We start from the raw sequence: 55,798 nt of genomic DNA on the forward strand, positions 1-55,798 counted from the left end.
TTCGTAGGTCGGTACTCGCAGAGTCCGACGTTGGCTTGTCCTGCACATGTGGCCGATGTGGGCTTTGTCGTTCGATCACACAGTTGCGGCCGTTTTCAAGCTAGTTGTCGCATTTATTTTGGTGGTTCAGGCTGGTTTTCGTAAGTTTTTGTTCTCCGTGGGTTTAGGGGTATGGGGATTGAGGTGGACTTCGTTGACCGGGTGCCAATTGCGTGCAGTTGCGGACCATCGGTTCGGATTGGCCTGTCGGGCAGCAGCGTAAACATCCTCGCGCTTTGCAAGCATTGGCCCGTCAAGCCCTGCGTGGCGCTGAGTTGGGGTTACAAAGCGAATGGCGCTGTGCCTGTGCTCGGTGTTGTACCAATGGACCAAATCTGTCACCCAGCGGCGCGCATGCAAGATGTCGGTAAAGGGCCCCAGAGGTAGCTGCGGGCGGAACTTGAGAGTTCGGAACAGCGATTCCGAGTAGGGGTTGTCATTGCTGACTGAGGGCCGACTGCGCGAAGGCGTGATACCCAAGCGCCACATTGTCGCCAGCATGGTCTCACCCTTCATCGGCGAGCCATTGTCTGAATGCACCGTGAGCTGCCCTTCGGGAATGCATTGGCGCTCGCAGATATCACGAAGCAAATCGGCGGCCAGCTGTGCGCTCTCACAATCAAATACCTGCCAGCCGACAATTTTGCGGCTGAAGATATCCACAAAAAGGTAGAGGTAGAAATGCACTCCTCGCACCTGGGTGGGCAAATAGGTAATGTCCCAACAATAGACTTGATCGGGCTGGGTAGCGACCAATGCGCGCGGCTTGCTCACCTTGCGCGGCACACGCTCCAGGCGGCGATGGCCCATCTGCTGGGCGCAATGGAGCAGTCGGTACATCGTCGATTCACTGCACACATACTTGCCCTGGTCGGCCAAGCGAGGCACGATTTGGCTGGGTGGCAAATCTTTGAACTCCTCGCTGTTAAGCACGCTCATCGCGGCCTCTCGCTCAGCTTGACTGAGCTGGTTTGGCGGCACGCTGTGCGCACGTAGCTTGCTGACACGCCGGTCTCCTTCGTGCCCACTAGGGTGTACCCAGCGCTGCAAGGTGCGAACGCTCATGCCAATTTGGGCGCAGGCCTGTTGAGCGCGGGCACCATCAGCAATAGCCTGCTCGATCAATGGCAAAAGGATTTGGCGCTGTAGGGTGGAGTTCATCATGCCTCGTCCGCCCACAGCGCCTGGAATTTTTTTTGCAATATCAGCAGTGCTGCAGCCTCCGCTAAAGCTTTGTCCTTGCGACGCAATTGCCGCTCCAGCTGATCGTGTTTGCCCTGCAGCTCTCGCATGGCACCCAGATTTTGCTTGGCGCTGGGCTCGCTCATTGCACAAAAGGCATCACGCCAAGTCTGCAGCTGGTGTGCGTACAGCCCCTTGTGGCGGCACCAAGCATGCAGATCATCACCCACGAGCAGATGGCTTTCGTTAAGCGCTTGAAGGCGTTCGCGGGGGGCCCAAGCTTGGGCAGAAAGTTCGCCGTGCAAAAGGGGGGCTACATGGGGCAACCCCCTTGCAGCTTTGGCGGCATCTCGGCGCCAACCCTTCAAGGTTGTCAGAGGAACATTCAGTTCAACTGCAACGCTGACCAGAGTTTGATCGCCGCGCTCGCGAGCCTTACGCAATGATTGTTCAATAAATTCAGTGGGATACGGAGCATGTTTCATTATTTATCGCCTCAGCGGAGAGTCCGCTTGGAAAAAGAAGAGAGGCGACAACTAGTCTGACACAGGGGGGTTGTCGGGGTCTTCGACCGCCGACCTACAGGGAGCGGCTCACTGTAAGTTTTCGTAGGTCGGTACTCGCAGAGTCCGACGTTGGCAGCCAGACGCATGCGGTCGATGCAGGCTTTGCCGGTCCATCACACAGTTGTCGGGGTCTTCGACCGCCGACCTACGGGGGCGATCAATGTAGGTCTTCGTAGGTCGGTGCTCGCAGAGTCCGACGTTGGCTTGTCCTGCACATGCGGTCGATGCAGGCTTTGTCGGTCCATCACACAGTTGTCGGGGTCTTCGACCGCCGACCTACGGGGGCGATCAATGTAGGTCTTCGTAGGTCGGTACTCGCAGAGTCCGACGTTGGCAGCCAGATGCATGCGGTCGTAGCAGGCTTTGCCGGTCCATCACACAGTTGTCGGGTTCTCGACCGCCGACCTACGGGGGCGATCAATGTAGGTCTTCGTAGGTCGGTACTCGCAGAGTCCGACGTTGGCAGCCAGACGCATGCGGTCTATGCAGGCTTTGTCGGTCCATCACACAGTTGTCGAGGTCTTCGATCGCCGACCTATGGAGGAGCGGATCACCGTGGGGGTGTCAATGCACGACGACGGGCTGCTGGGCCAGGCCCGTGTAGCCTTCGAGGGTGTCCTCGACTTCTTCTTGTGTGGGGGTGTGCTGTTGCCAAGCTTGGATTTGTTGCTGGAACATTTCTGCCCAGGAACCGTCCAAGTAGACCTCTTTGCCAGAGCGTTTGTCCACGATCTCAAAACCATGGCGCTCCAGCAACGGTTTGCTGCTGGCTGGCGATGCTTCGGCCGGCGCATTGGCCAGCATATGCATCACCGCAAATGTTTCGGATTCGTAAAGCAAGTTCATGTGTTCATTCTCCCTCAACTCGTGTTGAATAAATGAGGACATGGTCATGAACTTCAAGTGGGTGTGGTTTTTTAGCCCGCAGGGTTGCCCGCCGGAAGTGGCGGCAAAAGCTTGTAATCACTCAGCAGCAGATCGATGTAGTTGCCGCTGACTTGGGTGATGCGGATGCGCACGGGCAGCCAGCCATGTTGGGCCGAGACCCAAAACTCCACTTTGGCATCGAAGCGGTTGCGTGGCTGGGCCGACCATTTGGTGGTGTCTAGCGGACCGCTGTCCAGCGTCAGGCTGTCGTTTTGCTCTTGCGTCAGGATCCAGGGCAGGGCTTCGCGCAAGGTGACGGTTTGGATGTTCAATCGTGTGCCCGGGGCAAAACGCTGGGGCGCGCCCGCCATGGCAGCGGCCAGCTGCACATACAGACTGATCTGGTCCTGGGCACCAGGCAGCAGTTCTGCTGTGGGCGCATTGCTGCTGAACACGATCTTCTTGTTCTCACGGTCAAAGTGAGAAGCCCTCTCGCCGCGCCAGCTGTCGGTGAATTTGCGAGGTGCCAGGCCCGCTGCCGTGATCTGCCCTTGGCTGCGCCAGTGCCGTGAGCCCAGCAAAAAGGCTTTCACCGACAGGGCCAGGGCATATGCTTGGTCGTTGTGTTGCCAGTTCAATTCGCCACTGGCGTGGTAGGTCAGGCCTTTTTCCATGCCGGTGAGTCGGTAGCTGAGCAAGGCCGAGGGGGGCAAGGCCCCCAGGGGTATGTTGGGCAGGGTTTCGGCGGGCGCGGGCTCGGTAGCGGCGGTGACCTCCGGGGCGGGTTGTGCGGCGGGGGCGCTGGCTATTGCCGCCTCGGGTACAGGCGCTTCATTGCTTGCGGTCTGTGCGGGCTGGGCGCTTTCGGCGGTGTTCGTAGCGCTATCTTCTTGTGCCAGTGTTTCTGGCCGTTTGGCGTCAGGCGGTGGCGTCGCTTCTTGCGCAATGCGGGTGCGCGGTGCAGCAGGCTTGGGTACCTTGACCACAGCAGCCACGGGCGTTGCAGGGGCCAGCATGCGCGTTTGCAAAGTGGTGACCCGAGTGGCTTCGGGTGTGGCCAGTTGCACCTCCAGCAGGCCCGACATGCTCAAAACCAGCAGCGCATGCATGACCAGCACGAGCCCGACCAGCCAGGCCAGCGAGCGCCGTGGCGGCCAAGCAGAGGTGGCTGCTGGGTGCGTGTGGCGAAGAGTCTGGTGCGGCATGCTTTAAGCCTCGCGCCAGCCCAAGTCGTCCGACAGCTGCCTTGCAAATTGGCGCAGGGCCTGAGCCACGGGCCCTTGCCACTCGGTGTGCAAGGTGGCCGATGAGCCCAAAGCCACCACGCCCAGCACCAAGTGCCCATCGGCATCAAACACCGGCGCGCAAAAGCCTGCAATGCCGGGCAGCAAGACATTGACCACGCGGCCCAAGCCTTGCTGGCGGGTTTCTTCAATCATGGTCTGCACTTGGGCCTGCGTGCTGGGCAAATCGCTGCGCCCGAGTTTGCGGGCCAGCGCCAGTTCCTTGTCGATCATGGCTTGCCCTTTTTCGGCGGCACCGCCGTGGCTGTTGAAGGCGGCAAAACAGCGCCCCGTGGCCGAAGACAGCAAAGGCATCACATCGCCCAGGCGCAAACTGACCGGCACGGCCAGCGGAGTTTCTTGCCAATGCACCAGGGTCGGCCCCCGGTTGCCCCAAACGGCGAGGGCCACCGTGTGTTCGGTGGCTTCCATCAAGGCGTGCAAACGCTCTCGGGCCATCTTGACCGCGTCCAGGCGCGACAAGGTGGCCAGACCCAAACGCAGTGTGGTGGGGCCGAGTTCGTAGCGGTTGGTGCTGCTGTCTTGCACCACCAGGCCCAGGCGCTGAAAGCTCACCAGATAGCGGTGCGCTTTGGCCGCACTCATTCCCGCAGCACTGGCCAGATCGCGCAGCATCAGGGGAGCGCTGGCTTGCGCCAACACATCGAGCAGTGCAAAACCGACCTCCACCGACTGGATGCCAGCGCGTTCTTTGCCTTCATCGGGGCGGGGGGTGGCAAGGGCCATATCGTCTAGAATCCAGTTTCGTTTAGTTAAACGAGTTTAACAATGCGTAATTTCGCAGTGCATCACACTGTAGCGCATGAGGACCAGAACGGGACACCTGCATCATGAAATTGGCGACCTACAAAGACGGCTCACGCGACGGACAACTGGTGGTGGTGTCGCGCGACCTGAGCACCGCACATTATGCGACCGGCATCGCCAGCACATTGCAGCAAGTGCTGGACGACTGGAATTTTTTGGCCCCCCAGCTGGAAGACCTCTACCTCACCTTGAACCAGGGCAAGGCCCGCCACGCCTTCCCGTTTGACCCCGAGCGCTGCATGGCGCCGCTGCCTCGCGCCTACCAGTGGGCCGACGGCTCAGCCTACCTCAACCATGTGGAGCTGGTCCGTGCGGCCCGCAACTCGGAAGTGCCCAGCAGCTTTTACACCGACCCCCTCATGTACCAGGGCGGCAGTGATGATTTCATCGGCCCTTGCGACCCGGTGGTCTGCGCCAACGAAGCGTTTGGCATCGACTTTGAGGCCGAGATCGCCGTCATCACCGGCGACGTGCCCATGCAAACCTCCGCCGACGAAGCCATCGAGGGCGTGCGCCTCGTCATGCTGGCCAACGACGTGAGCCTGCGCAACCTGATCCCGAACGAGCTGGCCAAAGGCTTTGGCTTCTTCCAGAGCAAGCCCGCCACCGCATTCAGCCCCGTGGCCATCACACCCGATGAACTGGGCGACGCCTGGCAAGGTGGCCGTGTGCACCTGACGCTGCAATCCACCTGGAACGGCCGCAAAGTGGGCATGTGCGAAGCCGGCCCCGAGATGACCTTCCACTTCGGCCAGCTGATCGCGCACATCTGCAAAACCCGCAATGTGCGCGCAGGCTCCATCGTGGGCAGCGGCACCGTGAGCAACAAGAGCGTGGAAGTCAAGGGCAAACCGCAGTGGCCCAAAGGCTACAGCTGCATCGCCGAAAAACGCGCCATCGAAACCATCCTGGACGGCAAGCCAAGCACCGAATTCATGAAGTTCGGCGACACCATCCGCATCGAGATGAAGGGCAAAGACGGCGAAAGCCTGTTCGGCGCCATCGAGCAGGAAATCGTCCCGCTCAATGCTTGACGTCCATGTCGGGGTCTTCGACCACCGACCTACAAAACCCCATCTCCCCGTAGGTCGGCACTCGAAGAGTCCGACATGTGTGAATGCCCCCACGCAGCACAAGCGGGCCGCGCCGCTGGATCAAACAAACGTCGGGGTCTTCGACCACCGACCTACAAAAACCCACAGCCCCGTAGGTCGGCACTCGAAGAGTCCGACATGTGTGAATGCCCCCACGCAGCACAAGCGGGCCGCGCCGCTGGATCAAACAAACGTCGGGGTCTTCGACCACCGACCTACAAAACCCCACAGCCCCGTAGGTCGACACTCGAAGAGTCCGACATGGCAGACTCAGCACACACCAATGTGCTTCACTTCCCAGAAGGCCCATCAACCTTACAGCTAACGCACAAAATGGGTGGCCACTGATTCGGTCTTTTCCATCATCCTATTAAACCGGCACGTTGATGTTTGCATGAACACTTTTTTGTTGGAGCGGCATGATCGCCGCGATGGAGCCTTGCAGACCGCCACACATCGCCCCAAGGGCGGCGCTCCCAGTGCGCTGATTGCTATTTGCAAAACATGACTTTCACTTCAACCTTCACAGGGCCGGATCAAAAGAAAATGCAGCTGGACAAGCTCTAGGATGTGTCCAGCTGCGGTTGTTTGGTTGAGGATTCCATGGGTGATTGAGTCACCTGCCGAGTGGGCACTTGCACTGAACCCGAGTAGCTTGCTGCTGTATCGACTCCATGAAAGCGCAAGAAACACCTGTGCAAAAATCAAAGCGCTGCTTCAAATCTCATGAGTCTTTTTTCCAGTTTTCAAATGACGATTCCCGCCATTGTTCAAGCCCTCATCGCTGAAACCGACCTTGATCTGTCGACCCCAAAAACTGCATCTGCGCCATCGAGTTTTCATGCCCAGGGCGCGTTTCCTGTGCAGGCGCTGTTTGTTGGCGTGAAAGGTCTGGGGGCCTTGCCGCCATTTTTGCAAGCCCCCGATCTGGGCCGTTTGTGCGAATTGGCCAGTGCAGCCTCGTTCGGTTTGCGTGACCAAACCCTGCTGGACACGACGGTGCGCGATACCAGCGAGATCAAAGCCTCTTCTATAACGCTCTCGGGTTGGGATGCCGTGTGGCCAGACATCGAAGCGTCTGTGCAGCAAGCCATGGGGCTGCAAGGCGTGTCCTTGCAAGCCCACCTGCACAACGCGCTGATTTATGGGCCGGGGCAGTTTTTCAAGATGCACCAGGACACCGAAAAGATGCCAGGCATGGTGTTGACCTTGGTGTTGGTCTGGCCTTGTGCGCATCTGGGAGGTCATTTGGTGCTGCATCAGGGGGACGATGTGCACCGCTTTCAGTCCGAGCATTTGCACACGGAACAAATTCAGTGGTGTGCCTTCTATGCCGATTGCCACCATGAGGTTCGCCCCGTCCAGCAAGGCCATCGTATGGTGCTGACCTTCAACGTGGTGCTGCGCCCTGATTCAACGCAGGCCAAGACAGCGCACAGTCCGGCATTGCTTGCGGCATTGCAACAGCACTTTGATGAACAAGATGGCGCCTCTTCCAAACAGCGCCTGGTGGTCTATTTGGACCATGAGTATTCACAAAAGGGATTGAGTTGGGGCTTGCTCAAGGGCCATGACAGAACGCACGCGCAAGCCCTGCGCAGCGCAGCCGATGCCCTGGGCTTGCGCGTTTACCTGGCCTTGGCCGAAATTCACGAAATGTGGACGGCCGATCTGAGCGATGTGGACTACCGCAGACCTCACAAAAGACAGGCAGAGCCCGAGCGGGACGAACTCATTGAGCACAGCACCACGCTTGACCATTGGGTGGACACCAACAATGTGGTGCAAAAAATGGGACACCTTCAAGTGCGTGACCCCGACATTGTCAGTCTCCGGGAGACCGATGAGGACGATCTGGTGAACTCCGAATACGAGGGGTACATGGGCAATTACGGCGAAACGCTGGACTACTGGTACCGGCGTGCTGCCGTGGTGCTGTGGCCACAGGCGAGTGAATTGCTGCAACAGTTTGACCTGGATGCCGACAAGGCCTTGCAAGCTTTGGTGGCGTTGGCGGGCCAGCCTGCGCAAGCGGCCAAAGTTCTGAGCACGGTGCAGGCCGTTAAAGCGCGATTGCTCCGTTTTCAAAGCGAAGACCCTCAGCGCTTTACAGACCAGTGCCAGATTGCGGCCAGTTTGTCAGACCCGCAACTGGCGCTTGATTTGCTGGAGACGGCTTCACCGTGGGTGTTTGGCGTGGGGCACGCCGGGGGCTTGGCCGTCTTGGTTAAGGCGCATGGCCAGAAGTTTTGCGATAAGTTGCTCAGTCGTTGGCTGCAAAAGCATGATCTGGAGCGACAGGTCAAAAGTGTGCTGAGTGAATGGACACACAGCTACGGCGATACAACATTGCGAGAGCATTTGCTGGGGCTGCCAAAGTTGATAGAGGCCTTACAGCAAACGGGGCTTGACCCGGCCTGGACAGAGCGCTTCGCACAAGCCAGAGGCCAGCTTTGGCAACAACTTGAAGCGCAATGGATAACTTTGATGCCCCATGCGCGTGACACGGCATGGCCCTGGCGCAGTCAATTCGCGGCCGAACTCATCCAGACGGGACTGCTGTTGCCCAGCACCCCACTGGCCGCTGATGTGGTTCGTCAACTGAATGAAGGTTTGGGCACCCACTCACTCGTTGTGCTCAGCCCCCTGTTGATCGAATGGGACAAAGCGGCGCACGCTGTTGCGGGTTGGTCCACCTTGCGGGAACGTGTGAAACAGGCCTTGGATCTGTCACTGGCCAAAGCCTTGCCCGAGGTGGGCGACTGGTCCATGGTGGTGCCGGTCATGCGCTGTCAATGCGCCGATTGCCGACAAGTGATGACCTTCCTGAAAAATCACGACAGCGCAAACGTGTTGCTGGCCATGGCAGAGGCTCGGCGAAAACACATCCTTGAAGAGTTTGGTCAATCCGGTCTGCGGCTGGCCATGGAGGTGTTGCGCCAAGGTTCACCCCACAAACTGCGCATCACCAAGCCGGCCAACTTGCGCGAAAAAGCCGCACAGCAACGTGTGCAGCATGAACAGTGGCGTGCTGCACTGGGCTGAAATCTATGCTCTCAGTCCAAAGAGGCTTGCGTTGCCCCCATGGATACGAGGGTGGTGCACCTGAATATTCACGCAAAACTTCCAACTCAAAACCACCAGTTCAGTGCGCTGCGTGTTCTAGCCAAGGATTCAATAGGGCCACACCGGTAGCTTCAAAATCCGACACATTGCGTGTCACGACGGTGAACCTGTGCTCAAGGGCTGTGGCCGCGATCATCGCGTCCCGGTCTGAGCGCGGGTTGGGGATGTGCAGTGATGCGCACACGGGTGCTGTGTTCTCTGCAAAGGGCAAGATGCGCCCCGAAAAAGCAGCGCGAACGCCACCCAGCCACTGGCGCAAAGCGCTGCCCTGCGGCGGTGTTTTGCGCTCCAACGCCTGAATGCCCAATTCCAACTCAAGCAGCGTGATGGCCGACAAAAAGAGTTGATTGCTGGGTTGGCCTGCGGTCCATTGGCGTACCGCCATGGACGGGTTGGGCTTGCCCTGGCGCAGCTCGGAAATGACGGTGGTGTCCAGAACTAACATGGATCGCTTTCAATCCAAGTTCGCGGCTTGAATTTGAATGCCCAGTTTGGGCGGATCAAACTCGATGCCTTCACCGCCCGGCATGCCGTCCATCACCTCCAGCAAAGACGGGGTGGCCTTTCCGGCCATGCGGTAGTAGTCGTCGATTTTGAGCAGTGCAAACGCGGGGCGACCCCGGTCGGTGATGAACACAGGTCCATCCATGGCAGCGCGTTTGGCGGCTGACACGTCTCGTGTGAAGTCGCGGCTTGTAAAAGTGTGAATGCTCATGGATGACCTCCCTTAAGGGTTGATGTTTGTATGTTGTGACAATTGCTTGACTTGTCAATGCTCAGGGCTTGCTGTGCTGGATGCCGTTCACTAGCGTGAAGCGCAAAAAAGCCATTTGCGCTTCACGTTTGAAGCGCAAATCTCTCAAATCCGCGTTGAAGCCCAAGGCTTTGCCAACGACATCAGCACCGAAAAAACGTGAATCTCTGCCGCGTTTCACGGGCTAAGGCCTGCTGGGAGCTGACTGCGTTGTGAGAGACGGGAGCGGGGCTGGGTACGCGGTATGGCTTGTTGAAAAAATAGAATCAATAGTCTGATCTTATTTTGAAGTAATATAAGGCCAAGATCAATCGATTAATCTTATCGCCATGCTCAACATCGCCAAAGAAGACATCCTTGCCCGTCTGGTGTTCGATAACCCCTGGTGGGACGCGTTATCTGCCCGAAAAATTGCTTTTGAAGACAAGCCCAGGCGCAGTTACTTTGCTGCTTTCCAGCAAATCCTGAAAGATACAAGCCTGAGGCGTGCGGTGGTTTTGATGGGGCCTCGCCGTGTCGGCAAAACGGTGATGGTCTATCAAAGCATCAAAGACTTGCTGGATGCAGGCGTGCCAGCCAAAAACGTTTTCTACGTCTCTTTGGAAACGCCAATCTATACCGGCCTGCCCTTGGAAAAACTGCTCAATTATTTTCAGGAGTTGCAGGGCCATGGTCGAGACGCGCAGCTGTACGTCTATTTTGACGAGGTGCAGTACCTGCCCAACTGGGAAGTTCATCTCAAATCCCTGGTGGACTCCTACCCCAGCTACCGATTCATTGCCACAGGTTCTGCCGCTGCTGCCCTGCGGCTCAAGAGCCAGGAATCGGGCGCTGGACGGTTTACAGACTATGTACTGCCCCCACTCACCTTTGCAGAATACCTGCGCTTCATTGGTCGCGACAATGAATTGATCCAGAAGCTGCACGAGCCTGATGGCGAGCATTCACGCTATATCGCCAAAGACATCAACGCCCTCAACCAGGAGTTCGTGAATTACCTCAACTACGGGGGATACCCCGAAGCGGTTTTTTCATCCACTGTTCGTACCGACCCCAGCCAGTACATCAAGAGTGACATCATCGATAAGGTCTTGTTGAGAGACCTGCCCAGCCTGTACGGCATCAGCGACATTCAGGAACTCAACAGACTGTTCACCACCTTGGCCTACAACACTGGCAACGAAGTCAGCCTTGATGAACTGTCCAAAACCTCAGGTGTGGCCAAGAACACCATTCGCCGCTACATCGAGTACCTTGAAGCGGCATTTCTGATCCGTCGCGTCGAACGCATTGATCAAAATGCCAAGCGGTTCAAACGTGCCGCAGCGTTCAAGGTGTATCTGAACAACCCCTCCATGCGTGCCGCCCTCTTTGGTTCGATCCAGGCCGATGCGTCAGCCATGGGCGCACTGACCGAAACGGCAATTTACAGCCAATGGCAACACACCCAGCAGGCCGAGTTGTTTTATGCCCGCTGGAACGGCGGCGAGGTTGACATCGTGCACATGAGCGGTAGCGACCTCAAACCCAATTGGGCTGTAGAAGTCAAATGGAGTGACCGCCCCCATCAGTCGCGTGGCGAACTCGACAACTGCGTGGCATTCCTGCAAAAACACCCGGCTGTTGCTGCGCGCCCCATGCTCATCACCAGCAGGACCATCACCGACAAGCAAGTGCACTACAAAGGCATGGATTTCGAATTTCGCCCTGCCAGCCTGTATGCCTACACCGTGGGTGCCAATTTGCTCGAGGAGTTGTCGCCGCCAGTTTGACCACGCTGACGGCGAAATCTTTCTGGCCAGATCAGTCCCGAGAAAGAAGCCAACCTGTGCCGCGTTTCACGCGCCGCGGCTTACCGCAAACTGAAGACGCTGTGCGAGATGGGGGCAGGTGCACAAGGGTAGGCGGGGGACGCGGTATCAATTGGCGAGCCACCGATCCAGCAGCGGCCCCACATAGGCTTTACCCAAATCATGCCCGCCATTCGGGACGACCGTGACGGGAATGCCCGTCAACTGACCAAAGGCCTGCACATTGGTCGGGATGCTTTGCCAGTCTTCTTCACCGACATGAATTTCGCAATTTTTGGGAGCGTTGAATTGCCCTGCCTCCGCCAGCGTTTTCAGCCGTTCTGACCGTGGCGGCGAAAAACTGGTTCTGGCTTGTTCATTCGTGAACTCGCCAACGATGGGCGACAGCAACAGAACTCGGCCCAAAAAAGACGGCATCTGGGTTTGCGCGTGCAGAAACAGGTAAGCACCGAAGGAGTTACAGATCACTCGAGCCTGCTCATGCCAGAAATGGCTTTGTAGATCATCCATGATGAGCTGTATTTGCTCATTAAAGGGAAGGGACCTGAAATCTCCGCGTATTTCACGACCGGCAATATCGAAGCCCCGGTCCATCAGGCCTTGACCAAGACCTGTGGCTAATTGGCCTCCGTGCCCGGGGAGGTAGTAGATGATGTTGTTTTCGGGTCTGGGCATGTACTGATTGTTGCTTGACTTGACGAGGGACCAGGCCGGACTTTACTCAGATATTCAGGGCACACATGAGCAGGCCCACAAGGATGTGACGCCTTGGGTGCAGTGGTTCGTGGACTGTGTGCACAAAGCAGCCGATGCCACTTGGGACCACATGCAAGCGGCCATGCGCAAAACCCGCTTCTGGTCCGAACTGCGCGAGCAACACCCGAAGCTCACGCCCACACAAACCAAGGCGATCAATAAACTTTATGACGTGGGGCCTGAAGGATTTGCCAATGGCATCAGCACAGAAAAATACGTAAACCTGTGCCGCGTGTCACGCGCTACGGCCTACCGTGAACTCACGGCGCTGTGCGAGATGGGGGTGTTGGTGCAGACGGGGACGGGGCGGGGGACGCGGTACAAACTGGAGAATTTGTTGTCCGGCATCACCGACGAGAATGCACATGGCGAAGTGCACTTCGGTGGACCGGTTGGTCGGGAAATGCTTTGATCTTTCGGCACGCCGAACTATAGAGCTGCTTCACAGATCAAATACTGCAATTTCTGGCGCGGCACCCCAGCGCAGCGGCAGCACCGACGTGCCCAAACCCTTCGACACATACAGGCGACAACCCGGTACATCGTAGAACCCCGCCACGAAGCGCCCGCTGCCGACAGGCCTGAAAGGCGCCCAACCGCCAAAGCTCACCTGGCCGCCATGGGTGTGGCCAGATAAACACACGGATAAGCGTTGCTGGCTCATCAGGCGGTTGATTTCGGGCACCTCAAAGAAACCAGGTGAGTGCTGAACAAGAACAGTCACGTTGTCTGATGGGGCAGGTGACAGCAGTCGCGCATCAGGTTGCCCGGCAGTAAAGTCATCCAGTCCGATCAAATGGATCTTTCGTTCCCCAGATGTAAATGAAACACGCTCATTGAGCAGGAACCGGCCATTCGGTTGCGCTGCAAAAAGGGCAATCAATGCCGGAAAATCTACCCCGCTCCAGTGCTCCCAGTTGCCCGGTACGGCGACGGCGGGAATGGTCCCTAGGGCAGCCAAAAAATCCTTCAGCACAGGCAGTGCATCGGCACGGTCGATGGCATCACCTGTGAGCAGTACTAAATCAGGCTGCAGCGCCTGCACCTGAGCCACGACGGCTATTTCAGACTTGCCGAAGCTCTGCAAGTGAAGGTCGGACAGTTGCACCACCCGAAATCTGGCTGCTTGTGATGGCGCACGCATGTCGTGATGCGTGACTTCAAGATCGGAACCGCTGCACCAGTACAGGCAGAGTGCGGTCAATAAGCCGATTGCCAAAACCAGAGAAACAAGCCAGATGGGCCGAGAAAACATGTGGGGGTTAAACCAAAACTTTCAGGCCGCTTGGTCAGACAGCCACCGATCCAGCAGCGGTCCCACATAGGCTTTGCCCAGGCCATGTCCGCTTTTGGGGACAATCGTGACGGGAATGCCTGTCAACAGTCCAAAGGTCTCGACATTGGCCGGGATGCTTTGCCAGTCTTCTTCCCCGACATGAATTTCACAGCGGCTAGGTGCATTGAATTGCCCGGCTTCGGCCAGCGTTTTCAGCCGTTCTGGCCGTGGCGGCGAAAAGCTGGTTCTGGCTTCTTCGTTCGTGAACTCGCCAACGATGGGTGACAGCAACAGCACCCGACCCACGAAAGATGGCATTTGGGTTTGCGCATGCAAGAACAGATATGAGCCGAAGGAATTGCAGATCACCTGTGCCTGTTCATGCCAGAAATGGTTTTGCAGGTCATCCACGATGGCCTGCACTTGTTTATCAAAAGGCAGTGATCGGAAATCGTCACGCGTTTCGCGCCCGGCGACATCAAAGCCCCGATCCATGAGGCCCTGACCCAGGCCGTTGGTCAGCTGGCCTCCGTGGCCGGGGAGGTAGTAGATGGTGCGATAGAGTGGTGCAGTCATGCGCTGATTGTGGCTTACGACTTCTCATTTCAATGCCGGGATTCGTCTTTTAGAAGAACGATCCAACAGTTAGTTGCGCGTCCATAGACCAGAAGAGGGCAGGTATCGTCTGGGTGAGGAGCTTGTCAATTGTTGGCTGTAGAAGCGTTTTAAAATTAAAAAACGTGACAGTCAGCGGTCTACTCACTAAACCGTACAAAATTTATCCTTATGACCAGTATTGCCGGATACAACCTTAACGCAACACCTTGTTGCGGGGAACTCTATTCCAGTCCGCGTTACCGCTCCATGAATTTCATGGCGAGTGAATATTGGACCGATGGTTATCGGGGTGGTTCTTTGATGCCCAATGGACATGGACTTCGCCAATGCAAATGCGGCAACTACTATCTGATGAATGAAATGCATCATGTCAGCCAGTCCGAGGAACTCGAGGCACCTCACACAATGCCTGTTACGCCCGAAGACTTACCAGATGTCATAGCAAAAGCCAGAACGATTGACATTGAGCGTGCGGCACGGTTGACTTATTTGCAGCATTTAAACCATCCCTACCGCGAACGTTACCGCGCTCACCGCGATGCATCGTCAGCTGGGTCAGTTTGAACAAGCGGAAAAAGCCTTGCAAGATATGCCCACCCATGAAAAAAATGTAACTCAGCGCCTAATAAAGCGCTTAATCAAGGAGAAAGTAACCGCTCCTATGCGCTATCGGATGTAAGGATTGCTATGATCAAAAAATAAGAATCTATCCTAAGAGCCAAGAGCCAATCGCGAGATATTGGCCGACCGGCCAAAAGGGGGGTAAGGGCGTCATGCTTCTTTTCATTATTATTAAATGCATATAACTATGAATTGGGCTGAATTTTGAAAATTATGGATAATAAAGAAAGTGAAATTAAAAATATTTTCAATGGAAATATAAATAAAAATTTGATTTTCATTGAATATGAGAAATTCAAGATAGATGCCTTCATGCACAGAAAAAATTTGGAGATTTTGCGATGAATATTAGAGGTTGGGTATATGTAATCTCAAATCCGGCAATAGTTGGATTGGTGAAAATTGGGTTCTCAACAAAAGACCCATCTCTCAGGGCAAGAGAACTTGACTCAGCAGGATTTCCGCATGCTTTTAAAGTGGAGGTGGATTTTCTGGTTGATAACCCGCGTGATGTTGAGCAGCTGACGCACAAGCACTTAGCTAGCTATCGTGAGGGCAAAGAGTGGTTTCGATGTGATATCGCGACTGCGATTCGGGCTATAAAAAATTGTGCCACGATTATTCATGCCTCAAGCGGAGAAAATCTTCAAACTAGTGATAAATCTGGTTGCATCAATAGTCCTCCGGCTGTCAAAAAACTGATCTTTACGCCTTTAAGATATTGCAAACTCTGTAATGGTTTGCTAAGTGTAAAACCATGGCGTAAACTTTATTGCTGGAAATGCATGGGCCTTAAATCGACATTAGACTTGATATCACGGAACAAAGAATGGTGTGATTCTCAATCAATTAAACAATCTTATAATCCAGAAGCCCAAGACCATTCCGATCCACCCTATAACATTAATAGAAGACGTGGTGAAATGGGGCATTGCGAAAAATGTGGAAATCCGCTTATAGTTATCTCGGATGGAGTTGTCGAGTCGTGTAGTTATTGTGCCAGTGGAAAATTCAGCGATTATCAAACTTGGGCAAAGACACCTGTTAAATGATATGACCAAACAAGCAATCGGCAAGCAAATTTCTTAAGCTTTAGTGCTTTTTTGCCATTGCCATTGCCATTGCTTAAATAATATTTACACTGAGTCCATTTGATTGGGAAAATCAGTACTGCCGCAAGGTAAATAAAATCAAGTCAGTTTCTTTTTTAGAAGCTCGTTCACTTGACCAGGATTTGCTTTCCCTTTGCTGGCTTTCATGATTAGACCAACTAGGCTATTAAGCGCCTTGGTGTTACCTGCCTTAAATTCTTCGATGTTCTTTGAGCTTATGGACAGCACTTCGTCTACGATTTTCTCCAACTCACCGGCATCATTCATCTGCATCAGACCTTTATTCTTGATAATCTCATCGACAACTGACAACTGGCCTTCATTGGAAATGGCATCGCCAGAGGCATTCCAAAGCAAATCGAATACCGTCTTTGCTGCACTATGACTGATATGGCCTTGAATAATTCTTGTCACAACTGCCGCAAGTCCTTCAGCGCTTACAGGACATTCATGAACGGCAATTCCGAATGTATTCAAGCGAGCAGCAAGCTCTACCATCGCCCAGCCCGCGCCTTTAGCGCAAGCCTCCATCAAATGTGATTGATCAGCTAAATTTTGCAATAGTGTCTTGTAAAAATTCTCGAAATAAACTGCTTTTGGCTGCTCAGAAGTAATCGCATTCGCAAGCTGCTCGGGCAGTGCGTAGTCTTTGACGAAGCGCTCGGCCATCACGCGGGGCAGTTCGGCCATCTCGCCTTTGACGCGCTCCACCCAGTCGCGGCCGATCACCAGCGGTGGCAGGTCTGGGTCAGGAAAGTAGCGGTAGTCGGCCGCGTCTTCCTTGGTCCGCATGGCGCGGGTCTCGCCCGTGTCGGGGTCGAACAGCACGGTGGCTTGCTGGATGGCGTGGCCGTCTTCGATTTGGTCGATTTGCCAGCGCACTTCGTAGTCGATGGCTTGCTGCATGAACTTGAAGCTGTTCAGGTTCTTGATCTCGCGGCGTGTGCCCAGAGGTGCCCCAGGTTTGCGCACCGACACGTTGGCATCACACCGGAAACTGCCTTCTTGCATGTTGCCGTCGCAGATGCCGATCCAAGTCACGATTTTGTGCAACTCTTTGGCGTAGGCCACGGCTTCTTCGCTGCTGCGCATGTCGGGCTGGGTAACGATTTCAAGCAGGGGCGTGCCTGCGCGGTTCAGGTCAATGCCGCTTTGACCAATGAAGTCTTCGTGCAGCGACTTGCCCGCGTCTTCTTCGAGGTGGGCACGCTCCAGGCGCACGGTTTTGCGCACGGTCTCTTTGCCCACTTCCAAGAAGAACGACACCTCGCCGCCTTGCACTACGGGGATCTCAAACTGGCTGATCTGGTAGCCCTTGGGCAGGTCAGGGTAGAAGTAGTTTTTGCGCGCAAAGATGCTGCGCTCGGCAATGTGCGCGTTGATGGCCAAGCCAAATTCAATCGCACGTTCAACAGCACCGATGTTCATCACGGGCAGCGTGCCGGGCAGGGCCATGTCCACCGCGCAGGCTTGTGTGTTGGCTTCGGCGCCGAAGGCGGTGGGCGCACGGCTGAAAATCTTGCTGTGGGTCGAGAGTTGGGCGTGTGTTTCAAAGCCGATGACGACTTCGTAGCCTTGGACGAGTTTGCTCATGGTGTGTTTATCCGGTGAATCACAAGTGGCCTGTGGCCGTCACTGCGAGGAGCGCATGCGACGCGGCAGTCCATGGATCGCCACGCTTCGCTCGCGATGACGCAGCACTCAGCGAGGGGCGGGCGAACGCTTGGAGGAGGCAGGGCACGGCTCAAATGCCTTGTGGCTTGCGAAGGTGGAAATCGGTGGCTTGTTGCAGGTGGTGCGCGGCGTTCAGCAACTGGGCTTCTTTGAAGTAGTTGCCGATCAGCTGCAGGCCCACAGGCATGTTGCCTGCGCCAAAGCCTGCAGGCACGCTCATACCGGGCAGACCGGCCAGCGAGGCAGGCAGGGTGAAGATGTCGGCCAGGTAGTCTGCCACCGGGTCGTTCGCGTTCTCGCCAAACTTCCAGGCCACAGATGGAGCCACGGGACCAGCGATCACATCGCATTCCTTGAAGGCATTTTGGAAGTCGTCGGCAATCATGCGGCGGATTTTTTGGGCCTGCAGGTAGTAGGCGTCGTAGTAACCGTGACTCAGCACATAGGCACCCGTCATGATGCGGCGCTTGACCTCGTTGCCAAAGCCTTCAGCGCGGGTTTTTTTGTACATGTCCACCAGGTCGGTGTAGTCCTTGGCGCGGTGGCCAAACTTCACGCCGTCAAAGCGGCTCAAGTTGGAGCTGGCTTCTGCCGGGGCAATGATGTAGTAGACGGGAATCGACAACTCGGTGCGCGGCAGGCTGATGGGCACCAGCTTGGCACCGAGTTTTTCGTATTCGCGCAAGGCGCCGTCCACAGCGGCACGCACATCGGTGGCCAAGCCCTCGCCAAAAAACTCTTTGGGAATGCCAATGCGCAGACCTTCAATCGAGCTGTTCAGCGTTGCCGAAAAGTCTTCGGTGGGCATGTCCAGTGATGTGGAGTCGCGGTCAATGTCCGCGCCGCACATGGCCCTGAGCAGCAAGGCGCAGTCTTCGGCGCTGCGGGCCATGGGGCCGGCCTGGTCCAGGCTGGAGGCGTAGGCGATCATGCCGTAACGGCTGGCGCGGCCATAGGTGGGCTTGATGCCGGTGATGCCGCAAAAGCTGGCGGGCTGGCGGATCGAGCCGCCGGTGTCGGTGCCGGTGGCGGCAGGTGCCAGGCCTGCGGCCACAGCCGCGGCGCTGCCGCCAGAAGACCCGCCGGGCACGCGGGCTGTGTCCCAGGGGTTTTGCACCGGGCCATAGGCCGAGTTTTCGTTGGCCGAGCCCATGGCGAATTCGTCGCAGTTGAGCTTGCCCAAAGTGACCATGCCCGCCGTGCGCAGGCGTTGCACCACGGTGGCGTCAAAGGGCGAGCGGTAGCCGCTCAGGATTTTGGAGCCTGCGGTGGTGGCGAAATCGCGGGTGACGAACACGTCTTTGTGCGCCACGGGCACGCCTTCCAGTGGGCCTGCGGTGCCGTCGGCCAGTTTGGCGTCCGAGGCGCGGGCCTGGGCCAGCGTGACTTCGCTGTCGATGTCCAAAAAGGCGTTGTGCGGGTTGCCGCCCATTCGGGCCAGAAAGCGCGTGGCGACTTCGACGGCGCTGACTTCTTTGGTGTGTAAAAGGGTGGCCAGCGCTTTCACGCTGAGGTTGTGCAGATCACTCATGGCTTACTCGATGACTTTGGGGACCAGGAAGAGGCCGCGCTCGACGGCGGGGGCGCTTTGCTGGTTCAGATCGCGTTGGTTGGGCTCGCTGGCCACATCGGGGCGCAGGCGCAGTGTGATGTCCTGAATGGCCGCCACGGGGTGGGCCATGGGCTCAATGCCGGTGGTGTCCACGGCCTGCATGGCTTGCACGATGCCAAAAAAGCCATTGATTTGCGTGAGCATGCGCTCGCTTTCTTCGGGCTGGAGTTCCAGTCGAGCCAAGTTGGCAATACGGGCAATATCCTGCGGGGTCAGGGACATGGTTTGAATGAAGTTGTAAGGGACTGTTTTTCCAAGCCAGGGGATGCTCAAACGCACGCCTTAGGCCGGGGGATCGGGTATTATCCTGTGTTTGCTGCAGTGTCAAGCGCTGTATTTGCACAAGACCGCATCACCCCCAAGATTTGATTGTTGCGCCCGGCCATTCCAGACTTTTTTCGTGGATCGGTCGCAGCCCCTAAGGATTTTCGAATGTTCTCTTCATTCCGTCGTTATTTTTCAAGTGACCTGGCCATTGACCTGGGCACTGCCAACACCCTGATTTTTGTGCGTGACAAGGGCATCGTGCTGGACGAGCCCTCGGTGGTTGCCATTCGCCACGAAGGCGGTCCCCAAGGCAAAAAGACCTTGCAGGCGGTGGGCCACGAAGCCAAGGCCATGCTGGGCAAAGTGCCCGGCAACATCGAAGCCATTCGCCCCATGAAGGACGGCGTGATCGCCGACTTCACGGTGACCGAGCAGATGCTCAAGCAGTTCATCCGCATGGTGCACCCCCGCAGCACCTTCCGCCCCAGCCCCCGCATCATCATTTGCGTGCCTTGCGGCTCCACCCAGGTCGAGCGCCGGGCGATTCGTGAATCGGCTTTGGGCGCAGGCGCTTCCGAGGTGTACCTGATTGAAGAACCCATGGCCGCAGCCATCGGTGCGGGCTTGCCCGTGTCGGAGGCATCGGGCTCCATGGTGGTCGACATTGGCGGCGGCACCACCGAAGTGGGCGTGATCTCGCTGGGCGGCATGGTTTACAAAGGCAGCGTGCGCGTGGGCGGCGATAAGTTCGACGAAGCCATCATCAGCTACATCCGCCGCAACTACGGCATGCTGATCGGTGAGCCCACGGCCGAAGCCATCAAGAAAAACATTGGCTCGGCCTTCCCCGGCAGCGAAGTCAAGGAAATGGAAGTCAAGGGCCGCAACCTGTCCGAAGGCGTGCCGCGCAGCTTCACCATCAGCTCCAACGAAATCCTGGAAGCCCTGACCGATCCGCTCAACCAGATCGTCTCGGCCGTCAAGACTGCCCTGGAGCAAACCCCTCCCGAGTTGGGTGCTGACATTGCCGAGCGCGGCATGATGCTCACGGGTGGCGGTGCCTTGTTGCGTGATCTGGACCGCTTGCTGGCCGAAGAAACCGGTTTGCCTGTGCTGGTGGCCGAAGACCCGCTGACCTGCGTGGCACGCGGTTGTGGCATGGCGCTGGAGCGCATGGACCAGCTGGGCAGCATCTTCACCAGCGAGTAAGCCGTTCGAATTGGGGGTGACAGGCCTTGGCCTGGCGCCTTTTTCCCCTCTCACCAGAAAACGGCTCTTCCCCATCATGGCTTTGGATACCATCGACCGCAGTGTCCCGCCGATTTTTCGGCAGGGATTGTCTGCAACATCCAAGCTGGTCATGCTCGGGCTGTTGTCCATCTTGCTGATGGCGGCAGACCACCGTTTCAAAATCTCCCAGCCCATTCGCTCGGGCATTTCGCTGGTGTTGGCCCCGCTGGAGTGGCTGTCTTTGCAGCCGGGGCGCACCCTTCACGCCGTGACCCAGTATTTTGGTGATTTGAATGAAGCGCAAGACGCGGCGCAGGTGTTTCAAAGCCGCACCATTGCCCAGGCCCAGCGTCTGCAACAAGTGGAGCAGCTGACCCAGGAAAATGCCCAGCTGCGGCAATTGCTCGATCTGCGCACCGAAGTGGCGGGCCCTTCCAAGGCCGTTCAAGTGCTGTACGACACGGCAGACCCCTACACCGACCGCGTGGTGGTGGACCGCGGGCAGTTGGCGGGCATCTTGGCGGGTTCTGCCGTCATCAATGCAGCTGGTGTGGTTGGGCAGGTCACGCGTGTCTACCCCTTGGTCAGCGAGGTCACCTTGCTGACTGACCGCGAGCAGACCATCCCCGTCATGAACGCCCGCACCGGCAGCCGCCATGTGGCCTATGGGGGCTCCACCGTCGCCGGTTCCCTTGACCTCAAATTTGTGCCGGCCGGCACCGACATGCAGCAAGGCGATTTGCTCACCACCAGCGGCATTGACGGGGTTTACCCGCCGGGCTTGCATGTGGGGCGCATCAGCGGCATTGACCGCCGCGTGGACTCATCTTTTGCCCGTGTGCAGGCCACCCCGGTGTCTGTGCACCGCGGCCGTCATTTGCTGGTGCTCATGCCCGTCAAGGACTGGCCGAACAAGCCGGAGCCGCTGGCCGAGACTCAACGTGCATCCGGCACCAAAGGCAAGGCCAAGTCGCCCGCTTCAGCCCCATCCACTCCGGGAACCACGCCATGATCATGCCTGCAGGACGTCCGCTGCTGCTGCCTGCCAATCCCCGTTTCATCGCGTTCACGCTGGTGCTGGCCCTGTTGATCAACATGCTGCTGGGCTTGAGCGGCCATCGATGGTTGCCCGATGTGCTGGCCATTGTGTTGGTGTTCTGGAACGTGCACCAGCCGCGTCGCGTGGGCCTGGGCCTGGCTTTTTTGCTGGGGTTGGCGCTCGATGTGCACGAGTCGGCCCTGCTGGGGCAAAACGCCTTGTCTTACGTGGTGCTCAGCAGCATGGCCATGGCCATTCAGCGGCGCCTGCTGTGGTTTTCGCTGCGCGAGCAAGCGCTGCAAATCGTGCCCTTGTTCGTGATTGCGGCCCTGGTCGAATGGGTCACGCGCCTGGTAGTACAAGATGCCTGGCCGCACTGGAGTCAATTGTTTGTACCGCTGATGCAAGCGGCGCTGTGGCCACTGGTGGGTGCCTTGCTGCTGGCACCTCAAAAGCGCGCCTTTGCGCCTGACAACATCCGGCCACTTTGACCATGTCGCTGAGCCTGCCTTCGCTTGCCGAACTTCGCGACACCCAGGCGGAAATCCAGCGATTTCGCCAGCGGGTGGTGGTCACACAGTTGTTCGTTTTGTTGTGTTTTGTTTTGTTGGTTGTCAGGCTGTCGTATCTGCAAATCGTGCGGCATGAAGACCTGATGGAGCAAGCCGAAAACAACCGCACCTCCGTGGTCCCCACGGTGCCGCCTCGGGGCACCATTCTTGACCGCAACGGGGTGGTGCTGGCCAGCAACTATTCGGCTTACACGCTGGAAATCACGCCCTCCAAAATCGCCGACCTCGAAGCCACCATCAATGAATTGAGCGAATTGGTGGACATTCAACCCAAAGATCGCCGCCGTTTCAAGCGCGTGCGAGAAGACTCTCGCAGCTTTGACTCCCTGCCGATTCGCACCCGCCTGACCGACGAAGAGGTGGCTCGCTTCAGCGCTCAGCGTTACCGCTTTCCGGGGGTCGAGATCAAGGCGCGTTTGTTTCGTCAATACCCCTACAGCGAGTTGGCCAGCCATGTAATCGGCTACATCGGCCGCATCAATGCCCGCGAAAAAGAACGCATCGAAGAAGACGACGATGCGGGCAATTACCGCGGCACTGAATACATCGGCAAGCTCGGTGTGGAGCAGCGTTACGAGCGGGAACTGCACGGCATCACAGGCGTCAACCAAGTCGAGACATCGGCCGGTGGCCGTGCCACACGCAGCCTGTCCAGCCGCCCGGCCACGCCCGGACAAAACGTGGTGCTGTCCATCGACATCCATTTGCAAAAAATGGTCGAAGACCTGTTTGGCACCCGGCGCGGTGCCTTGGTGGCACTGGACCCCAACACCGGCGAAATCCTGGCCTTTGTCAGCAAACCCACCTTTGACCCCAATCTGTTTGTCGAAGGCATTGATGTCGAAAGCTGGCAGACACTCAACGAATCACTCGACAAACCGCTGCTGAACCGGGCCTTGCGCGGCACCTACCCGCCAGGCTCTACTTACAAGCCTTTCATGGCTCTGGGTGCACTCAATACAGGCAAACGCAGCGCCACCACGGTCATCAACGATGCGGGCTCATGGACCTTTGGTGGGCACACCTTCCGAAGCCATGGCGACTCGGGTTTGGGCGGGGTGGACATGGTGCGTGCCATCACCTTGTCGAGCAACGTTTACTTCTATTCGCTGGCCAACGAAATGGGGGTGGACACCATCCATGACTTCATGAAGCCCCTGGGCTTTGGCCAGATCACCGGCATTGACTTGCCTGGCGAAGTGCGTGGCATCTTGCCCAGCACCGACTGGAAGCGCAACTACTACAAAAAACCCGAACAACAAAAATGGTATGCCGGCGAAACCATCTCGCTGGGCATTGGGCAGGGCTACAACGCCTTCACCATGCTGCAACTGGCCTCGGCCACCGCCACCGTAGCCAGCGGCGGGCTCAAGTTCACGCCTCGGGTGGTCAGCGCCATTCAAGACGCGCTCACACACGTTCAGTCATCGGTGGCCGACACAGCGCCGGTCAATCTGGGCTACAACCCCGACCACATCGCTGTGGTGCGCAATGGCTTGGTGGGTGTGGTCACTTCAGGCACCTCGGCCCAGGTATTTGCCGGTGCGCCCTATTTGAGCGCTGGAAAAACCGGCACGGCGCAAGCGGTCACCATCGGCCAAAAAGACAAATACAACGCCGCCAAACTGTCCGAGCACCAGCGCGACCACGCGCTGTACATGGCGTATGCCCCAGCTGAATCACCCAAAATCGCTTTGGCCGTGGTGGTCGAAAACGCGGGTTTCGGTGCCGTGTCGGCTGCGCCCATTGCAAGGCGTGTTTTTGACTACTGGCTCGAAGGCATCTACCCCAGTGAGGACGACATCGCCGCCACCCAAAAAGGCCAATCCAGCCGCCCCATCGGCACCCCACGCACCAAGCAGCAAGTGCCCCTCCTCAGCACCAAGATCGCCAACTGAGGTGGGTTCATCCGCAAGGTTTGTTGCGGACAATGGCTGCTTCGGCACAGGCCCATGTCGGGGTCTCCGACCTCCGACCATCGCATACCGTGTCCCCCGTAGGTCGGTACTCGAAGAGTCCGACGTTGCACATTTGACCCAAAGCGCTGGTTGCAGGCGATGGTGGTCCATCAGGCCAAACGTCGGGGTCTTCGACCGCCGACCTACAAATACTTTGAATGCCCGTAGGTCGGTACTCGAAGAGTCCGACGTTGGATTGCTTCGGCGCAGGCCTCATGTCGGGGTCTTCGACCGCTGACCTGCGAATACTGAGGGATCAATGTGGCCAGGATTGGGCCAGGGATTTCAGGCCGCGGATCAGCATCTCCACCGAGATGGACACCAAGATCAGGCCCATCAGGCGTTCAAACGCGCTCACCACACGCAGGCCCACCAGGCGCTGAAGACGTTCGGCCAGGAGCAAGACCACGGCGCACACCAGCATGGTCACGCACAGCGCAGCCACCCATTCCAGCCGACGATCAGGCGCCTGACTGACCAGGAGCAGCACCGTGGCCAGCGCCGAAGGCCCTGCCAACGCCGGAATGGCCAGAGGCACGATCAGGGGTTCGGCCATTTGCACCGGGGTGTCTTGCTCAGGGGGTGGAAAAACCATGCGCAGTGCAATCAGGAACAGCACAAGCGCGCCGCCGATTTGCAAAGACACATCCGACAGGCTCATGGCCTGCAAGAACGATTGGCCGACAAACATGAAGGCCAGCAGCAGGCCAAAAGCGATCAGAATCTCGCGCACGATCACGCGGGCGCGACGCTCGGGCGGCACGGCTTGCAAGGCGTTCACAAAAATCGGGATGTTGCCCAGCGGATCGGTGATCAGCAGCAACAAGATGGTGGCCGAGGCAAAAGTGTGTTCCATAGGCAATCAGCTCGCGTAAACCGTGTCCAGGCTGGCAAAGCCTTTGACTTCAATCGGGTTGCCAAAAGGGTCCATGAAGAACATGGTCCACTGTTCGCCGGGCTGCCCGGCAAAGCGCAAGTGCGGCGCAATCACAAAGGTCATTTGCGCAGCCTGCAAACGATCGGCCAGTGTTTGCCAATCGTCCTTTTGCAAGATCAAACCGAAATGCGGCATGGGCACCAAATGCTCGCCCACACGCCCAGTGAGGCTGGTCTTGAAGGGCTCTCCCAGATGCAGGGAAATCTGGTGCGAAAAGAAATCAAAGTCCACCCAGGTGGCGGTCGAGCGCCCCTCTTTGCAACCCAGCAGGTCGCCATAAAAGCGACGCGCTTCGTCGAGATCGGTGACGTGAAAAGCAAAATGAAACAAGCTGCGCATGCGTCCAAGCATAGCAGCCTGAAGACGGTCAATGCGCAGCGCTTGGTGAGCCGGGAATGCATCTGGATGGCCACGCTTGGCTCGCGCTGACGCGGATGAGGGCTCGATGACACAGGTATGCACTTCTCCTCATTGCGAAGCGTGGCGATTCAGTGTCACACCTGGCTGGGGTCGCTCTCCATGGCATCAAACTTCTTGAAGTACTGACGCGCCAGCGCGGCCAATTGCGCATCGCTGGGGTGGTCGGTGGTGATGCTGTCCACGATGCGCGCACTGGTGACCGGCTCATGGGCGGTGCACCAAGTGCGAAAGTCATGACGCGCCAGCCCCGGGCCTGTGAGCAGCACTTCATGAGTGCCTTTCAGGGCGGTGACGATGCTTTGGTAAAACGCCACGGCGTCAACGGCTTTACCTTGGTGTTTGTGGTGGCTGCGCGAATGAATGCGCTGCGCCTCAACATGCTCACGGTCAAACATGACGACATGGGCCTCTTGGTGGTCCATCCAGACAATGGCGTGAAAAGTACTCATGGGACTTCCTTTGTCAATCAAGTCAGCGGCGCTGCTCGGCCACGGTCTGGCAATCGATGCAGCGTTTGGCGGTGGGGTAGGCGTTCAGGCGTGCAGGCGGGATGCTCACGCCGCAGTCGATGCACTGTCCGTAGGTGCCCGCCTGAATGCGTTCCAGTGCGGCTTCGATGTCTCCCAGCTCGGCGGTTTCGTGTTCGTTCATGGCGAACTCGTCGTCGCGCTCGGAAATGGCCTGGGCCTGGTTGTCAAAACTGCGCACATCGTGCTCAGCGGCCATGTCGGCGCGCGAGACCAAGCCGCCACGTTCTTGGGCGATGCGCTGCAGCAATTGGGTGCGCTCATGCAAGAGCCGCTCGCGGTGCAAGGGCAGGGGTGGGGTGTGGGATGAAGTCATGGCTTCATCCTATGCGCCTGTGGCGACGCGGTATTGATGTGGGTCAACCCCCACTGCCGCGTGACGTCAGCCACGGGCCGGGGTTGATTCGCATCAGGTGCTCAGCCGCACAGACTCAGCTTTTGGCTTTCATGCGTGACATCATCAATTCCATATTGGCTTTGCGGTCAGCATTGACTTTTTGCATGTGGGGGCGCTCGCCCATCATCTTGAGGTACTCACGCGCTGGCAATTCAGCCAAAAAGTCTTTGCCGTAAACCAGCTTTGTGGCTCCCGAGATCAGGGGCAAGTGCGTGACGGCTGAGCAGTCGGCCAAGGTCAGGCTGTCGCCCGCGACAAAGGGCGAGAATTTGGCCAGCTTGGCAAAGGCGGCCACGTTCTTCTCGAGTTGAGCAGCGGTTTTTTCTTTCACTGAATCGCTCACCTTGCCGCCAAAGAAGGCTTCGGGGTAGAGGTTGCGTGCGACCAACTCCAGGTGCAGGTCCAGAAACAGCGCCAATTCACGCACCTTGGCGGCGGCAAACGGGTCGGCAGGCACCAAGGGGTTTTGGGGGTACTTTTGCTCAATGTATTCCAGCATCACGGCTGACTCGCACACCGCGCCGTCTGCCGTTTTGAGGTAGGGCACTTTGCCCAAAGGGCTGGCTTGGGCATCTGTTGCCCCCACCCAGGCCAGCTCTTCTTCAAAGGGCGCGCCTTTTTCGAGCAAGGCGAATTTGACTTTGTTGTAGTAGTTGCTGGCAGAAAAGCCGCAGAGTGTGAGCATGGGGGTCTCCAGTTGCATGAAAAAATACCAAAGATTAGCCCATGGTGCGGTGCCAAAGAGTCACCAAGATGCCTGCAAGCCCATTTCGATCAAGTCTGGGTCAGCGTCGAAACCAGCGCATGGACAGGCCCATCGCCAGCAAAGCCATGACACCGGCCAGCGCCGCCAGCAAGCCAGTGATTTCGGTGTCACGCCGCTCGAGCGTGAATTTGGATGAAAGGTGCTGGTAAATCTTGGCCAGTTCGCTGGCGTTTGTGGCCCTGAAAAACTCGGCACCTGTGGTCTCGGCCACTTTTTGCAAGGCCTCTTCATCGACCTTGGCATAAAAAGAAAAGCCCTCCAAACCGGGTATGAAGCCATTGGGCGTGCCAAAGGCCACGGTGTACACACGCACCCCCTTGGAAGCCGCCCACTTGGCCACCTCGACCGGATCAGGTCCTGTGGTGCGACGCCCATCGGACAACAAAATCACCGCACCGGCCGTGTACGAACCCACAGGAACTGGTTTGGAGGGCTCTGTGGCCCCCTGCGCAGGACGCTGGTCCAGCGAACGCCCCGCCGGCCCACCGCCTTGCGTCACCAGGCTGCCCGACTTGAACTCTGCGCCATACAACACCGACTCCAGGTCAATGGCCGATTCGGGCAACAAGGTGTTCAGGGCCACCAGCAAGCCGCTGCCGGTGGCTGTGCCGCGCTGGAGCTGAAAGCCATCGATGGCGGTCAACAAGGCTTCTTTCTGGTCCGTTACGCCTTGGACCAGCTGGGCGTTGCCCGCAAAAGACACCACGGCCACGCGCACATGGCCTGGCAGTTCTTGCAAAAAGGATTTGGCCGCCTGCTGGGCCGCGACGATGCGGTTGGGCGGCACGTCTTCGGCCAGCATGCTGCGCGACACGTCCATGGCCAGTACCAGGGTCAGGTAGTCGGCAGGCAAAGAGATCCGGGCACTGGGTCTGGCTGTGCCCAGCAACACCAAGGTCAAGGCGCACAAGAGCAAAGCGGGGGGGATGTGCCTGCGAATCCGGTGCCCTGGACCTAAGGCGGGCCGAATCAGGTCCAGGCTGGAATAACGCACCACCGCAGTGCGTTTGCGGCGCAAAGCCCGGATGTAGCCCACCACCAACAGGGGGATCAACAGCAATAGCCAAAGCAGCTCGGGCCAGATAAAGTGCATGTTGTGTGGCGTGCAATGAAGTCTGGCCACTGTATCACCGAAGGCCCCAACAACGATGAAACGCGCCGCTCTCTACAGCCGAAAGCCTTCTGCACAAGGGGCTGACAGACTGCCTACAGCAGCGGCAACAGCGGCTGTCATGCATCCACCCGTGAAGGCTTCCCACAGCGCCAGCCGCATCACCCAAGGCTTGCAGCGCCTGCCCCTTTGGGCGGCTTTACTGCTGTGCGCCTTGCTCAGCGCCTCGCTCACTTGGGCCCTGACCCGGCAGGTGGGTGCGCCGCAGCGGCTGACTCAGGATGACATCAACGCAGCGGTGCTGCACACCCTGAACACCCAAGAGCTGCCTTCGCGGGCCGCCCGTGCCGCGCAGCTGATCGCGCCTTCGGTGGTGCGCGTTCGCACCCAGGACGAGGACAAGAAAAACCCCAAAGGCGAGATGCAAAACACCGGCGTGGGCTCGGGTGTGGTGATCTCGGAAGAAGGCGTCATCCTGACCAACTTGCATGTGGTGCAAGGCGCCAAGCGCATCCAGGTCACTTTTGCCGATGGCACGGAATCGGAAGCACTGGTGATCGGCGTGCAACCTGAAAACGATCTGGCCGTGATCAAGGCCAAGCGTCTGCCCGACGACCTGCAGCCCGCCACGTTGGGGAGCAGCCAAAACCTTCAACCCGGTGACGAAGTGGTGGCTGTGGGCTTTCCCTTTGGCATCGGCCCCTCGGTCTCGGCCGGTGTGGTCTCGGGGCTGAATCGGTCGTTTGGCTCCGAGGGGCAAACCATGATGCGCGGCCTGATCCAGGCCGATGCCGCTGCCAACCCTGGCAACTCGGGCGGGCCACTCATCAACATGGCCGGAGAGGTGGTCGGCATTGTGACCGCCATCCTCAACCCCACCTCGGCCCGTACCTTCATTGGCATCGTGTTTGCCGCCACCATCGAAAGCGCAGGCGGCGGCATGGGCATGCCGCCATTTTGATTTTTGATGACCCACCCGATCTGAAAGGCTTTGTGCATGAACCCCTCTGAATTGGCATGGAACCAGGGCCAGACTCCTCCCAGCGCTGCCGTCAACGCCGCGCTGATGGAACGCGTGCTCTACGAAGTCAAACGTGTGGTGGTTGGGCAAGACGCTTTCCTCGAACGCATCTTGGTGGCCATCCTGGCGCAAGGTCACTTGCTGATTGAAGGCGTGCCGGGGCTGGCCAAAACACTCACCGTGAACACGTTTGCAAAAACCGTGAGTGGCAGCTTCAAGCGAATTCAATTCACCCCTGATTTGCTGCCCGCTGATTTGGTGGGCACGCGCATCTTCAACCCCAAAACCAGCGAATTCAGCACCGTGCTGGGGCCGGTGTTTGCCAACTTGCTGCTGGCCGATGAAATCAACCGCGCCCCCGCCAAAGTGCAAAGCGCCTTGCTCGAAGTCATGCAAGAACGGCAAGTGACGATTGCAGGCGAAACCCATGCGGTGCCCCGCCCCTTTTTGGTGATGGCCACACAAAACCCGATCGAGACCGAAGGCACCTACCCCCTGCCTGAAGCGCAGGTGGACCGCTTCATGATGAAGGTGCTGGTGGGCTACCCCACCGAGGAAGAAGAGTTCGTGATCGTGCAGCGCGTGACCGGTATGCCCGCCACCGCAGCGGCCGTGGCCGACACCGCACAACTCATGGCGCTGCAAGCTCAGTGCCGCCAAGGCTATGTCGACCCGGCCCTGGTGCAGTACGCGGTCAAGCTGGTGGCCGCCACGCGCGATCCGGTGCGCTGCGGCTTGCCCGAACTGGCACCCTATTTGACCTTTGGTGCCAGCCCCCGCGCCACCATTTCCCTGATCGAAGGCGCACGGGCGCTGGCCTTTTTGCGCGGTCGTCCCTACGCGCTGCCGCAAGACCTGATCGACCTGGTGCCCGACGTGCTGCGCCACCGCCTGGTGCTGAGCTACGAAGCCTTGTCCGAGGGCATGACTGCCGATGCGCTGATCCTGAAAATCCTGCAGGCCGTGCCCGCCCCGAGTAAACCCCTGGACCGCCATGTTCAGCTGGCTGCGCAAGAAGCGAACTGAAGCCACTGCGGCCGCTGGCAGCGGCCAGCCCCAGGCTGCGGTGACGGGTGCGCCCGGCGCAGACACGCCATGGCCCAATGCAGTGCAATGGTTGCAGCGCCTGGAATGGACCGTACTCAAAAGGCTCGACGGCCAACTGCAAGGCGATTACCGCAGCCTGTTTCGCGGCAGCGGCCTGGTGCTGGCCGATTTGCGCGAATACCAGGCGCACGACGACGTGCGCCACATCGACTGGAACGTGACCGCCCGCATGCAGACCCCGTATGTGCGCGAACACCAGGAAGACCGCGAAATCGCCGCCTGGTTTGTGGTCGACCTGTCTGCCTCGGTGGCTTTTGGCTCGGGCCCCACCAGCAAACGGCAGCTGGCCTGCAGCATCGTGACGGTGTTGTCCAAGCTGCTGTCGCAACACGGCAACCGGGTGGGCCTGATGCTGTTCACCGGTCAAGACCGTGCCCACAGCGTGGTGCCCGCCCGTTCGGGCAGGCGGCATTTGCTGCACATCGTGCACCAGATGCTGCAGGCGGGCCAAACCCCAGCAAATGCCAGCGCCGTGCAGACCAGCGCGCTGGGGCCGTGGCTGGCGCAGGCCCAGTCGGTGCTCAAACGCCGCTCGGCGGTGTTTGTGGTGTCCGACTTCATCAGCCCCGCCGGCTGGGAAAAACCTCTGGCTCAGTTGGCCCGGCGTCATGAGGTGGTGGCGGTGCGTCTGCGCGACCCGCTGGAGATGGCCTGGCCTGACAACACCGGCATGCTGCTGGTGCAAGACGCGGAGTCGGGTGAGCAGCTTTTGGTGGATGGCAACGATGCGGCTTTCCGACAGCGTTTTGCTCAGCAGGCTCAAGAACGTGAAGCCGTTTTACTGGAGAGCCTTTCCCAAGCCGGTGTGGACTGCCTGGAGCTGAACACCGACGAAGCGATGGACCAGGCCCTGCTGCGTTTTGCTCAGCTGCGCAAACGCGCCAGCCAGTTGAGCACCGGTGGCCGTGCGGCCCCCGTGGGCAGCTCTGCTCACCTTCAAGCCGGGGGTGTTCATGCCTGAATGGCACTCGATTCAGTTCGTCTGGCCGCGCCTGTTGTGGCTGCTGGCAAGTTTGCCGTTGTGGCTGGGCCTTTACATCGCCTGGCAACGCCGTGGCGTGCAGCGGGCATGGCCCTCGGCCAGCATGAACACCGGTGCGACCAACTTCCGCGTCACGCGCCATGCCCCGGCGCTGCTGGTGCTGCTGGGCCTGGCCGGGATGATGGTGGGGATCGCCAGGCCTCAGGCCATCTTGCTTTTGCCCAGCCGCATTGACACCGTGATGCTGGCCATCGACAGCTCGGGCAGCATGCGCGCTACCGATGTGCAGCCCAGTCGGATTGAAGCCGCTCAGGCCGCTGCCAAAGGCTTTGTGCTGGGGCAACCTGGCCAAGTCAAGTTGGGCGTGGTCAGCGTGGCGGGGGCGGCTGCGCTGGTGCAGGCGCCCACCGACCAACGCGACCTGGTCATTCAGGCCATCGAGCAGCTGAGCCTGCAACCCGGCTCGGCCTTGGGCAGCGGCATTGTGATTGCGCTGCACGCCATGCTGCCTGGCTCGGGTCTGGACGTGCGTGGTCTGATCGACGGCGAGACCAGCCCACAGCCCACAAGCGGTGCGCCCCTGGGCGGCTCACCAACCGCTCCTTCAGAAACAGCGGGCACACAGGGCGCAGCTACCCCCAAACCGGTCAGCCTGCCCAAAGTGCCGCCCGGCTCCAACACCGCAGCGGCCATCGTGCTGCTCAGCGATGGCCAAAGCAATGTCGGGCCTGACGCCCTCAAAATGGCCCAGGTGGCGGCCGACTTGGGGGTGCGCGTTTACACCGTGGGGCTGGGCACGGCGCAAGGCACGGTGCTCAAAGCCCAAGGCATGCAAATGCGGGTCAAGCTGGACGAGGCCAGCTTGAAAAAAATCGCCGAAATCACCAAGGCTGAATACTTCAGCGCCGACAAGCGCGAGGACCTGCTGCAGATTTACCAATCGCTCAGCAGCAAGATCGTGCTCAAAAAGCATCGGCGCACCGAGGTCTCTGCCTTGTGCGCTTTGCTGGGCATGCTGCTGGTGTGCTGGGGCTGCGCCTGGGTCTGGTGGCGACACGGCCGGATCGTTTGAGTCTGTAGATGTTTGCCGGTACCCCTTCTCATCCAGGTTCTGCGCGGTTGCCGGAGCCTTCAGTGCCATAATTCGCGCCATGTTCAGCCTGCAATCCCTGCGCAACGCCCATCGCCTCACCCGCTTCGTGCTGGTGTGGTTTGCGTTGTTTGTCGGGGCGGCGGTGGCCTCGCCCTTGGTCAAGACCGAAGCCGTGCATCTGGTTTGCACCGCCATCGGTGGCGTCAAGCTGGTGCAGTCTGATGCCGCTGGCGATGATGTGGGCGGTGCGGCAATGCGCACCGCGCTGGACTGCCCTGCCTGCCTGCCCTTGATCGCGCCCCCTGTGGCCGACGTGCTGGCCCCCTTGCCACTGGGCAACTTGTCTCACGTCTTGCAGCACTTGCCTGCTGCCCGGCTGGCCAGTTTGCTGGGCCAGCCCTGGCAAGCCCGCGCACCCCCTGTCTTTTTTGCCTGAAACACCGTCCCCTCAACAGCTTGGGGGCTGAGTCGGTTTCGGCGTCTACCTGTGCTTGAGCACCCCGTTCAAGGGGCTGGCTGTGCGCACTGTCTGTGTCTTTTCATTTGTTCACCACCCATCAGGAGTGTTTCATGTCTCGTCTCGTTTTGTCTGTGTCTGCCGTGTTCGTTTCATTGACCGTGTCCTTGGCTGCGCAAGCCCAGGTCACTGTCAAAGACGCCTGGGTGCGCGCCACCGTGCCCCAGCAAAAGGCCACCGGTGCCTTCATGCAACTGCAGTCGGCGCAAGACGCCAAGCTGATTTCGGCCCAATCGCCCGTGGCCGGTGTGGTCGAGGTGCACGAGATGGCCATGGACGGCGGTGTCATGAAAATGCGTGCGGTGCCCAGCCTGGCCTTGCCCGCTGGCAAAGCAGTCGACCTCAAGCCTGGTGGTTACCACGTCATGCTGATGGACCTGAAAGGCCAGGTCAAAGACGGTGACACCGTGCCCGTGACCCTGGTGGTCGAGGGCAAGGACGGCAAGCGCCAGTCTGTGGAATTGAAAGTGCCTGCGCGTACGGCTGCGGCACCGGCCATGAACCACGGCGCAGGTCAAATGCACAAGCATTGATCGGTCTGAACGCTGACCTCAGACCTTTGACCTGCCCATGACCAGAACCTCATGCCCGCTGCGCCGTCTGGCCCGCCTTGTGCTGGTCTGGTACGTGCTGTTTGTGGGGGTGTCGGTTTTGGCCGCCACGCTGCAACCCAAAACCTTGGAGGTGGTGTGCTCCAGCATGGGCATCATGAAAGTGGTGGTGCAAGGCGAGGGCGGTGACACTCAGGTGCGCGCCAGCATGGACTGCCCACTGTGCGCCCACGCCACGCCAGCACTGCCGCCGCCCATGGTGGCCGATCTGGCCCATCTGCCCGATGCCCGCTCGCACATCGTGCAGCGTCTGCCAGAGGCCGTGCTGATCGCACGCACGGCCCCGCCTTTGCCCTCTCGCGGGCCGCCTGTTTTCAATTGATCCGTTCTTAACTGGGCTGCGCACCGCCAGGTGCTCGGCGCTTGTTGTCACTGCTGCCCTGTGTGCTGGCAGTGATTGATCGATTGAAAACTTGCCATGAAGAATTCCCTTGCACTTTCTCCCTTGTCTTTGGCCGTGTTCGGCCTGTTCGCCAGTCTGAGTGCCCATGCCGTGGCCCAAACCGCGCCTGCGCTGGACACCATCGTGGTGTCGGGCTCGCGCTCTGAAACCAAATTGTCCGAAACCCCTGTGTCCATTGGGGCCGTCAGCCGCACCCAGTGGGATGCCGACAAGCCCAAGTCGGTGGGCGAGATCATCAACCGCATTCCGGGTGTGCACTGGAACGATTTGGGCAACGAGCAGCACAGCATGGCCATTCGCCAGCCCATCAGCACCAACGCGGTCTACCAGTACCTGGAGGACGGCATTCCGATCCGTCCCTTGGGCGTGTTCAACCACAACGCGCTCAACGAGACCAATATGAACGGCTCGGGCGGTGTTGAGGTGGTCAAAGGCGCGGCCTCGTCGCTGTATGGCAGCAATGCGGTGGGCGGCGCGGTCAACTTCTTGACGCAACGACCTTCGCGCACGCCCACAGGCTATGTGGGCATTCGTCACGACAACACCGACGGCTTTACCCGTGTGGACTCGGGTGCGAGCAGCACCTGGGGCGATCTGGGTTTGCGGTTTTCGCACTACAGCTCGCAGCGCGACACCCACAACTGGCAGCAGTACAGCGGTGGCAAAAAAGACGCCTTCACATTGCGTGGCGACTACAAGCTGAGCGATAAATCCTGGTTGCGTGCATCGCTGGTGCACACCAACCTGGACTCGGACACGCCCGGCAGCTTGTTTGAAAACGACTTCCGCAACAACCCCGGCAAAAGCATCAACACCTTCACCTGGCGCAAAGACAAAACCACCCGCGCCAGCCTGGCTTGGGAAGGCGAAACCACGCAAGGCGGCTTGACCACGGTGACGCTGTTTGCCCGCAACAACGACCATGGGCAGTTGCCCAACTACACGATCAAAAATTGTGGTGCACCTACGGATCCCAGTAAGCGTTGCGCGGCATCTTCCACAAAACCTGCTACTTATTTGCCGAATGGGTTTGTTGTGGGGACGATCAACAACAACCACGTCGAATCGCTGGGGTTGGACGTCAAGCACGAGCAAAAGCTCGATTGGCTGCGTGCCCGCCTGGTGACAGGTGTCTATATCGACCGCAGCCAGAACGACTATGTGTCGGACAACCTGAAAGTGGTGCGCGATCTGCCCACTGGCCGCTACATCAGCTACACCTTGAACAGCGTGGCCAACCCCAGCGGCGTGCGCAACTACGGCGCGGGCATTGCCAACGATGCCGCGTTTGCACAACTGGAGTTCAGCCCCAGCGAGCAAATCCGTGTGGTGGCAGGTGGCCGTTATGACCGCATCCGCTACGACTTCAAAAACAATCTCAAGCCGGGTGCCAACTACGGTGCGGTCAACGAGGTGCGCAGCTTTGCCAAGTTCAGCCCCAAGCTGGGGGCGACCTACGCCCTCAGCCCCAGCAGCAGCCTCTACAGCAACCTGAGCATGGGCTTCACACCGCCCGAAGTCAGCCAGCTGTATGGCAAGACCGCCATTCCCGAATTGAATTCAGCCACCTATGACAACGTGGAAGTGGGCTGGCGTGCATTGTTGGCCTCGGGCATTCGCCTCGACTCGGCGCTCTACCAACTCAGTGGCAAAGACACCATCGTGTCTTACACCTCTGAAATTGGGGACAGCTACAACAAAAACGCGGGCAACACCCGCAGCCGAGGTCTGGAGCTGAGCCTGAATCAAGAGTTGCGCCAATGGGATTGGCGCGTGGGCGCGACCTGGGCCGAGCACACCTTCGTGACTTACCGCGTGAGCGACAAAGTAGGGGCCATCGAAGACTATTCGGGCAAAGACATGCCACAGGCCCCCAAGCACACCCTCACCGCCCAAGTCGGTTGGAAGATCACACCGGCTTCGCGCGTGGCTTTGGGCCTGGTCAAGCAAGGCAGCTACTGGATGAACAACGCCAACACGGTGCGTTACGCGGGCCACACCCTGCTCAACCTCACCGCCAGTCACAAGCTGGCCGATGGCTGGGAAGTCTGGGGCCAAGTGCGAAACCTGACCGACAAGCTGTACTCGGACAATGCGTCCAGCAGCTACAAAAGTGGCGTTTACACACCCAACACGCAAAACACCTACGCCACAGGTGCGCCGCGCAGCGTGATGGTGGGTTTGACCAAATCTTTTGGTCAACGTTGACGTGAAGCTTGGCTGGCGATGATTTCTGAAAAAGAAACAATGACTTCGCCAGCCTCTATGGAGCCGGCACGCTGAAGTATGAAATGAGTGAGACATGTCATCTTGTAGGTCGGTACTCGCAGAGTCCGACATGGTGGGTTTGGGCACAGGCCCCTGTCGGAGTCTTCGACCACCGACCTACAAATACACGGCCTCGTAGGTCGGCACCTTCAGGTCCGACGCTATTCTGCTTCGGCACAGGCCCATGTCGGGATCTTCGACCGTCGACCTACAAATAAACGGCCCCCGTAGGTCGGCACCTTCAGGTCCGACATGAATGCGGATCAACGCACAAGGCTGACTCAGTGTCGCCCCACCAGTCGGTAGACCACCCATCCCAGCACCGACACCCCCAAGGCTGCTGCCGTGAAAGCCAGGGACAACCAACCCATGTCCACGCTTTGGGCCATGAGCAGCACACCAGTGGATTGGCCAAAAAACAGCGAGCAGGCGAACAAGGTCACGGCCGAGCCGCGAGCGGCTGGGGCCATTTGGGTGGCCTGCACCTGCAGGGTGTTGTGCAGCATATAAAAACCCAAGCCCGTCATCAGGCAAGCCAACATGCCCAGCCACACCCCGCTGCCCCAAGCCAACACCAACAGACCTGAGGCCACCAGACCAGCCCCCGTGCGCACCAAGCCACGCTCGCCCAGCCAGGCCAACCAGCGCCGAGCCATCTGGCTGTAGAGCAAACCGCCCACGCCATACAGCATCATGACCGAGCCTGCGGCCACCACGCTCAAACCAAACTGCTGGTGCAAATGCGTGGGCATGAAGGCCATGGCACCAAACACCAAAGCGCCCTCAGCAGCCGTGACGGTCAGCACCCAACGCACGCGAGACATGGCCAGCAACTGGCCCGTCAGGCGAAACGAGGCGATCAGGGTGGGGGCCTGAGTTGATGCGGCCACGGGTGACTTTTGACGCCCACGCCACAGCAGAGCGGCTGCCAGCGCGAACATCACAGCCAACAGCACAAAGGCCGAGCGCCAGCCCAGCGTGTCGGCGGCAAAGCCACCAAACCACAGGCCGCTCATCATGCCAATGACGGTGGCGCTCATCAGTTTGGCCAGGGTTTCCTGCCGGCGTTCATACGGCACCTGGTCGCCCACCCAGGCCATGGACAGCGGGATGATGCCTGCCGCTGCCGCGCCCATAAAGCCGCGCATCACCAAGAGCATGGGCAAGTTGACCGACAACGCCGTGATGGCGCTGAACAGCGCACACGCGGTCACCGCCAAAGAGACCACACGCAGCTTGCCAAATCGCTCGCCCAAGGGGCCATAAAACAACTGCATCAGGCCGTAGACCACAGCGAACACCGATACCACCCCCGAAGCCTCGCCGGTGCTGACCTGAAACTCCTGCCCCAGCACCACCAGCATCGGGTCGCAGATGCGCATCGACGCCATGCTGGCAAAACCAGCCAGGCCCAAAAGCGTCAGGTGCTGGCGTTCGTCTGCGGGCGTGAATGTGGTCATGTTTGGGTGGTCATGTTTGCGTGCACATGCTCAGGCCAGTTGTTGCTCCAGGTCATGCAGGACCTGGTAGCACGGCAGCACTTGGGCAATGGAACTGTTGGGCTCGCGACCTTCGCGGATCGCGGCGAAGAATTCACGGTCTTGCAGCTCAATGCCGTTCATCGACACAGCCACTTGCGACACATCGATCTTTTCTTCCTTGCCGGTGAACAGGTCGTCGTAACGCGCCAAATAAGTGCCCGTGTCACCGATGTAGCGGAAGTACGTGCCCAAAGGCCCGTCGTTGTTGAAGCTGAGTGACAAAGTGCAGATCGCACCGTTGGCGGCTTTCAGCTGGATGCTCATATCCATGGCGATGCCCAAAGTGGGGTGAATCGGACCTTGCACCGCGTTGGCTTTCACGATGGGGCTGCCGCACTGGTAGGCGAACAGGTCCACCGTGTGCGCGGCGTGGTGCCACAGCAGGTGGTCGGTCCAGCTGCGGGCCTGGCCCAGCGCGTTCATGTTGGTGCGGCGGAAAAAATAGGTCTGCACATCCATCTGCTGGATGTTGAACTCACCCGCCTTGATCTTGTGGTTGACCCACTGATGGCTGGGGTTGAAACGGCGGGTGTGGCCCACCATGGCCACCAGGCCGGTTTCCTGTTGAACGCGCAGCACTTCCTGGCCGTCCTTGTACACATCGCACAGCGGAATTTCCACCTGCACATGCTTGCCCGCCTTCAGGCAAGCCAAGGTCTGGCTGGCGTGCATTTGGGTGGGCGTGCACAGGATGACGGCGTCGACTTCTTTCAGGGCCAGCGATTCATTCAGGTCGGTGGTGACATGGCCAATGCCGTATTTGTCCGCGACCTCTTTGGTTTTGGCCAACTCGCGGCCGATCAGCGAGACCACTTCCACGCCTTCGATGTTTTTAATGCCGTCAAGGTGTTTGATGCCGAAGGCACCGGCGCCTGCGAGGGCGACTTTGATGGGTTTGTTCATGTTTTATCTCCTGAAATGAAAAATCAATGCGAAGTCAAGTACTGCATCGTGCAGTGATCTGGAAAAAACGCACACCGCTCGCGATGAAGAAACACCGTCATCGCGAGGAACGAATTGACGTGGCGATCCAGACACGGGATTGCAGAGCGGAGGGTTTCACGCACAGGTATGCCCTTGATTTTGAGCGGCAGCCTTTCGAAGTCAGGATGCTCACTCATGTCTGCACCCCCAACACCCGCGCCACATCCAACAGAGGAATCACCTGCGCGTTGTCGGCCAAGGGCCAGGACGAGCTGACAGGGGCCACCACATAAGCGCGGCTCAGTTGCAAATCGGTGCAAGCGTTCCAAAAACCTTTGGTCACGCGCGGCGCGTTAGAGAGTTTGATTTCAAAACCGATGCGTTCAGATCCGGTGTCCACCACCGCGTCCATTTCTGCGCCTGCTGCTGTGCGGTAGAAATTGAGCGTGGCGTTGCCGCCCGCCATCAAGGGCAACAAGGCTGCGATGTGATTCACCACCAGCCCTTCCCACGAATAGCCCGACATCGGGTGCCCCTGCAAGTCATCGGCATTGCCAATCCCAAGCAGGGCGTGCAGCAGCCCGGTGTCGCGAAAATAAATTTTGGGCGACTTGACCAAGCGTTTGCCCAAGTTGACGAAATACGGCTCCACTTTTCGCACGATCAGTGCATCGCAAAAAATATCGAGGTAGCGGCCCACGGTGATGGGCGAAATGCCGCCCATGGCCACCGCCAAGCTCGACGCATTGAACAATTGCCCATGTTGGTGCGCCAGCATGCGCAAAAAGCGCCACAGGGTTTCGCCCGGAATGGTGATGCCCAAAGCGGGTAAATCTCGTCGCACAATGGACTGCAAGTAATCGTTGCGCCAGCGCAGTGATTGCGCATCGGTTTTGGCCATTGTGCTCAAGGGCATGCCGCCACGCTGCCAATGCGCTTGCAGGGCCAACAACTGCTGTGTGGCGTCTTGGCTGGCTGCAACGGTTTGTACTTCGTTCCACAACAATGGCGGCAATTCGAAATAGCTCACCCGCCCCGCCAACGATTCTGCCGACTGCCGCAACAACGCGCCGCTGGCCGAACCCAAGAGCAAAAAGCGTCCCGGCCTGCGGTCAGCATCGATTTCGGGGCGAAGCTGTACAAACAAAGCTGGCATGGTTTGCACTTCGTCAAGCACGACCAAGCGGCTTCGGTTCGCTGCAAAAAATGCACTCGCCTGGTCCAGCTTGGCCCGGTCTTCGGGCAATTCCAAATCCAAAAAAACCGCATCCGATATAAGCTCAGCACACGCTCGTGCCAAAGTGGATTTACCCACCTGTCGCGCACCCAGCAAGACCACACCGGGCGAATAGTCCAAGCGATCTTGCAATTCACGGTTAAATAGGCGATCAATCATCATTGTATTTTGTTACATCAAATATCAAAATGCAAGGATAAAAATCACTCAATTGACCTTCAAATGCTTCAAGAATTTTCCAAAATCACATGCCCCACCGCCGTGTTGCTGGCAGGCACATGGTAGAAGCGGTGACGCAACTTGGGCGCAGGACCAGTGGCCTGGCCGCCCTCGATGTCGCTCATCGCACCACGGGCGATCAGCCACATGACCAGCTCGATGCCTTCGCTGCCCGCTTCGCGCACGTAGTTGATGTGTGGCGTGGCCGCGCAGGCAGCAGGGTCGTTGATCAACTGGTCGAGCCAGGCGTTGTCCCACTCGCGGTTGATCAGGCCCGCACGCGCGCCCTGCAGCTGGTGGCTCATGCCGCCTGTGCCCCAGATGTGTACGTTCAGGTCTTCGTCGTAACTCTCCACCGCTTTGCGAATCGCTTGCCCCAAGTTGAAGCAGCGCTGACCGCTGGGCACGGGGTACTGCACCACGTTCACAGCGAAAGGGATCACCGGGCAAGGCCAGGCGTCTTTGACCGGGTCCAGCGGGCCACACATCAGCGACAGGGGCACCGTCAGGCCGTGGTCCACGTCCATCTTGTTGACGATGGTCAGGTCAAAGTCTTGCTGAATGACCGACTGCGCGATGTGCGAGGCCAATTCAGGGTGGCCTTTCACCACAGGCACCGGCCGAGGCCCCCAGCCTTCGTCGGCGGGCTGGTACTCGGCTGCGGTGCCAATGGCGAAGGTCGGAATCAGGTCGGAGCTGAAAGCCGTGGCGTGGTCATTGAACACCAGAAAAATCACGTCCGGTTTGTTGTCCTTCATCCATTGCTTGGAGAAGTCGTAGCCCGCGAACACGGGCTTCCAATAGTCTTCCTGCGTCTTGCCCAGGTCCATGGCCGCGCCAATGGCGGGAACATGCGAGGTGTAGACGGATGCGGTGATTTTGGCCATGTCTTGTTCTCTCAAAAGAATTGGGATCTGACCCCAATTTGATTAATTGGGGTCAGACCCCATTAAGGCTTTTGGCCCGCTGCGCTGGACTGTTGCCCGGCTGCGCCTTGGGGCTGGTTTTGGACTTGGGCGCTGCCGTTTTCGCCGATGTAGCGGTTGCCCTCGATGCTGCGCCCGCCTGCGATCATCATGTTGCGGTATTCCTCTTCGGTCATGCCGGTCATCGAGCCCGCCATTTGCTGGAAGCTCTTGCCGTCGGTCGCACCGATCTTGGCCAGAAAGTAGATGTTGCCGCCCGTGCGCATGCACCAGTTCAGGTCTCGCGCCAGCACGGCCTGCTTTTGCTCTTCGGTCATCTGCCACTCGTCCAGATAAGCACGCTCGTCGGCCTTGAACCGCTCACGGTTTTCAGCCTTCATGAGCGACATGCAAAACTGGTTGAGCCAGTAACCTTTGCGCGATTGCTCGGCGTCAAAAATGATGGTGCCGGGCACGTCTTTGTAGGGTTTATCTAGAGCCATGGTGGTATTTCGTTGAGCGCTTTAGGTTGGGCGTTGGGCGTTGGGCGTTGGGCGTTGGGCGTTGGGAATTCAGCGGATCTTTGATTTTCACGCTAAACGCTCAACGCTGAACACTCAACCCTCTTCAGGCCAGTACAGCCGCATCGGGTTGTCCACCAACAGCTTCTTTTGCAACTCGGCGGTCGGTGCGATGTGCGGGATGAAATCAACCAGCAGACCGTCGTCGGGCATGTGGTCTTTCAGGTTGGGGTGTGGCCAGTCGGTGCCCCACAGGACGCGATCGGGGAACTCTTGCACGATGCGCTGGGCAAACGGGATCACGTCTTGGTATGCGTTCTGTTCACCGCTCAAGGCCTTGGGGCCAGTCACCGACAAACGCTCGGGGCAAGACACTTTGCTCCACACATTGCTGTGCTCGCGCATGAACTTCTGGAACAGCGCAAACTGCGGGCCGTCCACGGGCAGCGACACATCAGGGCGGCCCATGTGGTCCACCACCACGGTGGTCGGCAGCGCGGTGAAAAAGTCCCACAGCTCGGGCAAGTCGACCGCCTCAAAGTAGATAACCACATGCCAGCCCCATTTTTGGATGCGGCCCGCGATCTCCATCAGCTCGTCCTTGGGCGTGAAGTCCACCAAACGCTTGACGAAGTTGAAACGCACACCGCGCACACCGGCGTCGTGCATGGCCTGGATTTCCTGGTCGGTCACGCTGCGCTTGACGGTGGCCACGCCTCGCGCCATGCCGCCCGAGTTGACCAAGGCATCGACCAGGGCTCGGTTGTCTGCGCCGTGGCAGGTGGCCTGCACCACCACATTGCGCGCAAAGCCCAGGTGGTCACGCAGCGCATACAGCTGGTGCTTGCTGGCATCGCACGGTGTGTATTTGCGCTCGGGGGCGTAGGGAAATTCAGTGCCCGGGCCAAACACGTGGCAATGCGCATCGACCGCGCCTGCGGGCAATTGGAATCGCGGCTTGGACGGGCCGGTGTACCAGTCCATCCAGCCTGCGGTTTTGGTGAAGTCACCCGACGTGGGTTTATCCATGGTTTTGCTCATCTCGAACGCCTTTCAAATGTCTTTTGTAGGTCGGTACCTTCAGGTCCGACACTGCGTACCCAAGGTCCTTGTCGGGGCTGAAGCCGCCGACCTACAGGAATCGGTCTTTTGCAGGTCGGTACCTTCAGGTCCGACGCAGCGTACCCAAGGTCCTTGTCGAGGCTGAAGCCGCCGACCTACAGGAATCGGTCTTTAGCAGGTCGGCACCTTCAAGTCCGACACTGCGTACCCAAGGTCCTTGTCGGGGCTGAAGCCGCCGACCTGCAAGTAAATCAGTCAATGTATTTCAGGCCCGCCGCCGCCAAGGGCTCGCGCATCTTGTACATGTCCAGGCCCAGCACGCCCGAGGCCAGCTTGGCGCGTTTTTCGCCTTCGTTGGCTTCACGCGCTTGCGCGGCAGCCACCGTTTTGGCGGCCAGTGCCTGCGGCACACACACCACACCATCGTCGTCGGCCACGATCACGTCACCAGGGTGGACGATCATGCCGGCGCACACCACCGGGATGTTGACCGAACCGATGGTGGCCTTGATGCAGCCCTTGCTGCTGATGGCTTTGCTCCAAACCGGGAAGTTCATTTTTTGCAGTTCTTTCACATCGCGAACACCGGCATCGATGATCAAAGCGCGTGCGCCTCGGGCCTGAAACGATGTGGCCAACAGGTCGCCAAAGTAGCCGTCGGTGCAATCGGCCGTGATGGCTGCGACCACGATGTCGCCGGGCTGAATCTGCTCGGCCACCACATGCATCATCCAGTTGTCACCCGGATGCAGCAGCACGGTGACGGCCGTGCCCGAGACTTGAGCGCCGGGGTAGATGGGGCGCATGTAAGGCTTCATGAGGCCGACACGACCCATGGCCTCGTGCACCGTGGCTGAGCCGAGTGCGCCCAGGCCGTCAGCGGTTGCGCGGTCCGTGCGGGTGATGTTGCGGTAAACAACGCCGAGTTCGTACATGGTTTTCTCCTGATTCAATTCAAAGGGGCTTTTTGTAGGAGCCAGCCTGCTGGTGATTCATGCAGCACAAGCCATCGCTTGCAGGCATGCTCCCACAACACCGTTCAACAAACATCACCCATTACAGGCCTTTGGCCGTCAACTGGTCGTCCAGCCGCTTGAACACGCGACGCGCATTGCCCTCATAAACCATGTAACGCTCTTCGTCGTTCAGGTTGGCCGTGGCTTGCACATAGCGCTTGGTGTCATCAAAGTAGTGACCGGTCTCGGGGTCGATGCCGCGCACCGCGCCGATCATCTCGGACGCGAACAAGATGTTCTTGACCGGTATCACTTTGGTCAGAAGGTCAATCCCCGGCTGGTGGTACACGCAGGTGTCAAAGAAGATGTTGTTGAGCAGGTGCTCGGACAGCAAAGGCTTTTTGAGTTCTTGCGCCAAGCCACGGAAACGGCCCCAGTGGTAAGGCACCGCGCCGCCGCCGTGCGGAATCAAAAACTTCAGCGTCGGGAAATCCTTGAAAAGGTCAGAGGTCAGGCACTGCATGAAAGCGGTGGTGTCAGCATTCAGGTAATGCGCGCCAGTGGTGTGAAAGCAGCTGTTGCAGCTGGTGCTCACATGGATCATGGCGGGGATGTCGTACTCCACCATTTTTTCGTAGATGGGGTACCAGGCTTTGTCGCTCAAGGGGGGCGATGTCCAGTGGCCGCCCGACGGATCGGGGTTGAGGTTGATGCCCACGTTGCCGTATTGCTCGACGCACTTGACCAGCTCGGGGATGCAAGTGGCCGGGTCCACGCCGGGTGACTGGGGCAGCATGGCCGCAGGCACAAAGTGGTCGGGGAAGAGTTGCGCCACGCGGTAGCACAGCTCGTTGCAAATCGCGGCCCAAGTAGACGACACATTGAAGTCGCCAATGTGGTGCGCCATGAAGCTGGCTCGGGGGCTGAAGATGGTGATGTCCGAGCCGCGCTCTTTCATCTTGGCCAGCTGGTTGGTCTCGATGGTCTCGCGCAATTCGTCATCGCTGATTTTCAGCTCGGAGACTTTGGGGCTGACGCTGGGGTCTTTGATGCCCGCAATCTGCTTGTTGCGCCAGTCTTCCAGTGCCTTGGGGGCGGTGGTGTAGTGGCCGTGCACGTCAATGATCAAGGGGTTCGTTTGGCTCATTTTTTCTTCTCGCGGATGGCATGGGTCGCTGGATCGAATGGGGACACTGGGTGCCCCAATATGTCTTTGGTCGGTCAGAGGTTTTAGCCCCGACATGCATCACCAGAGCACTTGGCATGCCATGGTGCAATTTGTAGGTCGGTGGCTTTAGCCCCGACAGGCTTCACCGGTGCACTGTGTCGAGGCTAAAGCCACCGACCTGCAAAAGAGATGCTTCAGTTTTGAAGCCTACATTGTGCAGGCACACCCTGCCCCGACAAAGGCCCATCACCATCTACCAGATAGAACAAATTAGCATAACTGAGCTGTAGGTATGACAAAATCAGCCTAACCAAACACCCCCCATGGACCTCAAACAGCTCGAATACTTTGTGCGTGTGGCCGAACTGGGCAGCTTCACCAGGGCCGCCCAGGCACTGAACATCGCCCAACCGGCGCTCAGCCGACAGGTGCGCCTGCTCGAAGTCGAGCTGCGGCAAAACCTGCTGGTGCGCAACGGGCGTGGCGCCACCCCCACCCAGGCCGGGCTGCTGCTGCTGGAGCACGGCCTGGGCATCCTGCACCAGGTCGAGCGGGCACGGGAAGAACTGGGCCGGGTGCGCACGGGCCTCACAGGCCGAGTCGCTTTAGGCCTGCCGCCCAGCGTGGCGCGGGTGCTGACGGTGCCACTCACCCGGGCCTTTCGCGCCAAGATGCCCGAGGCCCAGCTGTCCATCAGCGAAGGCCTGTCCAGCGCCATGCAGGAAAACCTGCAAAACGGCCGCCTGGACATCGCCGTGCTCTACAACCCCAGCCCCATGCCTGGCATCGAGCACACCCCGCTGGTGCAAGAGGAATTGCTGCTGGTACAACCGCGCCCGCCCGGCTTGCAAGAAGACCCGCCCCCGCCCGCCATCGGCCTGCAAGAAGTCGCCGCCCTGCACTTGGTCATCCCCACCCGCCCGAACGCCATCCGCATGCATGTGGAGTCTGAGATGGCCGCCATCGGCTGCCGCCCCCTCATTGCGCTGGAGATCGACGGCGTGAGCGCAATCCTCGACCTGGTGGCCGACGGCGCGGGCTACGCCATCTTGCCGCGCAACGCCGTCATGCGCTCGGTGCGGCCTTCGGCGTTTTCGGTGCGGCCGTTGAAGCAACCGGCCCTGCACATCCAACTGACTACTGCCATCAGCGCACAACGCCCGAGCACCCTCACCCAGCAAGCCACCCTGGCCCTTCTGACCGAGATGGCGGTACAGTGGCTCAGCCCGCCTTGACGGTCAAACACCCGCTGCAGACACCCCGCGTCAGACACACCACCGAACACTCGTCCCCACCATGCCCGCGTTTCTGAATGAAGCCATGCCCCACCTGCTGAAGCAATTGAAGTTACAGCAGTGACTATTGATCCGGCACGCTGAAGTTTGAAATGTGTGAGAAATGTCATCGGGTAGGTCGGTACTCGCAGAGTCCGACACGATGGGTTTGGGCACAGGCCCATGTCGGGGTCTTCGACCGCCGAGCTACAACATCTTTAAGCATTGAAAACTTCACAGTGCCGAATCAATAAATTCAGCTGTCATCGCCTGCGCCCCTAAAATTAAGGACAAACGTCAACCCACTTGCAAGGACCCTGCATGCAAATGAATGCCATACCGTTCGGGACGACTGATTGGTCGAATATTGCCCGTACCGAGCATCCAGGTGAACGCGGCACCGCCTATTGGTGCACGCAAGTCTTTGGCGACGTCCGCGTCCGCATGGTCGAATACACACCAGGTTATCTGGCAGATCATTGGTGCACAAAAGGCCATATCCTTTTGTGCATGAACGGCGAGCTTCACACCGAACTTGAAGATGGCCGTGTTTTCAAGCTTGTCCCGGGCATGAGTTACCAAGTTGCCGACCATGCCGAACCCCATCGGTCCTACACAGAGGTCGGAGCCACACTCTTTATCGTGGACTGATGGATCGTCAGGGGAGACTTCAGAAATACGTCACGCCAGAAATTCACTATTGATTCGGCCCTGTGAAGTTTTCAATGCGCAAAGCTGTTGTAGGTCGGCGGTCAAAGACTCCGACATGGGCCTGTGCCGAAACCAATAACGTCGGACTCTGCGGGTGCCGACCTGCGAGATGACATGTCTCACGCATTTCAACCTTCAGTGTGCCGGATCAATAGGCTTGACTGAGGCCGCATAAAACACATGGAACAGCCGACAAAAGAAGGCTTTCCATGTGCAGGTGGCATGGATGCTGACTGCGCGCAGTGTCGGGGCTAAGCCTCCGACCTGCAAAATGCCGGCAGATCCGAGCATCTGCTGCGTCGCAACGCCCCTCAATGCGCCTTCTCCCAATTCGGCCCAAAACCCACTTCGGCCAACAGCGGCACTTTCAAATCGGCCACACCCGCCATGATGCGCGGGACTTCGGTGCGCACCCATTCCACCTCGGCCTCGGGCACTTCAAACACCAATTCGTCGTGCACCTGCATGATGACCTTGGTGGTCTTGCCTTGTTCGTCGAGCGCTTTTTGCACCGCCACCATGCTCAGCTTGATCAGGTCAGCCGCTGTGCCCTGCATGGGTGCGTTGATGGCGGCGCGCTCGGCCCCGGCGCGGCGCGGGCCGTTGGGGCTGTTGATCTCGGGCAGCATCAGGCGGCGGCCAAACACGGTCTCCACATAACCCAGCGCCTTGGCCTGTTCACGGGTGGCGTCCATGTAGTGCTTGACCCCGGCAAAACGCTCGAAGTAGCGAGTGATGTAGTTCTTGGCGGCCGTGTTGTCGATGGTGAGCGCCTTGGCCAAACCAAACGCACTCATGCCGTAAATCAGGCCAAAGTTGATGGTCTTGGCGTAACGGCGCTGCTCGCTGCTCACCGTGTCGGGCGTTGCGCCAAACACCTCGGCGGCCGTGGCCTTGTGCACGTCCAGCCCTTCATGAAAGGCCTTGAGCAAAGCCGGGTCGTCGCTCAGGTGCGCCATGATGCGCAGCTCGATCTGGCTGTAATCGGCGCTCGCAATCACGCAGCCTGCAGGGGCCACAAAGGCCTCGCGCACCTTGCGGCCCTCTGCGGTGCGCACCGGGATGTTTTGCAGGTTCGGCTCGTTGCTCGACAGACGGCCCGTGACGGCCACCGCTTGGGCGTAATTCGTGTGCACACGGCCCGTGCGCGGCAAGGCCAATTGCGCCAGCTTGTCGGTGTAAGTGCCTTTTAGCTTGGCCAGGCTGCGGTGCTCCAGGATGCGGGCGGGCAGCGGGTAGTCTTCGGCCAGTTTTTCGAGCACCTCTTCGTCGGTGCTGCGCGCGCCCGTGGCGGTTTTCTTGATGACGGGCAGGCCCAGCTTGTCAAAAAAGATCTCGCCCAGCTGCTTGGGGCTGGACAGGTTGAAGGGCTGCCCGGCGATCTCGTAGGCCTCGGTTTCGAGCTGCACGATGCGCTCGCCCAACGCCTGGCTTTGTGCGGCCAGCGTGGGCGCATCGATCAGCACCCCGTTGCGCTCGATGCGGTAAAGAGATTCGCTGGTAGCGATCTCCAGCTCGTAAACGTACTTGAGCCCCGCGTGCGCCTCGATCTGCGGCCACAGCGCCAAGTGCACGTCCAGGCACTGGTCCGAGTCTTCGCACGAATAGTGCGCCGCCTTGTCCACTTCCACCTGCGCAAACGGGATCTGGTGGGCACCTTTGCCGCACAGGTCTTCATAGGTCACGCCCTTGCGGCCCACATGGCGCTCGGCCAGGCTGGAGAGGCCATGCGGCTTGTGCACCTCGAGCACATAGCTCTCCAGCATGGTGTCGTGGGCGTAGCCCTGCACCTCGATGCCATGGTTGGCGAACACATGGCGGTCGTATTTGATGTTCTGGCCCAGCTTGTGGCGGGCCGGGTTTTCCAGCCAGGGCTTGAGCTTGGCCAGCACTTCGGCCAAAGGCAGCTGCTCGGGCGCAGCCGGACCGTTGTGGGCCAACGGGATGTAGGCCGCCTCGCCGGGCGTGACGCTGAGCGAAATGCCCACGATTTCGGCGCGCATGGCGTCCAAAGAGGTGGTTTCGGTGTCGATGGCAGTGAGCGGGGCTTGTTCGATGCGGGCCAGCCAAGTGTAGAACGCGGCCCAGTCGAGGACGGTGTCGTATTGCAGCTCGCCTTGCACCGAGCTCGCTGCGGTGTCGAGCACAGGGGCAGCTGCAGGCTCCTCGTCAGGTGCCGATCCAAACAAATCCCCCATGCCTGTGTCTTTGGGTTTGGCCGCTTTTGCCTTGGCCACAGGCGATGGCATGGCCCCGCCCAGCGACTGCACCAGGCCCTTGAAGCCATAGGTCTGGTAGAAATTCAACAACTTTTCTTTGTCAGGCGCGTGCAGATGCAAGCTGGCCAATGAGGGCAGATCTGGCACCCAGCCGTTCAGGTCGCAATCGGTTTTCATGGACACCAAGGCGCGGCCTTTTGGCAGCCAGTCCACAGCCTGGCGCAGGTTCTCGCCCGCCACACCTTTGATGTCGTGGGCATGCGCCATCAGGTTGTCAAGCGATCCGTATTCCATCAGCCACTTGGCCGCCGTCTTGGGGCCCACCTTGGCCACGCCGGGCACGTTGTCCACCGTGTCGCCCACCAAGGTCTGGTAGTCGATCATCAGCGAAGGCGGCACGCCAAACTCTGCAGTCACGCCCGCCACGTCGCGCACCTTGCCGTTCATCGTGTCGATGATGGTGATGTGCTCATTGACCAACTGGCTCAGGTCCTTGTCGCCGCTCGACACCGTGACCTCGATACCTTGCTGCGCGGCCACATGGGCCAGGGTGGCGATCACGTCGTCGGCCTCCACGCCGGGCACGTCAAGCACCGTCCAGCCCATCAGGCGAACCAGCTCATGGATCGGCTCGATCTGCGAGCGCAAGTCGTCGGGCATGGGGCTGCGATTGGCTTTGTAGGCGGGGTACAGCTCGTCACGGAAAGTGGGGCCTTTTGCGTCGAACACGCAGGCGGCATAAACAGCAGGCACGTCCTTGCGCAGCCGCTCCATCATGTTGATCATGCCGCGAATCGCCCCAGTGGCGGGGCTGCTCGGGTCGCCCGGCACGGCCCGCAGGTCGGGCATGGCGTGGAAGGCGCGGTATAAATAGCTGGAGCCATCGACCAGCAACAAGGCAGGTTTGGTTGAGGAAGAGGGGGTGGAAGTGTCGGGATTCGTGTCGCTCATGCCCCGATTGTGCATGGGAGCACTTGCCCCGGAATGTGTCCAGGCCAAGAAAATTCGATGAACAGGAAGATCTCACTGCGGTCGATCGGTCGCAAATGCAGGGAACCGCCGCAAACGACTTCAATGCCCCGGCATGCGCCCCACAAACCGGCTTGCAGTCAATGCACCATAACGAACGTCACCGGACTGCAAACCCTTGATTTCCCAATGAAAAAGGGCGTTTACTGGATGCCAGTAAACGCCCTTGGATTTGCATATGGTGGAGCTGGGGGGATTTGAACCCCCGTCCATAAGTCTTTTTCGTACAGTTCTACATGTGTAGTCGTCTGATTTGAGTCTCGCCAAATGAACCGCGCAGCGACACGCTGAACACCCAGCCAGCACCCTTTTTTCTCACACCACCCCAAGGTACCCGAGGTGATGCCAGCCCATATGTTTTACCTTGCAGCCAGGACTTTGAGGGCTTTAACACCCTCATCACCCTGACCCAGCCTATCGGCCAACTGTTGCAAGGCTCACCGGATTAAGCGGCGAGTGCGAAACGTTCGTCGTTTGCAGTTAGTTTTTTTTCCGAAGATTAACGAGGATCAGAACCTCGACATGCCCTGCCACGCGTCCGAACCCATGTCGAAACCAGTGCAGCCCCTGAGTGGACTATTTTAGGCGCTTTGCAGGAATTTCAAGAGCTCTGTCGGAGAATCAATGTGCAAATGGGCATTCCAGCGCGAAATATCGGTCTGCTGGCCTAAATAACCGTAGGTGGCGGCCACAGTGCCCATGCCGGCGGCCAGACCCGCGACGATGTCACGCTCATCGTCTCCGACATACACGCACCGGGCCGGGTCGATGGCCAAACGTCGTGCGGCCTCGAAAAGGGGTTCGGGGTGTGGTTTGGCGTGCGGGGTGGTGTTGCCGCTGACGATGGTCCCGGCCGTGGCGAACAAGGGCATGGCCGAGGTGAGCGGATCGGTGAATCGGCTGGATTTGTTGGTCACCACGCCCCATGGCAGGCCCAGTGCCACCAGGCGCTCGATCATGTCCACCACGCCATCGAAGATGCGGGTGCGTTCGGTCATGCAGTTTTCGTAGTTGACGAAAAACTCTTCTTTCATGGCCTCGAAGTCGGGGTGCTCGGGTGTCATCTCAAAGGCGATGCCCAGCATGCCCCGGGCACCAGCTCCGGCCATGTGGCGGTAATGCTCCAGGGGCAAAGAGGGCAAGCCACGGTCGACCCGCATTTTGTCCACCGCTGCACCCAAATCCGGGGCGCTGTCAATCAAGGTGCCGTCCAGGTCAAACAAAACGGCTTGTGCATGTTGAAACATGTTCAGGCTTTCCGGCAGGCGAGCAAATAGTTCACGCTGGTGTCCTGGCTGAGCCAATACCGCTTGGTGAAGGGGTTGTATTCCATGCCCTTGAAGCCTTGGGCGTCCAGTCCGGCTTCGCGCGCCCAGGCTGTCAACTCGCTGGGCTTGATCAGTCGGGCAAATTCGTGCGTGCCTTTAGGCAACAGGTTCAAAATGTATTCAGCCCCGACGATCGCGAAAAGGAATGACTTGGGGTTGCGGTTGAGCGTCGAGAAGAAGACCCAACCGCCGGGTTTGACCATTTGGGCACAGGCTTTGACCACCGAGGCAGGGTCTGGCACATGCTCCAACATCTCCATGCAGGTGACCACATCAAATTGCCCAGGCTGTTCTACGGCCAGGCTTTCGGCACTCACTTCGCGGTATTGAACGCCTTCGGTACCGGCCTCCAGTGCATGCAGCTGAGCAACTTTGAGGGATTTGGTGGCCAAGTCAATGCCCAGCACCTTGGCACCTTTGCGCGCCATCGCATCAGCCAAAATGCCGCCGCCGCAGCCCACATCGACCACGCTCAAGCCGGTAAGCGGGACCAAGCCATGAATCCACTCCAGTCGCAAGGGGTTGATCTGGTGCAGGGGGCGAAATTCGCTTTCAGGATCCCACCAGCGGTGGGCCAGGTCAGAAAACTTGGCCAGTTCGGCCGGATCGACGTTAGGGGCGGGAGTTGAGGAGACATTCATGGACAGGATTGTCGGTCAACAGGCGAGAAAACCAAAAACAAGGACGAAAAAAAGCCCCATCGCTGGGGCTTTTCGTGATCATGGCAATGGATCAGTTAGGGCGTGTGCCCACAACTTCGATTTCCACGCGGCGGTTCTTGGAACGGCCAGCAGAAGTCTTGTTGTCAGCCACTGGCTGCTTCTCGCCTTTGCCTTCGGTGTAAACGCGGTTCTTTTCGATGCCCTTGGACACCAAATAGGCCTTCACAGCGTCGGAACGCTTGACGGACAGCTTCTGGTTGTAACCATCAGCACCCACGGAGTCGGTGTGACCCACAGCAATGATGACTTCCAGGTTGATGCCCTTGACTTTGCCGACCAGGTCGTCCAGCTTGGCTTTGCCTTCAGCTTTCAGGACCGACTTGTCGAAGTCAAAGAATGCGTCAGCAGCATAGGTGACTTTAGTGGCGGCGGCTGGTGCAGGAGCAGCTGCTGCGGGGGCTGCGGCTTTAGGAGCTGGAGCTGCGGCGGCAGGTGCTGCAGGAGCAGGAGCAGGAGCAGCAGCCTTAGGGGCCACGATAGCGCCATCACAACCGGCAGCTGCAGTTGCAGGTGTCCAGTTGGCATCGCGCCAGCACAGCTCTTGGGTGCCGTTTTTCCAGACCAGTTCGCCAGAGCCATTGCGCCAGTTGTCAACGGTTTGAGCGCTGGCAGCGGTTGCGAGAGCTGCGGAGGCCAACAACATTGCCACTTTGCTGAGTTTTTTCATGTTCTTCCTCTTGAGGGATAAAGCCGCAGACTCGCTGCGAAAAAAGACGGACCAGATGACCTTCACCCGATTCGTTACTAAATATTGTGCCATAGACAAGACACTGAATCGTGAAATGCTGCACATACCTGCCAAAGCCACCTTGGAACGAATGAAAATTGTTGCATGCATGCGACACACGCTTGCACCTAAAATCACAGCTTTACATCGCGCTCCTATTTCCTTCCTCTGAATATATGACACAGTTCGCCAAAGAAACACTGCCCATCAGTCTGGAAGAGGAAATGCGGCGCAGCTACCTCGATTACGCCATGAGCGTGATTGTGGGTCGTGCCCTGCCAGACGCGCGTGACGGTTTGAAGCCAGTTCACCGCCGTGCCTTGTTCGCCATGCACGAGCTGAACAACGACTGGAACCGTCCTTATAAAAAGTCGGCCCGTATCGTGGGTGACGTGATCGGCAAATACCACCCGCACGGCGACCAGTCTGTGTACGACACCATCGTGCGGATGGCGCAAGATTTCTCGATGCGCCACATGCTGGTCGATGGTCAGGGCAACTTCGGTTCGGTGGACGGTGACAACGCTGCGGCCATGCGTTACACCGAAATCCGCCTGGCCAAGATCGCCCACGAAATGCTGGGTGACATCGACAAGGAAACCGTCGACTTCGGCCCCAATTACGATGGTTCAGAAAAAGAACCGCTGGTACTGCCCTCACGCCTGCCCAACTTGCTGATCAACGGCTCAGGCGGTATTGCCGTGGGCATGGCCACCAACATCCCGCCGCATAACCTCAATGAAGTGGTGGATGCCTGTCTGCATTTGCTTCGCAACCCGGAAGCTTCCATCGACGAGCTGATGGAAATCATTCCGGCACCGGACTTCCCGACCGCCGGCATCATCTACGGCATCACCGGAGTCAAGGACGGCTACCGCACGGGCCGGGGTCGCGTGGTCATGCGCGCAAAGTGCCACTTTGAAGACATCGACAAGGGCCAGCGCCAATCCATCATCGTGGACGAACTGCCCTACCAGGTGAATAAAAAGACACTGCTGGAACGCATAGCCGAGCTGGTTCATGAGAAGAAGATAGAAGGCATCAGCCACATCCAGGACGAGTCCGACAAGTCCGGCATGCGGGTGGTGATCGAGCTCAAGCGTGGCGAAGTGCCCGAGGTGGTGCTCAACAACTTGTACAAGCAGACCCAGTTGCAGGACACCTTCGGCATGAACATGGTGGCACTGATCGACGGCCAGCCCAAGCTGTGCAACCTGAAAGACCTGATCCAGGTCTTCTTGCAGCACCGCCGCGAAGTCGTCACGCGCCGCACCGTGTTCGAGTTGCGCAAGGCACGCGACCGTGGTCACGTGCTCGAAGGCCTGGCTGTGGCCTTGGCCAACATCGACGACTTCATTGCCATCATCCGCAATGCGCCCACGCCACCCGTGGCCAAAGTTGAGCTGATGAACCGCGCCTGGGATAGCCAGATGGTTCGCACCATGCTCACCCGCGCCCGCGAAGACGGCTCGGTCATCAATGCCGACGACTACCGCCCCGAAGGCCTTGAACGTGAATACGGCCTGAACCAGGACGGCCTGTACCGCCTGTCCGAAACGCAGGCGCAAGAAATTTTGCAGATGCGTCTGCAACGTCTGACCGGTCTGGAACAGGACAAGATCGTCGCTGAATACAAAGAGGTGATGGCCGTAATCGAAGACCTGCTGGACATCCTGGCCAAACCCGAGCGCGTCTCGACCATCATTGGCGACGAGCTGGGCACCGTGCGCCAGGAATTTGGCCAGACCAAGATCGGTGCTCGTCGCAGCGAAATCGAACACAGCGCACAAGACCTGTCTACTGAGGATCTGATCACGCCCACCGACATGGTGGTCACGCTCTCGCACAGCGGCTACATCAAGAGCCAGCCACTTTCTGAATACCGATCGCAAAAGCGCGGTGGCCGTGGCAAACAAGCCGCCGCCACCAAAGAAGACGACTGGATCGACCAGCTCTTCATCGCCAACACACACGACTACCTGCTGTGCTTCTCCAACCGGGGGCGGTTGTATTGGCTCAAGGTTTGGGAAGTGCCGGCCGGTTCACGCGGCTCACGCGGTCGCCCCATCGTCAACATGTTCCCCTTGCAAGAAGGCGAAAAAATCAACGTCGTGCTGGCTCTGACCGGCGAAGCACGCACCTTTCCTGAAGACCAGTTCGTGTTCATGGCCACGTCCATGGGGACAGTCAAAAAGACTTCGCTCGACGAGTTCAACAACCCCCGCAAGGGCGGCATCATTGCAGTGAACCTGGACGAAGGTGACTTTTTGATCGGCGCAGCGCTGACTGACGGCAAGCATGACGTGATGCTGTTCAGCGATGGCGGCAAAGCCGTGCGTTTTGACGAAAACGATGTGCGCCCCCTGGGCCGCAGTGCGCGCGGCGTGCGCGGCATGATGATCGAAGAAACCCAAAGCGTGATCGCCATGCTGGTGGCGGAAGACGAAACCCAAAGCGTGCTCACGGCCACAGAAAACGGCTATGGCAAGCGCACCAACATCACCGAATACACGCGCCACGGCCGTGGCACCAAAGGCATGATCGCCATCCAGCAATCCGAGCGCAACGGCAAAGTCGTGGCCGCCACCTTGGTGCACGCCGACGACGAAATCATGCTGATCACCGACACCGGTGTTTTGGTGCGCACCCGCGTGTCCGAAATCCGCGAGCTGGGCCGCGCCACACAAGGCGTGACCCTGATCGGCTTGGACGAAGGCGCCAAGCTGTCGGGCCTGCAACGCATCGTGGAAAACGACGCGAATGCCGCCGATGGCGATGCCGAGGCACCGACGGACGACAGCACGCCTGCA

54 protein-coding genes and 1 other RNA gene (1 of these 55 cut by a window edge) are annotated in these 55,798 nt (G+C 58.9%); 22 read left to right on the forward strand and 33 right to left on the reverse strand.

Annotation, left to right across the window (positions count from 1 at the left end):
- Positions 1-126 precede the first annotated feature (126 nt).
- From H663_RS33615 to H663_RS33635, 5 genes are all read right to left on the reverse strand, one after another.
- On the reverse strand, positions 127-1,203 hold the full coding sequence (locus H663_RS33615; RefSeq protein ID WP_116695888.1) for an IS3 family transposase: 1,077 nt from the start codon (positions 1,201-1,203) through the stop codon (positions 127-129).
- A complete protein-coding gene (locus H663_RS41355; protein ID WP_133240029.1) occupies positions 1,200-1,706 on the reverse strand; it encodes a transposase in 507 nt (168 codons plus the stop codon). The genes H663_RS33615 and H663_RS41355 overlap by 4 nt, the downstream gene beginning before the upstream one ends.
- 645 nt (positions 1,707-2,351) lie before the next feature.
- Complete coding sequence (locus tag H663_RS33625) at positions 2,352-2,633, reverse strand: BTH_I0359 family protein (RefSeq protein WP_053172658.1); 282 nt, start codon at positions 2,631-2,633, stop codon at positions 2,352-2,354.
- Positions 2,634-2,704: 71 nt separating this feature from the next.
- Positions 2,705-3,859, reverse strand: a complete 1,155-nt coding sequence (locus tag H663_RS33630; RefSeq protein WP_053172656.1) for a DUF3108 domain-containing protein — start codon at positions 3,857-3,859, stop codon at positions 2,705-2,707.
- Positions 3,860-3,862: 3 nt separating this feature from the next.
- Positions 3,863-4,684: an IclR family transcriptional regulator gene (locus tag H663_RS33635; protein ID WP_053172654.1), complete on the reverse strand. Its 822-nt coding sequence runs from the start codon at positions 4,682-4,684 to the stop codon at positions 3,863-3,865.
- Between the two features lie 104 nt (positions 4,685-4,788).
- Here H663_RS33635 and H663_RS33640 point away from each other — a divergent pair, with 104 nt between their 5' ends.
- Both H663_RS33640 and H663_RS33645 read left to right on the forward strand, forming a co-directional pair.
- A complete protein-coding gene (locus H663_RS33640) occupies positions 4,789-5,799 on the forward strand; it encodes a fumarylacetoacetate hydrolase family protein (protein WP_053172653.1) in 1,011 nt (336 codons plus the stop codon).
- A gap of 786 nt (positions 5,800-6,585) precedes the next feature.
- Positions 6,586-8,904: a 2OG-Fe(II) oxygenase gene (locus tag H663_RS33645; protein WP_083451167.1), complete on the forward strand. Its 2,319-nt coding sequence runs from the start codon at positions 6,586-6,588 to the stop codon at positions 8,902-8,904.
- A 100-nt stretch (positions 8,905-9,004) separates the two neighbouring features.
- Here the strand turns inward: H663_RS33645 and H663_RS33650 are convergent, their stop codons facing one another.
- The 3 genes from H663_RS33650 to H663_RS41650 form a co-directional block, all read right to left on the reverse strand.
- Positions 9,005-9,430 carry a type II toxin-antitoxin system VapC family toxin gene (locus H663_RS33650; RefSeq protein ID WP_053172649.1) on the reverse strand — a complete coding sequence of 142 codons (426 nt, stop codon included), beginning with the start codon at positions 9,428-9,430 and terminating at the stop codon, positions 9,005-9,007.
- Positions 9,431-9,439: 9 nt separating this feature from the next.
- Complete coding sequence (locus H663_RS33655) at positions 9,440-9,700, reverse strand: type II toxin-antitoxin system prevent-host-death family antitoxin (RefSeq protein WP_053172647.1); 261 nt, start codon at positions 9,698-9,700, stop codon at positions 9,440-9,442.
- Positions 9,701-9,761: 61 nt separating this feature from the next.
- A complete protein-coding gene (locus H663_RS41650; RefSeq protein ID WP_165803919.1) occupies positions 9,762-9,920 on the reverse strand; it encodes a hypothetical protein in 159 nt (52 codons plus the stop codon).
- A 148-nt stretch (positions 9,921-10,068) separates the two neighbouring features.
- Between H663_RS41650 and H663_RS33660 the strand changes: the two genes are divergently transcribed.
- Positions 10,069-11,511, forward strand: a complete 1,443-nt coding sequence (locus H663_RS33660) for an ATP-binding protein (protein ID WP_053172645.1) — start codon at positions 10,069-10,071, stop codon at positions 11,509-11,511.
- 147 nt (positions 11,512-11,658) lie between these two features.
- On the opposite strand, the gene H663_RS33665 is transcribed toward H663_RS33660, so the two are convergent.
- Positions 11,659-12,225: a hypothetical protein gene (locus tag H663_RS33665; RefSeq protein WP_133240030.1), complete on the reverse strand. Its 567-nt coding sequence runs from the start codon at positions 12,223-12,225 to the stop codon at positions 11,659-11,661.
- Positions 12,226-12,244: 19 nt separating this feature from the next.
- Here H663_RS33665 and H663_RS33670 point away from each other — a divergent pair, with 19 nt between their 5' ends.
- Positions 12,245-12,718, forward strand: coding sequence for a Fic family protein (locus tag H663_RS33670; RefSeq protein WP_133240031.1), 474 nt, complete (start codon positions 12,245-12,247; stop codon positions 12,716-12,718).
- A gap of 30 nt (positions 12,719-12,748) precedes the next feature.
- On the opposite strand, the gene H663_RS33675 is transcribed toward H663_RS33670, so the two are convergent.
- Together H663_RS33675 and H663_RS33680 are read right to left on the reverse strand one after the other, a co-directional pair.
- Positions 12,749-13,561 carry a metallophosphoesterase gene (locus H663_RS33675; protein WP_083451166.1) on the reverse strand — a complete coding sequence of 271 codons (813 nt, stop codon included), beginning with the start codon at positions 13,559-13,561 and terminating at the stop codon, positions 12,749-12,751.
- Positions 13,562-13,582: 21 nt separating this feature from the next.
- Positions 13,583-14,158 (reverse strand): hypothetical protein, encoded by a 576-nt coding sequence (locus H663_RS33680; protein ID WP_053172636.1) that lies wholly within the window; start codon positions 14,156-14,158, stop codon positions 13,583-13,585.
- 210 nt (positions 14,159-14,368) lie between these two features.
- On the opposite strand from H663_RS33680, the gene H663_RS41360 reads away from it, so the two are divergent.
- Together H663_RS41360 and H663_RS33685 are read left to right on the forward strand one after the other, a co-directional pair.
- Positions 14,369-14,764 carry a hypothetical protein gene (locus tag H663_RS41360; protein WP_133240032.1) on the forward strand — a complete coding sequence of 132 codons (396 nt, stop codon included), beginning with the start codon at positions 14,369-14,371 and terminating at the stop codon, positions 14,762-14,764.
- 398 nt (positions 14,765-15,162) lie between these two features.
- Positions 15,163-15,873: a GIY-YIG nuclease family protein gene (locus tag H663_RS33685; RefSeq protein WP_083451165.1), complete on the forward strand. Its 711-nt coding sequence runs from the start codon at positions 15,163-15,165 to the stop codon at positions 15,871-15,873.
- A 138-nt stretch (positions 15,874-16,011) separates the two neighbouring features.
- On the opposite strand, the gene gatB is transcribed toward H663_RS33685, so the two are convergent.
- From gatB to gatC, 3 genes are all read right to left on the reverse strand, one after another.
- Complete coding sequence (gene gatB, locus H663_RS33690) at positions 16,012-17,526, reverse strand: Asp-tRNA(Asn)/Glu-tRNA(Gln) amidotransferase subunit GatB (RefSeq protein WP_053172634.1); 1,515 nt, start codon at positions 17,524-17,526, stop codon at positions 16,012-16,014.
- A gap of 151 nt (positions 17,527-17,677) precedes the next feature.
- Positions 17,678-19,138 carry an Asp-tRNA(Asn)/Glu-tRNA(Gln) amidotransferase subunit GatA gene (gene gatA / locus H663_RS33695; RefSeq protein ID WP_053172632.1) on the reverse strand — a complete coding sequence of 487 codons (1,461 nt, stop codon included), beginning with the start codon at positions 19,136-19,138 and terminating at the stop codon, positions 17,678-17,680.
- A 3-nt stretch (positions 19,139-19,141) separates the two neighbouring features.
- Positions 19,142-19,441 (reverse strand): Asp-tRNA(Asn)/Glu-tRNA(Gln) amidotransferase subunit GatC, encoded by a 300-nt coding sequence (gene gatC / locus H663_RS33700; RefSeq protein WP_053172630.1) that lies wholly within the window; start codon positions 19,439-19,441, stop codon positions 19,142-19,144.
- Positions 19,442-19,651: 210 nt separating this feature from the next.
- On the opposite strand from gatC, the gene H663_RS33705 reads away from it, so the two are divergent.
- The 4 genes from H663_RS33705 (at position 19,652) to mrdA (ending at position 24,225) form a co-directional block, all read left to right on the forward strand.
- Positions 19,652-20,695 carry a rod shape-determining protein gene (locus H663_RS33705; RefSeq protein ID WP_053172628.1) on the forward strand — a complete coding sequence of 348 codons (1,044 nt, stop codon included), beginning with the start codon at positions 19,652-19,654 and terminating at the stop codon, positions 20,693-20,695.
- A 76-nt stretch (positions 20,696-20,771) separates the two neighbouring features.
- Entirely contained in the window at positions 20,772-21,728 is a 957-nt protein-coding gene (gene mreC / locus H663_RS33710; protein WP_053172626.1) for a rod shape-determining protein MreC, read from the forward strand.
- Positions 21,725-22,246: a rod shape-determining protein MreD gene (gene mreD / locus H663_RS33715; RefSeq protein WP_053172624.1), complete on the forward strand. Its 522-nt coding sequence runs from the start codon at positions 21,725-21,727 to the stop codon at positions 22,244-22,246. The genes mreC and mreD overlap by 4 nt, the downstream gene beginning before the upstream one ends.
- A gap of 2 nt (positions 22,247-22,248) precedes the next feature.
- A complete protein-coding gene (gene mrdA / locus H663_RS33720; protein WP_053172622.1) occupies positions 22,249-24,225 on the forward strand; it encodes a penicillin-binding protein 2 in 1,977 nt (658 codons plus the stop codon).
- 316 nt (positions 24,226-24,541) lie between these two features.
- On the opposite strand, the gene H663_RS33725 is transcribed toward mrdA, so the two are convergent.
- From H663_RS33725 to H663_RS33750, 6 genes are all read right to left on the reverse strand, one after another.
- Entirely contained in the window at positions 24,542-25,141 is a 600-nt protein-coding gene (locus H663_RS33725; RefSeq protein ID WP_053172620.1) for a MarC family protein, read from the reverse strand.
- 6 nt (positions 25,142-25,147) lie between these two features.
- Positions 25,148-25,561 (reverse strand): VOC family protein, encoded by a 414-nt coding sequence (locus tag H663_RS33730; protein ID WP_053172618.1) that lies wholly within the window; start codon positions 25,559-25,561, stop codon positions 25,148-25,150.
- Positions 25,562-25,716: 155 nt separating this feature from the next.
- A complete protein-coding gene (locus H663_RS33735) occupies positions 25,717-26,091 on the reverse strand; it encodes a hypothetical protein (protein ID WP_053172616.1) in 375 nt (124 codons plus the stop codon).
- A gap of 22 nt (positions 26,092-26,113) precedes the next feature.
- Positions 26,114-26,485, reverse strand: coding sequence for a TraR/DksA family transcriptional regulator (locus tag H663_RS33740; protein WP_053172614.1), 372 nt, complete (start codon positions 26,483-26,485; stop codon positions 26,114-26,116).
- A 115-nt stretch (positions 26,486-26,600) separates the two neighbouring features.
- Positions 26,601-27,251 carry a glutathione S-transferase family protein gene (locus tag H663_RS33745; RefSeq protein ID WP_053173578.1) on the reverse strand — a complete coding sequence of 217 codons (651 nt, stop codon included), beginning with the start codon at positions 27,249-27,251 and terminating at the stop codon, positions 26,601-26,603.
- Between the two features lie 100 nt (positions 27,252-27,351).
- On the reverse strand, positions 27,352-28,425 hold the full coding sequence (locus H663_RS33750) for a VWA domain-containing protein (RefSeq protein ID WP_053172612.1): 1,074 nt from the start codon (positions 28,423-28,425) through the stop codon (positions 27,352-27,354).
- Between the two features lie 55 nt (positions 28,426-28,480).
- Here H663_RS33750 and H663_RS33755 point away from each other — a divergent pair, with 55 nt between their 5' ends.
- The 8 genes from H663_RS33755 to H663_RS33790 all read left to right on the forward strand — a co-directional run bounded on the left by H663_RS33755 (position 28,481) and on the right by H663_RS33790 (position 36,385).
- A complete protein-coding gene (locus H663_RS33755) occupies positions 28,481-29,404 on the forward strand; it encodes a S1C family serine protease (protein WP_053172610.1) in 924 nt (307 codons plus the stop codon).
- Positions 29,405-29,440: 36 nt separating this feature from the next.
- The gene (locus H663_RS33760; RefSeq protein WP_165803920.1) at positions 29,441-30,490 is read left to right on the forward strand and encodes an AAA family ATPase; all 1,050 of its coding nucleotides are present in this window, start codon (positions 29,441-29,443) and stop codon (positions 30,488-30,490) included.
- A complete protein-coding gene (locus H663_RS33765) occupies positions 30,459-31,532 on the forward strand; it encodes a DUF58 domain-containing protein (protein ID WP_053172608.1) in 1,074 nt (357 codons plus the stop codon). The genes H663_RS33760 and H663_RS33765 overlap by 32 nt, the downstream gene beginning before the upstream one ends.
- Positions 31,525-32,625 (forward strand): VWA domain-containing protein, encoded by a 1,101-nt coding sequence (locus tag H663_RS33770; RefSeq protein ID WP_053172606.1) that lies wholly within the window; start codon positions 31,525-31,527, stop codon positions 32,623-32,625. Before H663_RS33765 ends, H663_RS33770 begins: the two co-directional genes overlap by 8 nt.
- A 79-nt stretch (positions 32,626-32,704) precedes the next feature.
- Positions 32,705-33,082, forward strand: a complete 378-nt coding sequence (locus H663_RS33775; protein WP_083451164.1) for a hypothetical protein — start codon at positions 32,705-32,707, stop codon at positions 33,080-33,082.
- Positions 33,083-33,216: 134 nt separating this feature from the next.
- Positions 33,217-33,696: a copper chaperone PCu(A)C gene (locus tag H663_RS33780; RefSeq protein ID WP_053172603.1), complete on the forward strand. Its 480-nt coding sequence runs from the start codon at positions 33,217-33,219 to the stop codon at positions 33,694-33,696.
- A 37-nt stretch (positions 33,697-33,733) separates the two neighbouring features.
- Entirely contained in the window at positions 33,734-34,096 is a 363-nt protein-coding gene (locus H663_RS33785) for a DUF2946 family protein (protein WP_053172601.1), read from the forward strand.
- Positions 34,097-34,192: 96 nt separating this feature from the next.
- Positions 34,193-36,385: a TonB-dependent receptor family protein gene (locus H663_RS33790; RefSeq protein ID WP_053172599.1), complete on the forward strand. Its 2,193-nt coding sequence runs from the start codon at positions 34,193-34,195 to the stop codon at positions 36,383-36,385.
- A 341-nt stretch (positions 36,386-36,726) separates the two neighbouring features.
- Here H663_RS33790 and H663_RS33795 read toward each other — a convergent pair whose 3' ends face one another.
- From H663_RS33795 to H663_RS33830, 8 genes are all read right to left on the reverse strand, one after another.
- A complete protein-coding gene (locus tag H663_RS33795) occupies positions 36,727-37,905 on the reverse strand; it encodes an MFS transporter (protein WP_053174256.1) in 1,179 nt (392 codons plus the stop codon).
- Between the two features lie 30 nt (positions 37,906-37,935).
- Positions 37,936-38,889 (reverse strand): Gfo/Idh/MocA family oxidoreductase, encoded by a 954-nt coding sequence (locus tag H663_RS33800; RefSeq protein ID WP_053174254.1) that lies wholly within the window; start codon positions 38,887-38,889, stop codon positions 37,936-37,938.
- Between the two features lie 214 nt (positions 38,890-39,103).
- Positions 39,104-40,306, reverse strand: coding sequence for an ATP-binding protein (locus H663_RS33805; protein WP_053176781.1), 1,203 nt, complete (start codon positions 40,304-40,306; stop codon positions 39,104-39,106).
- Positions 40,307-40,374: 68 nt separating this feature from the next.
- The gene (locus H663_RS33810) at positions 40,375-41,253 is read right to left on the reverse strand and encodes a class III extradiol dioxygenase subunit beta (protein ID WP_053174252.1); all 879 of its coding nucleotides are present in this window, start codon (positions 41,251-41,253) and stop codon (positions 40,375-40,377) included.
- A 62-nt stretch (positions 41,254-41,315) separates the two neighbouring features.
- On the reverse strand, positions 41,316-41,774 hold the full coding sequence (gene ligA / locus H663_RS33815; protein ID WP_053174250.1) for a protocatechuate 4,5-dioxygenase subunit alpha: 459 nt from the start codon (positions 41,772-41,774) through the stop codon (positions 41,316-41,318).
- Between the two features lie 114 nt (positions 41,775-41,888).
- Positions 41,889-42,821 (reverse strand): amidohydrolase family protein, encoded by a 933-nt coding sequence (locus tag H663_RS33820; protein WP_053176778.1) that lies wholly within the window; start codon positions 42,819-42,821, stop codon positions 41,889-41,891.
- A 284-nt stretch (positions 42,822-43,105) separates the two neighbouring features.
- Positions 43,106-43,789, reverse strand: a complete 684-nt coding sequence (gene ligK, locus H663_RS33825; RefSeq protein WP_053174248.1) for a 4-carboxy-4-hydroxy-2-oxoadipate aldolase/oxaloacetate decarboxylase — start codon at positions 43,787-43,789, stop codon at positions 43,106-43,108.
- A 121-nt stretch (positions 43,790-43,910) separates the two neighbouring features.
- Entirely contained in the window at positions 43,911-44,939 is a 1,029-nt protein-coding gene (locus H663_RS33830; protein WP_053176776.1) for an amidohydrolase family protein, read from the reverse strand.
- Between the two features lie 362 nt (positions 44,940-45,301).
- Between H663_RS33830 and H663_RS33835 the strand changes: the two genes are divergently transcribed.
- Both H663_RS33835 and H663_RS33840 read left to right on the forward strand, forming a co-directional pair.
- Positions 45,302-46,213, forward strand: a complete 912-nt coding sequence (locus tag H663_RS33835; RefSeq protein WP_053174246.1) for a LysR family transcriptional regulator — start codon at positions 45,302-45,304, stop codon at positions 46,211-46,213.
- Between the two features lie 360 nt (positions 46,214-46,573).
- On the forward strand, positions 46,574-46,903 hold the full coding sequence (locus H663_RS33840) for a DHCW motif cupin fold protein (RefSeq protein ID WP_053174244.1): 330 nt from the start codon (positions 46,574-46,576) through the stop codon (positions 46,901-46,903).
- 371 nt (positions 46,904-47,274) lie between these two features.
- On the opposite strand, the gene polA is transcribed toward H663_RS33840, so the two are convergent.
- The 5 genes from polA to ompA form a co-directional block, all read right to left on the reverse strand.
- Positions 47,275-50,133 carry a DNA polymerase I gene (gene polA, locus H663_RS33845; protein ID WP_053176774.1) on the reverse strand — a complete coding sequence of 953 codons (2,859 nt, stop codon included), beginning with the start codon at positions 50,131-50,133 and terminating at the stop codon, positions 47,275-47,277.
- A 257-nt stretch (positions 50,134-50,390) separates the two neighbouring features.
- Positions 50,391-50,779, reverse strand: a transfer-messenger RNA (tmRNA) gene (gene ssrA / locus H663_RS33850).
- A gap of 13 nt (positions 50,780-50,792) precedes the next feature.
- Positions 50,793-51,458, reverse strand: coding sequence for an HAD-IA family hydrolase (locus H663_RS33855; RefSeq protein WP_053174242.1), 666 nt, complete (start codon positions 51,456-51,458; stop codon positions 50,793-50,795).
- Positions 51,459-51,460: 2 nt separating this feature from the next.
- Positions 51,461-52,180 (reverse strand): bifunctional 2-polyprenyl-6-hydroxyphenol methylase/3-demethylubiquinol 3-O-methyltransferase UbiG, encoded by a 720-nt coding sequence (gene ubiG / locus H663_RS33860; RefSeq protein ID WP_053174240.1) that lies wholly within the window; start codon positions 52,178-52,180, stop codon positions 51,461-51,463.
- Positions 52,181-52,271: 91 nt separating this feature from the next.
- Positions 52,272-52,928 (reverse strand): outer membrane protein OmpA, encoded by a 657-nt coding sequence (gene ompA, locus H663_RS33865; RefSeq protein WP_053174238.1) that lies wholly within the window; start codon positions 52,926-52,928, stop codon positions 52,272-52,274.
- Between ompA and H663_RS33870 the strand changes: the two genes are divergently transcribed.
- Positions 52,927-53,160 carry a hypothetical protein gene (locus H663_RS33870; RefSeq protein WP_053174236.1) on the forward strand — a complete coding sequence of 78 codons (234 nt, stop codon included), beginning with the start codon at positions 52,927-52,929 and terminating at the stop codon, positions 53,158-53,160. The two genes, ompA and H663_RS33870, sit on opposite strands and share 2 nt — an antisense overlap.
- Before the next feature lie 4 nt (positions 53,161-53,164).
- Positions 53,165-55,798, forward strand: the 5' portion of a protein-coding gene (gene gyrA / locus H663_RS33875; protein ID WP_053174234.1) for a DNA gyrase subunit A. Its footprint extends 9 nt past the window's final position; only the first 2,634 of its 2,643 coding nucleotides appear in the window; it begins with the start codon at positions 53,165-53,167; its stop codon lies beyond the right edge, outside the window.

This window comes from Limnohabitans planktonicus II-D5 (assembly GCF_001270065.2).
Taxonomy (GTDB): domain Bacteria; phylum Pseudomonadota; class Gammaproteobacteria; order Burkholderiales; family Burkholderiaceae_C; genus Limnohabitans_A; species Limnohabitans_A planktonicus.

Excerpts from the sequence above, each read along its gene's own strand:
- H663_RS33725 (WP_053172620.1), bottom strand. The coding sequence starts at position 25,141 with ATGGAACACACTTTTGCCTCGGCCACCATCTTGTTGCTGCTGATCACC.
- H663_RS33870 (WP_053174236.1), top strand. The coding sequence starts at position 52,927 with ATGTTCTTCCTCTTGAGGGATAAAGCCGCAGACTCGCTGCGAAAAAAG.
- H663_RS33765 (WP_053172608.1), top strand. The coding sequence starts at position 30,459 with ATGTTCAGCTGGCTGCGCAAGAAGCGAACTGAAGCCACTGCGGCCGCT.
- gatA (WP_053172632.1), bottom strand. The coding sequence starts at position 19,138 with ATGAGTGATCTGCACAACCTCAGCGTGAAAGCGCTGGCCACCCTTTTA.
- mreD (WP_053172624.1), top strand. The coding sequence starts at position 21,725 with ATGATCATGCCTGCAGGACGTCCGCTGCTGCTGCCTGCCAATCCCCGT.
- H663_RS41355 (WP_133240029.1), bottom strand. The coding sequence starts at position 1,706 with ATGAAACATGCTCCGTATCCCACTGAATTTATTGAACAATCATTGCGT.
- H663_RS33795 (WP_053174256.1), bottom strand. The coding sequence starts at position 37,905 with ATGACCACATTCACGCCCGCAGACGAACGCCAGCACCTGACGCTTTTG.
- H663_RS33615 (WP_116695888.1), bottom strand. The coding sequence starts at position 1,203 with ATGATGAACTCCACCCTACAGCGCCAAATCCTTTTGCCATTGATCGAG.
- H663_RS33750 (WP_053172612.1), bottom strand. The coding sequence starts at position 28,425 with ATGCACTTTATCTGGCCCGAGCTGCTTTGGCTATTGCTGTTGATCCCC.
- H663_RS33740 (WP_053172614.1), bottom strand. The coding sequence starts at position 26,485 with ATGACTTCATCCCACACCCCACCCCTGCCCTTGCACCGCGAGCGGCTC.
- ubiG (WP_053174240.1), bottom strand. The coding sequence starts at position 52,180 with ATGAATGTCTCCTCAACTCCCGCCCCTAACGTCGATCCGGCCGAACTG.
- H663_RS33775 (WP_083451164.1), top strand. The coding sequence starts at position 32,705 with ATGTTCAGCCTGCAATCCCTGCGCAACGCCCATCGCCTCACCCGCTTC.
- gatC (WP_053172630.1), bottom strand. The coding sequence starts at position 19,441 with ATGTCCCTGACCCCGCAGGATATTGCCCGTATTGCCAACTTGGCTCGA.
- H663_RS33790 (WP_053172599.1), top strand. The coding sequence starts at position 34,193 with ATGAAGAATTCCCTTGCACTTTCTCCCTTGTCTTTGGCCGTGTTCGGC.
- H663_RS33730 (WP_053172618.1), bottom strand. The coding sequence starts at position 25,561 with ATGCGCAGCTTGTTTCATTTTGCTTTTCACGTCACCGATCTCGACGAA.
- H663_RS33685 (WP_083451165.1), top strand. The coding sequence starts at position 15,163 with ATGAATATTAGAGGTTGGGTATATGTAATCTCAAATCCGGCAATAGTT.
- ompA (WP_053174238.1), bottom strand. The coding sequence starts at position 52,928 with ATGAAAAAACTCAGCAAAGTGGCAATGTTGTTGGCCTCCGCAGCTCTC.
- H663_RS33625 (WP_053172658.1), bottom strand. The coding sequence starts at position 2,633 with ATGAACTTGCTTTACGAATCCGAAACATTTGCGGTGATGCATATGCTG.
- H663_RS33635 (WP_053172654.1), bottom strand. The coding sequence starts at position 4,684 with ATGGCCCTTGCCACCCCCCGCCCCGATGAAGGCAAAGAACGCGCTGGC.
- H663_RS33655 (WP_053172647.1), bottom strand. The coding sequence starts at position 9,700 with ATGAGCATTCACACTTTTACAAGCCGCGACTTCACACGAGACGTGTCA.
- H663_RS33650 (WP_053172649.1), bottom strand. The coding sequence starts at position 9,430 with ATGTTAGTTCTGGACACCACCGTCATTTCCGAGCTGCGCCAGGGCAAG.
- H663_RS33705 (WP_053172628.1), top strand. The coding sequence starts at position 19,652 with ATGTTCTCTTCATTCCGTCGTTATTTTTCAAGTGACCTGGCCATTGAC.
- H663_RS33755 (WP_053172610.1), top strand. The coding sequence starts at position 28,481 with ATGAAACGCGCCGCTCTCTACAGCCGAAAGCCTTCTGCACAAGGGGCT.
- H663_RS33780 (WP_053172603.1), top strand. The coding sequence starts at position 33,217 with ATGTCTCGTCTCGTTTTGTCTGTGTCTGCCGTGTTCGTTTCATTGACC.
- mrdA (WP_053172622.1), top strand. The coding sequence starts at position 22,249 with ATGTCGCTGAGCCTGCCTTCGCTTGCCGAACTTCGCGACACCCAGGCG.
- H663_RS33645 (WP_083451167.1), top strand. The coding sequence starts at position 6,586 with ATGAGTCTTTTTTCCAGTTTTCAAATGACGATTCCCGCCATTGTTCAA.
- H663_RS33855 (WP_053174242.1), bottom strand. The coding sequence starts at position 51,458 with ATGTTTCAACATGCACAAGCCGTTTTGTTTGACCTGGACGGCACCTTG.
- H663_RS33640 (WP_053172653.1), top strand. The coding sequence starts at position 4,789 with ATGAAATTGGCGACCTACAAAGACGGCTCACGCGACGGACAACTGGTG.
- H663_RS33745 (WP_053173578.1), bottom strand. The coding sequence starts at position 27,251 with ATGCTCACACTCTGCGGCTTTTCTGCCAGCAACTACTACAACAAAGTC.
- ligA (WP_053174250.1), bottom strand. The coding sequence starts at position 41,774 with ATGGCTCTAGATAAACCCTACAAAGACGTGCCCGGCACCATCATTTTT.
- H663_RS33805 (WP_053176781.1), bottom strand. The coding sequence starts at position 40,306 with ATGATTGATCGCCTATTTAACCGTGAATTGCAAGATCGCTTGGACTAT.
- H663_RS33680 (WP_053172636.1), bottom strand. The coding sequence starts at position 14,158 with ATGACTGCACCACTCTATCGCACCATCTACTACCTCCCCGGCCACGGA.
- gatB (WP_053172634.1), bottom strand. The coding sequence starts at position 17,526 with ATGAGCAAACTCGTCCAAGGCTACGAAGTCGTCATCGGCTTTGAAACA.
- H663_RS33665 (WP_133240030.1), bottom strand. The coding sequence starts at position 12,225 with ATGCCCAGACCCGAAAACAACATCATCTACTACCTCCCCGGGCACGGA.
- H663_RS33675 (WP_083451166.1), bottom strand. The coding sequence starts at position 13,561 with ATGTTTTCTCGGCCCATCTGGCTTGTTTCTCTGGTTTTGGCAATCGGC.
- H663_RS33820 (WP_053176778.1), bottom strand. The coding sequence starts at position 42,821 with ATGGATAAACCCACGTCGGGTGACTTCACCAAAACCGCAGGCTGGATG.
- H663_RS33735 (WP_053172616.1), bottom strand. The coding sequence starts at position 26,091 with ATGAGTACTTTTCACGCCATTGTCTGGATGGACCACCAAGAGGCCCAT.
- polA (WP_053176774.1), bottom strand. The coding sequence starts at position 50,133 with ATGAGCGACACGAATCCCGACACTTCCACCCCCTCTTCCTCAACCAAA.
- mreC (WP_053172626.1), top strand. The coding sequence starts at position 20,772 with ATGGCTTTGGATACCATCGACCGCAGTGTCCCGCCGATTTTTCGGCAG.
- H663_RS33770 (WP_053172606.1), top strand. The coding sequence starts at position 31,525 with ATGCCTGAATGGCACTCGATTCAGTTCGTCTGGCCGCGCCTGTTGTGG.
- H663_RS33630 (WP_053172656.1), bottom strand. The coding sequence starts at position 3,859 with ATGCCGCACCAGACTCTTCGCCACACGCACCCAGCAGCCACCTCTGCT.
- H663_RS33760 (WP_165803920.1), top strand. The coding sequence starts at position 29,441 with ATGAACCCCTCTGAATTGGCATGGAACCAGGGCCAGACTCCTCCCAGC.
- ligK (WP_053174248.1), bottom strand. The coding sequence starts at position 43,789 with ATGTACGAACTCGGCGTTGTTTACCGCAACATCACCCGCACGGACCGC.
- H663_RS33835 (WP_053174246.1), top strand. The coding sequence starts at position 45,302 with ATGGACCTCAAACAGCTCGAATACTTTGTGCGTGTGGCCGAACTGGGC.
- H663_RS33800 (WP_053174254.1), bottom strand. The coding sequence starts at position 38,889 with ATGAACAAACCCATCAAAGTCGCCCTCGCAGGCGCCGGTGCCTTCGGC.
- H663_RS33660 (WP_053172645.1), top strand. The coding sequence starts at position 10,069 with ATGCTCAACATCGCCAAAGAAGACATCCTTGCCCGTCTGGTGTTCGAT.
- H663_RS33840 (WP_053174244.1), top strand. The coding sequence starts at position 46,574 with ATGCAAATGAATGCCATACCGTTCGGGACGACTGATTGGTCGAATATT.
- H663_RS33785 (WP_053172601.1), top strand. The coding sequence starts at position 33,734 with ATGACCAGAACCTCATGCCCGCTGCGCCGTCTGGCCCGCCTTGTGCTG.
- H663_RS41360 (WP_133240032.1), top strand. The coding sequence starts at position 14,369 with ATGACCAGTATTGCCGGATACAACCTTAACGCAACACCTTGTTGCGGG.
- H663_RS33810 (WP_053174252.1), bottom strand. The coding sequence starts at position 41,253 with ATGGCCAAAATCACCGCATCCGTCTACACCTCGCATGTTCCCGCCATT.